57 protein-coding genes, 1 tRNA gene and 1 other annotated feature (2 of these 59 running past the window's edge) are annotated in these 57,671 nt (G+C 38.9%); of the genes, 16 read left to right on the forward strand and 42 right to left on the reverse strand.

Annotated features, from left to right (window positions below; translation table 11 throughout):
- The 13 genes from IGI50_RS11640 to rplU all read right to left on the reverse strand — a co-directional run.
- Nucleotides 1–3,930 carry the 5' portion of an amino acid adenylation domain-containing protein gene (locus IGI50_RS11640; protein WP_438777024.1) on the reverse strand. The gene continues 11,964 nt to the left of window position 1, outside the view, so 3,930 of the gene's 15,894 nt are visible here — the first part of the coding sequence; the start codon lies at nucleotides 3,928–3,930; its stop codon lies beyond the left edge, outside the window.
- A 64-nt stretch (nucleotides 3,931–3,994) separates the two neighbouring features.
- A complete protein-coding gene (locus IGI50_RS11645; protein WP_438777025.1) occupies nucleotides 3,995–4,906 on the reverse strand; it encodes a PTS system mannose/fructose/sorbose family transporter subunit IID in 912 nt (303 codons plus the stop codon).
- 19 nt (nucleotides 4,907–4,925) lie between these two features.
- Nucleotides 4,926–5,732: a PTS mannose/fructose/sorbose transporter subunit IIC gene (locus IGI50_RS11650; protein WP_438777026.1), complete on the reverse strand. Its 807-nt coding sequence runs from the start codon at nucleotides 5,730–5,732 to the stop codon at nucleotides 4,926–4,928.
- Between the two features lie 42 nt (nucleotides 5,733–5,774).
- Nucleotides 5,775–6,743, reverse strand: a complete 969-nt coding sequence (locus IGI50_RS11655; protein ID WP_438777027.1) for a mannose/fructose/sorbose PTS transporter subunit IIA — start codon at nucleotides 6,741–6,743, stop codon at nucleotides 5,775–5,777.
- Between the two features lie 74 nt (nucleotides 6,744–6,817).
- Complete coding sequence (locus IGI50_RS11660; RefSeq protein ID WP_438777028.1) at nucleotides 6,818–7,318, reverse strand: PTS system mannose/fructose/N-acetylgalactosamine-transporter subunit IIB; 501 nt, start codon at nucleotides 7,316–7,318, stop codon at nucleotides 6,818–6,820.
- 201 nt (nucleotides 7,319–7,519) lie between these two features.
- The gene (locus tag IGI50_RS11665) at nucleotides 7,520–10,294 is read right to left on the reverse strand and encodes a sigma-54-dependent transcriptional regulator (protein WP_438777029.1); all 2,775 of its coding nucleotides are present in this window, start codon (nucleotides 10,292–10,294) and stop codon (nucleotides 7,520–7,522) included.
- A 383-nt stretch (nucleotides 10,295–10,677) separates the two neighbouring features.
- Nucleotides 10,678–12,117, reverse strand: a complete 1,440-nt coding sequence (locus tag IGI50_RS11670; protein WP_010745711.1) for a TrkH family potassium uptake protein — start codon at nucleotides 12,115–12,117, stop codon at nucleotides 10,678–10,680.
- Between the two features lie 12 nt (nucleotides 12,118–12,129).
- Entirely contained in the window at nucleotides 12,130–13,497 is a 1,368-nt protein-coding gene (gene trkA / locus IGI50_RS11675) for a Trk system potassium transporter TrkA (protein WP_010745710.1), read from the reverse strand.
- Nucleotides 13,498–13,738: 241 nt separating this feature from the next.
- The gene (locus IGI50_RS11680) at nucleotides 13,739–14,005 is read right to left on the reverse strand and encodes a SemiSWEET family transporter (protein ID WP_438777030.1); all 267 of its coding nucleotides are present in this window, start codon (nucleotides 14,003–14,005) and stop codon (nucleotides 13,739–13,741) included.
- A gap of 219 nt (nucleotides 14,006–14,224) precedes the next feature.
- Nucleotides 14,225–14,704 (reverse strand): hypothetical protein, encoded by a 480-nt coding sequence (locus IGI50_RS11685; RefSeq protein ID WP_438777031.1) that lies wholly within the window; start codon nucleotides 14,702–14,704, stop codon nucleotides 14,225–14,227.
- A gap of 232 nt (nucleotides 14,705–14,936) precedes the next feature.
- A complete protein-coding gene (rpmA, locus tag IGI50_RS11690; RefSeq protein ID WP_010745708.1) occupies nucleotides 14,937–15,230 on the reverse strand; it encodes a 50S ribosomal protein L27 in 294 nt (97 codons plus the stop codon).
- Nucleotides 15,231–15,242: 12 nt separating this feature from the next.
- A complete protein-coding gene (locus tag IGI50_RS11695) occupies nucleotides 15,243–15,593 on the reverse strand; it encodes a ribosomal-processing cysteine protease Prp (protein ID WP_010745707.1) in 351 nt (116 codons plus the stop codon).
- Nucleotides 15,594–15,610: 17 nt separating this feature from the next.
- The gene (rplU, locus tag IGI50_RS11700) at nucleotides 15,611–15,919 is read right to left on the reverse strand and encodes a 50S ribosomal protein L21 (protein WP_010740661.1); all 309 of its coding nucleotides are present in this window, start codon (nucleotides 15,917–15,919) and stop codon (nucleotides 15,611–15,613) included.
- A 20-nt stretch (nucleotides 15,920–15,939) separates the two neighbouring features.
- Nucleotides 15,940–16,011 (reverse strand) — a sequence feature (ribosomal protein L21 leader region).
- A gap of 146 nt (nucleotides 16,012–16,157) precedes the next feature.
- Here rplU and IGI50_RS11705 point away from each other — a divergent pair.
- The 4 genes from IGI50_RS11705 (at nucleotide 16,158) to IGI50_RS11720 (ending at nucleotide 18,546) form a co-directional block, all read left to right on the forward strand.
- Complete coding sequence (locus IGI50_RS11705) at nucleotides 16,158–16,805, forward strand: uracil-DNA glycosylase (protein WP_438777032.1); 648 nt, start codon at nucleotides 16,158–16,160, stop codon at nucleotides 16,803–16,805.
- Entirely contained in the window at nucleotides 16,805–17,473 is a 669-nt protein-coding gene (locus IGI50_RS11710) for an O-methyltransferase (RefSeq protein ID WP_438777033.1), read from the forward strand. Before IGI50_RS11705 ends, IGI50_RS11710 begins: the two co-directional genes overlap by 1 nt.
- Before the next feature lie 99 nt (nucleotides 17,474–17,572).
- Nucleotides 17,573–18,412 carry an alpha/beta hydrolase gene (locus IGI50_RS11715; protein WP_438777034.1) on the forward strand — a complete coding sequence of 280 codons (840 nt, stop codon included), beginning with the start codon at nucleotides 17,573–17,575 and terminating at the stop codon, nucleotides 18,410–18,412.
- A 60-nt stretch (nucleotides 18,413–18,472) separates the two neighbouring features.
- Nucleotides 18,473–18,546: transfer RNA gene (locus IGI50_RS11720), tRNA-Arg, on the forward strand.
- A gap of 190 nt (nucleotides 18,547–18,736) precedes the next feature.
- Here the strand turns inward: IGI50_RS11720 and IGI50_RS11725 are convergent.
- The 7 genes from IGI50_RS11725 to IGI50_RS11755 all read right to left on the reverse strand — a co-directional run bounded on the left by IGI50_RS11725 (nucleotide 18,737) and on the right by IGI50_RS11755 (nucleotide 26,328).
- Nucleotides 18,737–19,681 carry an ROK family protein gene (locus IGI50_RS11725; RefSeq protein WP_438777035.1) on the reverse strand — a complete coding sequence of 315 codons (945 nt, stop codon included), beginning with the start codon at nucleotides 19,679–19,681 and terminating at the stop codon, nucleotides 18,737–18,739.
- 11 nt (nucleotides 19,682–19,692) lie between these two features.
- Nucleotides 19,693–20,604, reverse strand: coding sequence for a sugar phosphate isomerase/epimerase family protein (locus tag IGI50_RS11730; protein WP_010745702.1), 912 nt, complete (start codon nucleotides 20,602–20,604; stop codon nucleotides 19,693–19,695).
- A 76-nt stretch (nucleotides 20,605–20,680) separates the two neighbouring features.
- Complete coding sequence (locus IGI50_RS11735; RefSeq protein WP_438777036.1) at nucleotides 20,681–21,859, reverse strand: Gfo/Idh/MocA family protein; 1,179 nt, start codon at nucleotides 21,857–21,859, stop codon at nucleotides 20,681–20,683.
- Between the two features lie 22 nt (nucleotides 21,860–21,881).
- The gene (locus IGI50_RS11740; protein WP_010745700.1) at nucleotides 21,882–22,877 is read right to left on the reverse strand and encodes an ABC transporter permease; all 996 of its coding nucleotides are present in this window, start codon (nucleotides 22,875–22,877) and stop codon (nucleotides 21,882–21,884) included.
- Nucleotides 22,858–24,351 (reverse strand): sugar ABC transporter ATP-binding protein, encoded by a 1,494-nt coding sequence (locus tag IGI50_RS11745; RefSeq protein ID WP_010745699.1) that lies wholly within the window; start codon nucleotides 24,349–24,351, stop codon nucleotides 22,858–22,860. The genes IGI50_RS11740 and IGI50_RS11745 overlap by 20 nt, the downstream gene beginning before the upstream one ends.
- Before the next feature lie 17 nt (nucleotides 24,352–24,368).
- On the reverse strand, nucleotides 24,369–25,502 hold the full coding sequence (locus IGI50_RS11750) for a substrate-binding domain-containing protein (protein WP_438777037.1): 1,134 nt from the start codon (nucleotides 25,500–25,502) through the stop codon (nucleotides 24,369–24,371).
- A gap of 10 nt (nucleotides 25,503–25,512) precedes the next feature.
- Entirely contained in the window at nucleotides 25,513–26,328 is an 816-nt protein-coding gene (locus IGI50_RS11755) for a sugar phosphate isomerase/epimerase family protein (RefSeq protein WP_438777038.1), read from the reverse strand.
- A 214-nt stretch (nucleotides 26,329–26,542) separates the two neighbouring features.
- Here IGI50_RS11755 and IGI50_RS11760 point away from each other — a divergent pair, with 214 nt between their 5' ends.
- The 3 genes from IGI50_RS11760 (at nucleotide 26,543) to IGI50_RS11770 (ending at nucleotide 30,728) form a co-directional block, all read left to right on the forward strand.
- A complete protein-coding gene (locus IGI50_RS11760; protein ID WP_010745696.1) occupies nucleotides 26,543–27,442 on the forward strand; it encodes a sugar phosphate isomerase/epimerase family protein in 900 nt (299 codons plus the stop codon).
- Nucleotides 27,439–28,494, forward strand: a complete 1,056-nt coding sequence (locus IGI50_RS11765) for a Gfo/Idh/MocA family protein (RefSeq protein WP_438777039.1) — start codon at nucleotides 27,439–27,441, stop codon at nucleotides 28,492–28,494. Before IGI50_RS11760 ends, IGI50_RS11765 begins: the two co-directional genes overlap by 4 nt.
- A 248-nt stretch (nucleotides 28,495–28,742) precedes the next feature.
- A complete protein-coding gene (locus IGI50_RS11770) occupies nucleotides 28,743–30,728 on the forward strand; it encodes a LacI family DNA-binding transcriptional regulator (protein WP_438777040.1) in 1,986 nt (661 codons plus the stop codon).
- Between the two features lie 281 nt (nucleotides 30,729–31,009).
- On the opposite strand, the gene IGI50_RS11775 is transcribed toward IGI50_RS11770, so the two are convergent.
- From IGI50_RS11775 to IGI50_RS11810, 8 genes are all read right to left on the reverse strand, one after another.
- Entirely contained in the window at nucleotides 31,010–31,387 is a 378-nt protein-coding gene (locus tag IGI50_RS11775) for an HsmA family protein (RefSeq protein WP_438777041.1), read from the reverse strand.
- Nucleotide 31,388: 1 nt separating this feature from the next.
- A complete protein-coding gene (locus IGI50_RS11780) occupies nucleotides 31,389–31,811 on the reverse strand; it encodes a DUF2871 domain-containing protein (RefSeq protein WP_438777042.1) in 423 nt (140 codons plus the stop codon).
- Nucleotides 31,808–32,224 (reverse strand): hypothetical protein, encoded by a 417-nt coding sequence (locus IGI50_RS11785; RefSeq protein WP_438777043.1) that lies wholly within the window; start codon nucleotides 32,222–32,224, stop codon nucleotides 31,808–31,810. The genes IGI50_RS11780 and IGI50_RS11785 overlap by 4 nt, the downstream gene beginning before the upstream one ends.
- 58 nt (nucleotides 32,225–32,282) lie before the next feature.
- On the reverse strand, nucleotides 32,283–32,843 hold the full coding sequence (locus IGI50_RS11790) for a TetR/AcrR family transcriptional regulator (protein WP_438777044.1): 561 nt from the start codon (nucleotides 32,841–32,843) through the stop codon (nucleotides 32,283–32,285).
- Between the two features lie 123 nt (nucleotides 32,844–32,966).
- Nucleotides 32,967–33,239 (reverse strand): hypothetical protein, encoded by a 273-nt coding sequence (locus tag IGI50_RS11795; RefSeq protein WP_010745689.1) that lies wholly within the window; start codon nucleotides 33,237–33,239, stop codon nucleotides 32,967–32,969.
- 113 nt (nucleotides 33,240–33,352) lie between these two features.
- Nucleotides 33,353–33,982, reverse strand: coding sequence for a GyrI-like domain-containing protein (locus IGI50_RS11800; protein ID WP_438777045.1), 630 nt, complete (start codon nucleotides 33,980–33,982; stop codon nucleotides 33,353–33,355).
- Between the two features lie 66 nt (nucleotides 33,983–34,048).
- The gene (locus IGI50_RS11805; protein ID WP_438777046.1) at nucleotides 34,049–34,936 is read right to left on the reverse strand and encodes a helix-turn-helix transcriptional regulator; all 888 of its coding nucleotides are present in this window, start codon (nucleotides 34,934–34,936) and stop codon (nucleotides 34,049–34,051) included.
- A 103-nt stretch (nucleotides 34,937–35,039) separates the two neighbouring features.
- Nucleotides 35,040–35,993, reverse strand: coding sequence for a zinc-binding dehydrogenase (locus IGI50_RS11810; protein ID WP_438777047.1), 954 nt, complete (start codon nucleotides 35,991–35,993; stop codon nucleotides 35,040–35,042).
- Between the two features lie 134 nt (nucleotides 35,994–36,127).
- Between IGI50_RS11810 and IGI50_RS11815 the strand changes: the two genes are divergently transcribed.
- Both IGI50_RS11815 and IGI50_RS11820 read left to right on the forward strand, forming a co-directional pair.
- Nucleotides 36,128–36,493 (forward strand): ACT domain-containing protein, encoded by a 366-nt coding sequence (locus IGI50_RS11815; RefSeq protein WP_438777048.1) that lies wholly within the window; start codon nucleotides 36,128–36,130, stop codon nucleotides 36,491–36,493.
- 170 nt (nucleotides 36,494–36,663) lie between these two features.
- Complete coding sequence (locus IGI50_RS11820; protein ID WP_010745684.1) at nucleotides 36,664–36,972, forward strand: YtxH domain-containing protein; 309 nt, start codon at nucleotides 36,664–36,666, stop codon at nucleotides 36,970–36,972.
- Nucleotides 36,973–37,007: 35 nt separating this feature from the next.
- Here the strand turns inward: IGI50_RS11820 and IGI50_RS11825 are convergent, their stop codons facing one another.
- Complete coding sequence (locus tag IGI50_RS11825; RefSeq protein WP_010745683.1) at nucleotides 37,008–37,511, reverse strand: S26 family signal peptidase; 504 nt, start codon at nucleotides 37,509–37,511, stop codon at nucleotides 37,008–37,010.
- A gap of 277 nt (nucleotides 37,512–37,788) precedes the next feature.
- On the opposite strand from IGI50_RS11825, the gene IGI50_RS11830 reads away from it, so the two are divergent.
- Nucleotides 37,789–39,393 (forward strand): MFS transporter, encoded by a 1,605-nt coding sequence (locus tag IGI50_RS11830; protein ID WP_438777049.1) that lies wholly within the window; start codon nucleotides 37,789–37,791, stop codon nucleotides 39,391–39,393.
- 48 nt (nucleotides 39,394–39,441) lie between these two features.
- Here IGI50_RS11830 and IGI50_RS11835 read toward each other — a convergent pair whose 3' ends face one another.
- The 3 genes from IGI50_RS11835 to IGI50_RS11845 are packed head-to-tail and all read right to left on the reverse strand — an operon-like array spanning nucleotide 39,442 to nucleotide 42,925.
- Nucleotides 39,442–40,437, reverse strand: coding sequence for a sugar kinase (locus tag IGI50_RS11835; RefSeq protein WP_438777050.1), 996 nt, complete (start codon nucleotides 40,435–40,437; stop codon nucleotides 39,442–39,444).
- Complete coding sequence (locus IGI50_RS11840) at nucleotides 40,430–41,083, reverse strand: bifunctional 2-keto-4-hydroxyglutarate aldolase/2-keto-3-deoxy-6-phosphogluconate aldolase (RefSeq protein WP_010745680.1); 654 nt, start codon at nucleotides 41,081–41,083, stop codon at nucleotides 40,430–40,432. The genes IGI50_RS11835 and IGI50_RS11840 overlap by 8 nt, the downstream gene beginning before the upstream one ends.
- A gap of 12 nt (nucleotides 41,084–41,095) precedes the next feature.
- Nucleotides 41,096–42,925, reverse strand: coding sequence for a glucose PTS transporter subunit IIA (locus tag IGI50_RS11845; protein WP_438777051.1), 1,830 nt, complete (start codon nucleotides 42,923–42,925; stop codon nucleotides 41,096–41,098).
- Between the two features lie 274 nt (nucleotides 42,926–43,199).
- Here IGI50_RS11845 and IGI50_RS11850 point away from each other — a divergent pair, with 274 nt between their 5' ends.
- A complete protein-coding gene (locus IGI50_RS11850; RefSeq protein ID WP_438777052.1) occupies nucleotides 43,200–44,399 on the forward strand; it encodes an enolase C-terminal domain-like protein in 1,200 nt (399 codons plus the stop codon).
- An 85-nt stretch (nucleotides 44,400–44,484) separates the two neighbouring features.
- On the opposite strand, the gene IGI50_RS11855 is transcribed toward IGI50_RS11850, so the two are convergent.
- The 6 genes from IGI50_RS11855 to IGI50_RS11880 all read right to left on the reverse strand — a co-directional run bounded on the left by IGI50_RS11855 (nucleotide 44,485) and on the right by IGI50_RS11880 (nucleotide 49,289).
- Nucleotides 44,485–45,192 carry a GntR family transcriptional regulator gene (locus IGI50_RS11855; RefSeq protein WP_010745677.1) on the reverse strand — a complete coding sequence of 236 codons (708 nt, stop codon included), beginning with the start codon at nucleotides 45,190–45,192 and terminating at the stop codon, nucleotides 44,485–44,487.
- 182 nt (nucleotides 45,193–45,374) lie between these two features.
- Nucleotides 45,375–46,382, reverse strand: a complete 1,008-nt coding sequence (locus tag IGI50_RS11860) for a lipoate--protein ligase (RefSeq protein ID WP_438777053.1) — start codon at nucleotides 46,380–46,382, stop codon at nucleotides 45,375–45,377.
- Nucleotides 46,383–46,420: 38 nt separating this feature from the next.
- Nucleotides 46,421–47,158: an MBL fold metallo-hydrolase gene (locus tag IGI50_RS11865; protein ID WP_438777054.1), complete on the reverse strand. Its 738-nt coding sequence runs from the start codon at nucleotides 47,156–47,158 to the stop codon at nucleotides 46,421–46,423.
- A complete protein-coding gene (locus tag IGI50_RS11870; RefSeq protein WP_438777055.1) occupies nucleotides 47,155–47,928 on the reverse strand; it encodes a DUF975 family protein in 774 nt (257 codons plus the stop codon). Before IGI50_RS11870 ends, IGI50_RS11865 begins: the two co-directional genes overlap by 4 nt.
- 39 nt (nucleotides 47,929–47,967) lie before the next feature.
- Entirely contained in the window at nucleotides 47,968–48,138 is a 171-nt protein-coding gene (locus IGI50_RS11875) for a hypothetical protein (protein ID WP_010745673.1), read from the reverse strand.
- Between the two features lie 71 nt (nucleotides 48,139–48,209).
- Nucleotides 48,210–49,289 (reverse strand): M42 family metallopeptidase, encoded by a 1,080-nt coding sequence (locus IGI50_RS11880; RefSeq protein WP_222225756.1) that lies wholly within the window; start codon nucleotides 49,287–49,289, stop codon nucleotides 48,210–48,212.
- Nucleotides 49,290–49,441: 152 nt separating this feature from the next.
- Here IGI50_RS11880 and IGI50_RS11885 point away from each other — a divergent pair, with 152 nt between their 5' ends.
- The 3 genes from IGI50_RS11885 (at nucleotide 49,442) to IGI50_RS11895 (ending at nucleotide 51,515) form a co-directional block, all read left to right on the forward strand.
- Nucleotides 49,442–49,852, forward strand: a complete 411-nt coding sequence (locus tag IGI50_RS11885) for an NUDIX domain-containing protein (protein WP_438777056.1) — start codon at nucleotides 49,442–49,444, stop codon at nucleotides 49,850–49,852.
- An 80-nt stretch (nucleotides 49,853–49,932) separates the two neighbouring features.
- The gene (locus tag IGI50_RS11890; RefSeq protein WP_010745472.1) at nucleotides 49,933–50,616 is read left to right on the forward strand and encodes a helix-turn-helix domain-containing protein; all 684 of its coding nucleotides are present in this window, start codon (nucleotides 49,933–49,935) and stop codon (nucleotides 50,614–50,616) included.
- A complete protein-coding gene (locus tag IGI50_RS11895; RefSeq protein ID WP_438777579.1) occupies nucleotides 50,595–51,515 on the forward strand; it encodes an IS3 family transposase in 921 nt (306 codons plus the stop codon). Before IGI50_RS11890 ends, IGI50_RS11895 begins: the two co-directional genes overlap by 22 nt.
- A gap of 198 nt (nucleotides 51,516–51,713) precedes the next feature.
- Here the strand turns inward: IGI50_RS11895 and IGI50_RS11900 are convergent, their stop codons facing one another.
- The 3 genes from IGI50_RS11900 to IGI50_RS11910 are packed head-to-tail and all read right to left on the reverse strand — an operon-like array spanning nucleotide 51,714 to nucleotide 54,955.
- Entirely contained in the window at nucleotides 51,714–52,886 is a 1,173-nt protein-coding gene (locus tag IGI50_RS11900) for an ABC transporter permease (protein ID WP_438777057.1), read from the reverse strand.
- Entirely contained in the window at nucleotides 52,873–54,012 is a 1,140-nt protein-coding gene (locus tag IGI50_RS11905) for an ABC transporter permease (RefSeq protein ID WP_438777058.1), read from the reverse strand. The genes IGI50_RS11900 and IGI50_RS11905 overlap by 14 nt, the downstream gene beginning before the upstream one ends.
- Nucleotides 54,013–54,022: 10 nt before the next feature.
- On the reverse strand, nucleotides 54,023–54,955 hold the full coding sequence (locus IGI50_RS11910) for an ABC transporter ATP-binding protein (RefSeq protein WP_010745668.1): 933 nt from the start codon (nucleotides 54,953–54,955) through the stop codon (nucleotides 54,023–54,025).
- Nucleotides 54,956–55,106: 151 nt separating this feature from the next.
- Between IGI50_RS11910 and IGI50_RS11915 the strand changes: the two genes are divergently transcribed.
- Together IGI50_RS11915 and IGI50_RS11920 are read left to right on the forward strand one after the other, a co-directional pair.
- On the forward strand, nucleotides 55,107–56,207 hold the full coding sequence (locus IGI50_RS11915; protein ID WP_438777059.1) for a sensor histidine kinase: 1,101 nt from the start codon (nucleotides 55,107–55,109) through the stop codon (nucleotides 56,205–56,207).
- A gap of 54 nt (nucleotides 56,208–56,261) precedes the next feature.
- A complete protein-coding gene (locus IGI50_RS11920) occupies nucleotides 56,262–56,894 on the forward strand; it encodes a response regulator transcription factor (protein ID WP_010745666.1) in 633 nt (210 codons plus the stop codon).
- Between the two features lie 101 nt (nucleotides 56,895–56,995).
- On the opposite strand, the gene IGI50_RS11925 is transcribed toward IGI50_RS11920, so the two are convergent.
- Nucleotides 56,996–57,671 carry the 3' portion of a hypothetical protein gene (locus tag IGI50_RS11925; RefSeq protein WP_438777060.1) on the reverse strand. Its footprint extends 410 nt past the window's final position, so the window shows 676 of its 1,086 coding nt (coding positions 411–1,086); its start codon lies off the right edge, out of view; it ends in the stop codon at nucleotides 56,996–56,998.

Below are 57,671 nucleotides of genomic sequence, written 5' to 3' on the forward strand. Positions count from 1 at the left end.
TAAATTTCCTACCGCTCCTATTGGAAGAATCTGTCTATCATCATCCAGCACCAATGGATAAACCCCACCAATTGGGATTCCAATTGTAGAATCACTCACATCATTATTAACAAAACTTAAAATGGTAGTTTCTGTTGGTCCATAACAGTTATTAATTTGAATATTTGTATTTTTATATTTCTCAATTACTTCTTGAGTGATTGCTTCACCACCACAATGAATATACTTCATTGTGGGAACGACGCTAAGATCAATTTTTCCTGCCAAAGATGGTGTCATCCCAATAGAATTAACTTTATATCGCTTTAATATCTCTATAAGCTTATCTACCTCATAGATTAACGATGTATCTAACATAACTACACTTTCGCCCATAGTAAATGGTCGAATTAGGTCATGAATTGATGCATCAAAAACATATTCGAAGAAAGCTCCATTCACATTTCCTGGTTCCATACCCGAATTAGGCATTTTTTTTATTTCGTTTACAAAGTTACTTAGATTCTTATGTTCAACCATTACACCTTTAGGATTTCCTGTAGTACCAGATGTAAAAATAATATAGGCTAAACTATTTTCATCTATTAAAACATTGGGACGACTAGTATCATTAGGAATTTTTTCTCTCATAAATTGATCATCAATAACTAGTTTTGAATTACAGCTACTTAAAATATATTCAATTCGCTCATTAGGGTATTTGAAACTTATTGGAACATACGCTGCCCCTGTTTTTAAAACAGCTAAAATTGCAATAATCATTTTTTCAGTTCTACTTAGAATTAATGGGATTTTATCTTCACTTTGTATCCCATATTTTTTGATTAAGTGATTCGCCAGTTTATTAACTTCGTCATCTAACTCCGAATAGGTAAGTGTAAGATTATCAAATTTTAAAGCTATATCTTTAGGATGCTTATCAACCTCCTTTTGGATCAAATCGATAACATTCACATGCTTTTGAGTATTTTCAAATTTTAAAATCTCTTCCTTATCCTTATCAGATAAAACAGCTAATTTTGATAGCATTTCTTGAGGACTTTTGATAAAACTTTCCATTATTACTAGTAAATTTCTACATAATCTGTCAATTGTCCTGTCTTTAAATAAAGATTCATTGTAGTTTACAAATAGTTCCATTGAACTCCCAGAATCCTCAATTTCAAAAGTTAGTTTAAATTTTGGAGCAGTTGTTTTGTGTGAGTTTCTTTTGGCTTTTCCAGCAAAATAATCTTTGAATCTAGTATCTTGATAAACAAACATACAATCAAAAAAGGGATTCATTCCATCATTTGTAGCATTCAAATCTTTAACAATATTTTCAAATTGATAATTTTGATTCACAAGAACAGACATTATATTTTCATTCATCGTGTTCAAAAATTGTTTTGTACTCTGATGATTATCTATATTTATTCTGATAGGTATAGTGTTTACAAACATGCCTAGCATATTCTCTGTTTTTTCATGAACCCTACCGTTTGAAACTGTCCCGACTATGAAATCTTTTGAATTGTACATTTTAGATAATAAAATACTGATAGAAGAAAACATAAAAGCATAATCACTTACTTTATTATCCTTGGAATATTGTCTAATTTCAGTTAATAAGTCATTGTCAAAAATTATTTTTTTGGTTTTACCTTTAGCAAGTATATTCTTTTTATATTTGAAATCAGTTACTATTTCTAATCTGTGATAATCCTTTAAATAATCAGACCACCACTTTTTTTCTTCATGTAAATCTAATTGATTAATCCAATTACTATAGTCTTTATATTGATACTTATTGACTTCCAATATCTTTCCGCTATATAGTTGTCCTAATTCTCTATAAAAAATTTCTTCGCTCGTTCCATCTGTAATAATATGATGTTTATCAATAAATAGTACATCATTATTCTCTTCGTGAACTAAACGAACATGCATTGTACAACCTTTTTCTAAATCAAAAGGTTCAATTAAGGATAAAAGATCACGCGATTCCGATATTATTTTGAAATCTACTATTCCATCACTAAGGATTTCTTGAACATATTTTCCTTGCTTATTATAAAATTTTGTACGTAATGATTCGTGATTACTTACCAATTGTTTAATGCAATCATGTAGTAAATCTGCATCAACTCTTTCAGAAAAATCAAGAACGGTTTGTTCGTTATAATCTGTGCTATGCTTATCTAACTCATAAATAACAAACATTCTTTTTTGTGCAGGACTCATCTCACACACCGAACGGCGAGATAGTTTCGTAAAATTTTCCTCTTTGTTCATATTTTGAGCATTAAGAGTACTTGCCAATTCTTGAATGGATTTTGCTTTTAAGATATCTTTTATAGCAAGTCTTTTATTAGTTTTTTTCATCACTAAATTAGATAATTTAATTGCTTGTAATGATGTTCCTCCTAGCTCAAAAAAGTTTTCCAAAATGCTAACAGAGGAAACATCCAATACTTTTTCAATCAATTTAATTAACAATTTTTCAGTTTTATTTTTTGGTGCAATTAATTCTTTTCTGGTTATATCGATTTGAGGTAATTTCTTTCTATCAAGTTTACCATTATCATTTAAAGGCAATTTATCTAGACGTTTATAAATATGTGGACGCATGTATTCCGCCAAGCTCTTATCCACAGTCATTTTAATTAAATCTACGTCCAGATCGGTTTCGCATACATAATAAGCAACAATAAACTGATCTTTATGGCCGATAACCACGGAATTTTTTACTCCAGGCACACTATTAATTTGCGCTTCAATTTCCGCTGGTTCTGTTCTAATTCCATTAATATTTAATTGAAAATCATTACGTCCAACAAACTCATATTCATTATTAGGAAGTTTTTTAACTAGATCACCAGTTTTACACAATCTACCTTCTCCAAATGGATTCTCAATAAAATTTCTTTTGGTTTCTTCAAGTAAATTTAAATATCCTTCTGATAGTTGATTACCTGCAACACAAATTTCTCCAATTTCACCAATATTTACTTGGTGAAGATCCTCATCAAGTATATAAGCATGCATATTTTCTAATGTTTCACCGATATTATTTATATCCTCAATGGAATGGATTATTTTTGCTGTTGTCGAATGAAATTCTGATTGTCCATAGACATTGACAAGTTTCACTCCATTTTTGACTGCGCTTTCAATTAAACTTAAAGGAATTTTTTCTCCCGCAACTGCAACAAGACGTAAATCGTCAAGTTTTGAAAAATCTAAACTATCCGCTAAAGAGGGTGTAGATTGAAAATAGTTGATTTTATTTTCAGATATATATTTTGTAAAGCTTTCAATATCCTCTAAACAATCAAGTTCAGAAATCGCTAACATGTGTCCATGAAAAAGCGCCGTATAAATTTGTGTAGTGGCTACAGAAAAGACATAGTTAACTAAAAAAAGCATATTCAAATCAGAACATTTATTAAGAGATAAGAAATCCGAGTATGCTTCAATATGATTAAATACGCTCTCATGAGTATGTATCACACCTTTGGGATTCCCTGTTGTTCCAGAAGTGTAAACAATATATGCTTTATCTTTTGAAGATATAAAGTTATTTAGATTAAATTTATATTGTTTAAACTTTTGACTCATTAATATATCATCAATAACCAGTTTTGCATTTGTTTGTTCTATTACGAAGTTAATTCTAGATTGAGGATACTGTTTTGATAATGCCGTATAAGCTGCCCCAGTTTTTAGTACTGCTAGCATTGCAACGATAATATTTTCATCTCTATCTAGTAATAATGGAACTATATCACCTTTTCCTATTCCTTTTTCTTTGATTAAATAGTTAGCCAAGGTATTGGCTTTCATGTTTAATTCTTCATAACTTAATAGTCTATTTCTAAACTTAATTGCAATTTTTTTTGGACTTCTATTAACTTGAGCTTCAAAAGCACTAACTATATTCTTAATCATTAAATACTCTCCTTTTCAAAAAAAAGAATCTGGACTACAAATAGCCCAGATTCATAAATATGATTTACATCAAGCCTACTAAGTGGAAGACAATACCTACCACGAATAGACCAAGGATGACAACGATTGGAGAAACTTTTTTCTTAAGCAACCACATACATAATAATGTTAACAATAAGCCAGAAAGTCCTGGAATCAATGAATTCAAGTTATCTTGCAAAGTAGTTACTTTTGAACTATCCAACGAAAGTCCATTTGCCTGTTGTGTTAAGGCTTCTTTGATACCTTGAGCACCAGCAGGTAATTTATCCCATTCAATGTAGGCACCTTTATCTAATTTTACAGTAGATACGACCGGCGCCCAGCTGATGGATACCCATCTATTAACTAAGGAACCTAGAATGAACATCCCTAGAATGGATGCACCTTTTGTAATATCTTGTAAAAGGCCACCAGATAAGTCATCAGTGATACGAGAACCAGCTTTGTAACCAAATTCCTGAGTATACCACATGAATGCCATACGGATAATATTCCAACCAACAAAGTAAATGATTGGTCCAAGAATGTTTCCGCTGATTGCTAGAGAAGCGGCTAACGCACCTAAGATAGGTTTAACAGTGAACCAGAACACTGGATCCCCGATACCTGCCAAAGGTCCCATCATACCAACTTTAACCCCTTGAATCGTTACATCATCAACTGGCGCTCCATTTGCACGTTCTTCTTCAAGCGCTAAGGTTACCCCGATGATTGGTGAAGCAACATATGGGTGAGTGTTGAAGAATTCTAAGTGACGCGTTAAAGCAGCGGCACGATCTTCTTTTGTTTTATATAATCTTTTGATCGCTGGGATCATTGAGAATGCCCAACCACCATTTTGCATACGTTCATAGTTCCAAGAACCTTGAATGAAGGTTGAACGCAACCAAACAGAAATACGATCTTTTTTTGTTAATTTAACTTGTTCTGCCATTTTCGTGTTCTCCTCCTTCTTAGTAGTTATCGATGATATCGCCTAATGGGTCACCAGTATTTGAATTGCCTCCGTTACCTGAACCGCCTTGTTTAGAAAGAGCCAAGTAAATTAAAGCAAGAGCTACACCGATAGCACCAAGACCGATAAGAGTGATTTCAGAAATTGTTGCTAGTACAAAACCAATTGCAAAGAATGGCCATACTTCACGAGTAGCCATCATGTTGATAACCATTGCATAACCAACGGCAACAACCATACCACCACCGATTGCTAAGCCGTCTGTTAACCATGCAGGCATAGATTCAAGCAATCCACGTACAGGACCTTCACCAACAGCTAAGATCAACGCAGCAGGAATGGCAATACGAACACCTTGCATAGCAATTGCAATAATGTGCCATAATTCAACCATACGAATGTTTCCATCTTTTGCAGCAGCATCCATTAAATGTACAAATGCAGTCGCGATAGTACGACAAATGATTGTTAATAGTAAACCAGCTACAGCTAGAGGAACAGCGATTGCGATAGCTGAAGAAACTCCAGCGCGACCTTGTCCACCTAATACTAAAATAATTGCAGATGCGATAGATGCCAATGCAGCATCCGGCGCTACAGCTGCACCGATATTTGCCCAACCTAATGCGATCATTTGTAATGTACCACCCAAGATTACGCATGGTACTAAGTTACCTGTTACCAAGCCGATTAACGTACATGCAATAACTGGTTGATGGAAATGGAATTCATCCAAGATACCTTCCATACCAGCTAAGAATGCTACGATAACGACTAAAATCATTTGAACAATATTTAATTCCATGATTATTAATCCTCCGTTTTCTTCTGATAATTTGGACTATTCTTACTTATTAAGCTCGTCTTGAGCTTTCTTAAGGATTTCATCCATGTTGCCTTTTGAATCATTTGGCACTTTACGTACATCAAACGTAATACCTTTAGCTTTTAGTTTATTGAATGTATCAATGTCATCTTGACTAAATGCTAACACTTTATTTGGTTGTACTTTACCAGGTGAATGAGCCATTGACCCCACATTGATTTCTTTCAAATCAACGCCACCCTCAACTGCTCTTAGTGCATCTTGTGGGTTTTCAAAAAGAAGTAATGCTTTTTGTCCACCAAAATGTTTGTCATCTTTTGCAAGTTCAATCATTTTATTCACTGGAACCACGTGTGCTTTAACACCTGGAGGAGCAGCTTGTTGGATCAATTTCTTACGTAGATCGTCTTTTGCAACATCATCAGAAACAACAATAATACGAGTTGGTCCAGTTGTCTTTGTCCAAGCAGTAGCTACTTGTCCATGTAACAATCGAGAATCGATACGAGCTAATACATATGAGAATTTACCTGGTGCTCCAGCATTAGATGCTTGTGTTGCCGCTGCAGCAGGAGCTGCTTCTGCAGGTTCAAGTTCTTCAGGACGAACTCTAACTCCTTCTTTAGCCGTACCTAAAATGTGTGCAGCAATTTCATGTGCAGTTTCCATCGAGAAACGAGAAGCATATGCTTCAATCAACATTGGTAAGTTCATACCAGCAACGATTGCCCACTTGTCTTTGTGTTCTTCAAACAAACTATTCGCTTGGTTGAAAGGAGTTCCACCCCAAAGATCGACTAAGAACAATACTTCGTCTTGGTTTTCGAAAGAGGCGATTGCTTCTTCCATTTTTGCCTTAACATCATCAGGTCCTTCGCTTGGCATCAAAGTTACAGCTTTGACATTCTCTTGTTCTCCAAAGATCATTCCTCCGGATTGCAAGATACCATTAGCGAATTCACCATGACTGGCAATGATAATTCCTACCATCTTCATACCTCCTATTAGTATTGTTACAGCTCAAAAATATAAATAAGTTCTAAAAACCTGTAACCAAAATTAATTTACTGCAGCATCTTTTCTTTTTTGACCAATTGCATCAGATCCGTTTTTCGGTCTGTCGGTACTTGTCGGATTTCTAATTCCACTCCGGCGTTTGCCAACTTCACAAAACTTTGAACATCGTCATCATTCATAGAAATAAAATTCGTGATCATTTTTTTGCCTTCGCAAAATCGCATACCACCAATATTGACCGTTTTCAAATCAACACCTGCCTCAACGACCTCTACCACATCTTGCGGGGAAGCAAACAATAGCATGATTTTCATTCCATCAAACAATTGATCTTGATACACTTCAATCAGTTTCCTTTTTGTGACGACATTGGACTTGATTCCCGGCGGTGCGGCTTGCTTCAGGAGGAACTTACGCAACTCATCGTTCGCAACTTCATCGCTAACTACTAAGATGCGTTCGATCCCTGTCGCTTTAGACCAAACTGTCGCTACCTGACCGTGAATCAAACGATCATCGATACGAGTGAGTCGAATATCCATTACCATCCCACCACCTCCTGCTACTACAAGGCTCAGATGCTAAAAGACTTGTGCTACATTTTCTTGAGTACACTAACACACAGGCACTCACTTATAATAAAGCAAGTACCGTGCCAAAATACACTAGCAAGAAATTCTTTAGTTATCGCTTTTTATAACGATACACAAAAAGGGATACAGTATACTGTATCCCTTTTTGTGTATTATTTATACTCTAATTTCTTCATTGTTCTTAAGCAATTGATAAATATAATAGCGTTCAGAAGTCGGGATTGTAATACGGAGTTGACTCTCCAATTCATTTAACCCGCGATTCATCACTACGTTATCCGTTACATTTTGATACATTCGCTTAGACTCGTCATCTACTTTCAACGGCTGCTGCAAGATTCCTCGTTCGATTGTTCCCGCCATATGCATCACAAAGTTGACCATTAATGCGTAATCCGATGAATCTCCGCTACTATCAATGACTGTTTGGGCTAATCGCCACAATGGGTCAATCAATTTATAAGGATTGATAAACGTGTAGCTTTCTTCCATAAATTTGGTACACAATTCTCTTGCTTTGGTTTCATCTAAAATGACTTCTTCCTGTTCTGACAAATCATTCTCTAGTAACAACTCATCAAGAATTTGATCCGCCTTTTGATTGATGAATTTTTCCATTGGAATATACGGTGCTCCAACTTTAGGGTCCATAATTCCCGTCGTTGCTAAAATTTTGAACTTTTCCTTGAATGCTGGGACCTTCGATTTAATATCTGCTACGGACAAGGTTAGCACTTCAATGTGTTTTAAGTTGCGTTGCTTCAAGGGACGTTCGATGATTTCTTTTAGTCGTTGAGCCGTTCCCTCTCCAGAAGCACAAATAGCTAAGATCGCTTGTTTCTCATGTGCTTCCTCTTTTTCCTGTGTAACGTGTCCATACCCGCGGAATCCTTGTAGTGACTCATACAATTCATCTACTCCTGAACCTAATACACTGGATTTCCGTGCAGCTTCAATTAATAACGGCGTCGTCACCATATCTAAGGTACATACTTCAATTCCTGTATCTTTTCGAATTTCTTCATTAAAAGTAGCAAGAGAGCCCATGTCAACCATGATCAATACACCACTGCCTTCATCAATCTGCGTAACTGCTTCCCGCATTTTCTCATAGGCAACTCGCGGATGCATATCCAATGGCATGTCCACAGAGATAATGTTGGAGACATCTAATAGCTCACGAACAACTTGAGCCATAGAAGTCGCCGTACTATTTCCATGAGCAGCTACGACTACACCGATTTTACCAGCGGACTGATCTTCCCTTAAGGAAACCAGTAGCACTGTTAAATAATAGTCTTCACTGCCTGGAATGACTACTTGAAATTCTTGTTCGACCAATTGACGAATCTCTTGAGCGACAGCAAATTCTGTTGGATAGTCCTTCGCCATTTCCCGTATGTTAGCGTTGGTCTCCCGAGTTTCTCCTACATGAATTTTTTTCAAGAAAGAAGAAATGTGGAGACTCATCGCATAGATAAAGTTTTGTTGAAAATGCGTTTCTAGGCGTTCGCTTACTAGAACCGCGATTTTATTACTTACATCTATAACATGCTTATCGACAAATTCGGTTAAACGAGTTTCTGTATCAAAGGTAAAGCCATGATCTTTATAAAATGATTTCAAATGAACATTAATGTCGGTTGAAATAAAATGATTGATGGTTTCCTGATCTAGCCCCTCTGTCTTTAGTAATGCGGCTTTATCCCCAATAATATCGTATAAATTATAAGGTAGTTCGTAGGTATCGGTTTTGATCAATTCATCAATCTCATTCGGAGTGACTATCATCTCTGGTTCAAGATAAGGCGATACATCTGTCGTCTTCATTCGATCCGCGGAAAGCTGAACTAACCCAGCTTTTATTCCTTCGGTCAGATCATTCAGCGTGATGTGAATCTCTTCTTGCATCATGTGATTCATAAAACCACGAGCACAGATCAGCTGCACGTTAGATTTCAATTGTCCGACGTTCCCATAAGAAACGCTTCCAAGTAAAGCTTTAACAACATCTTCGGTTAAAGTGATTTTTCGTTGGATCCGATTGGCTTCCATTGCCACCATTACTCGGACCAAATCCAATTGCTCCGCAGCAGGACGACTGCTAAAGGCCGGCATTTGAATATTGATCGGGATTCGGCGCACAAATGTATCTAATAAAGCTGAATGGGGATCTTCCGTAGTTGCACCCACGATCCGGACATTGGCAAAACGATTTTTTCCAGTCTCACCTAAACGGCTGTAGGTTCCATGATCCATAAAATAGAAGATCATTTCTTGCCCTTCCGGTGGCAAGCGGTGAATTTCATCTAAAAACAGCATTCCGCCATCAGCCTGCTGGATCAATCCTTCTTTTTCAGTATCCGCACCAGTAAAGGCTCCTTTTTCATAACCAAACAGATGACTCATTAATAATTCCGGGTTATTGGCATAGTCCGCACAGTTAAACACAATAAGTTCGCGATCCTCTTCAACCACACCTTCAGTTTGCGCAAATTGAAACATCGCGTGAGCGAAAAACGTCTTACCAGAGCCAGTTGGGCCGGTAATTAAACAGTTCAATCCGCGAGGTGGGTATAAGATCGCAGCTTTGGCCTGCTCAACGGCATTGCGCATACTTCCCGTTGAACCAATGATCTGAGTGAATACATTTCCCTTATTCTGATTCAAAATCTTTTTTTCCGGTGGTTCTACCACAGTATTTTTTACTTTAGGCGCTTCGGTGTCAAACGACGTTTCCATTGATTGGGTCGAAACAAAATAGCGGACGGGCCTTCCTTCACTTTTACTTAATTGGCCTTCCTTCACAAGAAGATTCAAATCCTTACTGGCATTTGTTCGTTGAATATCCAATGAATCTGCAACATCCTTCGTCGTTACATTTGCATTTTCTGAAACAAAGCGATAAATGCGGTCAATTCGTCGTTCCATATAGTCACCTACTTTATTAGTGTATTCCCTATAATCAATCATCTATAGTTTTTCTTAAAATGTCAAACATTTCGCTGTAAAATAATACACTATATTTTTTAAAAATGAAAGTTTTTGGGAATTTCTCCGGTTTTAGGCTAGCTTTTCTTAATGATTTTTATAATTTCTTAGGATTTCTTTCTATCCTGACCTTACTGGAAAAATTTTTCTTCTATTATATAAAGGAATTTCTTTTATTTTTTTCCAGATGGAAAAAGAAACATGAGCATAACACCAATTCGCCAAAAAACTGTATTTTTTATCCTCCGACAATTTTTTCCATTATTCCTATTAAAAAAAGCCTCATCTCACATAGAGACAAGACTTTACATATTTTTTTACTGTTAACTTTTCCAAAACGATTTCGAAAACAAAAGTAAAATCGGAAAAATCTCTAATCTACCTGCCAGCATAGCAAATGACAAGGTCCATTTTGACAAATCCGATAGGAAACCAAAATTTCCAGTCGGACCAATCGCTTTAAACCCAGGCCCCACATTGTTTATACAAGTCGCCACTGCAGAAAAAGTTGTTTGAAAATCCATATTTTCCAGCGAAAGAAGTAAGAACGACGCGACAAAAACTAGTAGATACAGTACCAAGTAGGCATGGATATTCCCGATCGTTTTAGGCGCGATTGCTTCACCGCCATATTCCAAGGTTACGACACTTCTTGAATGGATAATCTTTTTAAGTTCCTGCAACGCATTCTTAACAAGAATTTGGATCCGCGAAACCTTTATCCCGCCACCGGTTGATCCGGCACAGGCACCAATGAACATCAGCAATAGCAAAATGATCTGAGAAAACATTGGCCACATATCATAATTTGTCGTGGTAAAGCCCGTAGTCGTAATAATTGAAGCGACCTGAAACACTGCGTATCGAAACGCCGATAGCATCGAAGGATATTGTGAGGCAATATTTATCGTGATCAAAAGTGTCGATCCTGCGATAATAGCCAAATACCCACGTAATTCTTCACTCTTCAATACCGGTGCAATTTTTCCAATCAAAAAGAAATAAATCAAATTGAAATTGATCCCAAATAGGATCATAAAGACCGTAATAACTCCCTCGATATAAGGACTGCTATACAAAGCAATCCCAGCATCATCCATCGAGAAGCCACCGGTCCCAGCCGTAGCAAACGCATTTAAGAGACTATCAAATAGCGGCATTCCACCAAGGAGCAACAAGATCACCTGAACAAGCGTCAGTACCGCGTAAATAACATACAGAATTCGCGCCGTGACATGAACCTTTGATACTAATTTACCAACTACCGGTCCAGGCATTTCCGCTTTTAGTATATGCATCGTTCTCCCTGAAGCGATCGGAATAAAAGCCACAGTAAAAACGAGAATCCCCATTCCCCCGATCCAGTGGGTAAAGCTTCGCCAAAACAAACTGGCTCGACTCAACCCGTCTAACGAGGACAGAATAGAAGAACCCGTGGTTGTAAACCCTGAGACAGTTTCAAAAAATGCATCGGTAAACGAGGGGATTTCTCCTGTTAACAGAAAAGGTAGCGAACCAAAAAAAGAAAGAATCACCCAGCTGATCCCTACAATGAAAAAGCCATCCTTCGCATAGATGTTGCGATGCTTAGGCTTTTTGCGACTTAATAACGTACCGATTAAAAGAACGAAAACAGAGACACTAAGATAGGAAAGCGTGGCTTTGTCTTGATAGATCAATGAGACAAGTACTGGTAACAGAAGAAGAATTCCTTCCACCTGAAGTAATTTACCAATTGTAAAAAGAATCATTTTTTTATTCATCGTTTTCTCCTGTTAACTCCTCACCAGATCATTCAAGCAGCAAATTCTGCGATCTGTCGTAATAATGACGAGATGGTCCTTCAATCGGATTTCAGTATCTCCCTTAGGAATCACAAACCCGCGTTCTCGAGAAATTGCAGCGATCAACACATTATTCTTCAAATTCACTTCAGAAACCTTCTTATTCAAGAAGCTAGTATGCGGTGTAACAACAAACTCTAAAGCTTCAATATCGTCATTCACTAAACGATGCAGGGTCCTAACACTGCTGTCATCGTCCTTATTATTCTTCGCTCGCACGAAACGCAGAATATGTCCTGCAATAATATTCTTAGGTGAGATCACACTATCAATATCCAGTTGATTCAACACATTGAGGAAATTGGTTCTTGTCACCTTCGCGACTGTTTTCTTTGCCTTCATCTGTTTTCCATACAAAGAAATCACGATATTTTCTTCGTCCAAACCAGTTAATGCGATCAAAGCATCAATGGATTCAATGCCTTCCTCCAACAACACTTCTTCTTCGCTGCCGTCCGACTCAATAATAGTCGCTTCCGGTAATTTCTGCGAAAGCTCTAGACAGCGTTTAGGATTGTTCTCAATGATCTTCACATGAATTCCGTGCTCTGCTAGTTGGCGCGCCAAATAAAAGGCAATTCGTCCACCGCCTACGATAATGATTCGTTTTGTCTTTTGCTCAAATAAATTAATATCGTGGCAAAAGCGAACCAGATCACGGTGCTGCCCCATCACATGAATGCGATCCCCCGTTTTAGGAACGAAATTTCCATCTGGAATGATTAACTCTTCTTTACGTCTAACAGCGCAAATCAAAACATTGGTCTTAGAGACCTTATACAAACGATTCAATGGCACATCAATCAAGCGTGCATTTTCCTTAAGTCGGAATTCAGCTAATTCAATTTTTCCACTTACAAAAGTATCCACCTTAAAGGCAGAAGGAAATAATAAGATCCGTCGAATCTCGTTTGCCGCCTCCAGTTCAGGATTAATAATCATCGTCAACCCTAGCTGATCTCGCATAAAGGAGCGTTGTTTTAGATACTCCGGATTCCGTACACGAGCGATAGAATTTTGAGCCCCCATCTTTTTCGCCATCAGACAAGCCAAGATATTCAACTCATCCGATTCAGTTACAGCGATAATGATATCCGCTTCATTTACGCCTGCCTCCATCAAAATATCGAAGGTAGCGCCATTTCCAACAATGCCCAGCGCATCATATTGATTCACAATCGCTTCAACTTTTTCTGCGTGCAAATCGATGACGACCACATCATAATCGTAGTCCTCATCAGATAAATGCTGTGTCAGCGCCTTGCCGACCTTCCCAGCACCTAAAATAATAATTTTCATTCTATCCTCCAGCTAAAAAATGGTATTATAACTACCATTCTAGCCGTTTCCATAACAGAAAACAACGGACATTCAGAAAAAGAATATCCCTAATTTAAGTAAAATTAATAAACATTCGAATACTAATTCTTTGATTGCTTCTCTACTAGAAAAAAAGCTTTTTAAAGGTAGCTTTTCACCTTAAAAAAGCACACAATAAAACACCTGAGACCGCATTTTAGTCTCAGGTGTTAGTCTGTTTCTACATAATTGCTGTAATAAAAGTGATAGCCCCCAGAAAAACGCCGGGCACATTTGCAATAATAATCGGATAATCCTTTTTCTTTTGCATAGATGCATAAATGACCCAAAAAATACAGTTGACCATTGCCACCATCGGCTGAATCGGATTTCCTTTGTTTCCAGCTAAATTGTTCATGATTTGGGGAATATACGAAACATACATCAGCACTGATAGCACTGAAGCGATTCGCCCAAAAATTAATACCGTATGATCCTTTTTACTCACAAAAAACACCTCAAACTTCTTTCAATACTAAAATAGTACCGTAAGTTAAGAAAAGAAGCGAAAAGAAAGTCCTAACCCTGTGAATATTTCTACAATTGCAGTTTTCCAACAATATAAAAAATCTGACAAACTACCTTTAAAACACATTAGTTGCAAAATTTCATAGCTGCTAGTCCCTATTAGTAAGTAAATTTTTGATTTTAAGCATAAAGGACAAATTTATTGTCCACGTATAACCCATTGATAAGCGTTCTCTATTTGTTGCTTATCATTAGGATACAATTCTAAAAGTTCAGTATACTTTCCATTAACAGCTCCTTCTGGGGTTTGAACAGCATTTTTAACCTCAGGATCACTTATTGAATCTCTATATTCCTGCGCTTTTTGCCAAGCTTCTTTCATTTGTGAATAATAATAGTCTTCTGTGTTACCTATTGCATTAGAATACTGATCACTTTCTTGTGTAATGTTAGTATCAATTTTAGTTGAACTACTTGCTGACTCTAAGGTACTCTCCACGGAAGACACAGGAATAAGCGTACTTTCTCCCGTATTTGTTTCTCTACTATAAAAATTGAAAACAATAAAAATGATCGCTAATAGGACGATTAATACAATAGAAAGAAAAACGCAAATTATTGTTTCTTTTTTTCGTTGTTCTCTAGCTGAAAGATATGCTCCTCTCCATTTCGGATCCATTTTGCGTCTTTCTAAAAATTCGTACGTATGCCAACTATTGTTTTTCGACACGTAGTAAGTCCGTTGCCTCTTTGCCATTGTCCTTCACCTCTAAAACTTCTACATTGTTGCTACAAGTGTATCAAAAAAAGCCGGTCTTTACAGACTGACTTAAAAATTCCTTTTTATATGATTTTGATTTTTTATTAAAAAAGCCCTAACCCTGTTTAACAGGATTAAGACTTCAAGTTTCTTAAGCTTCTTGAGCGACTGGGTATACAGACACTTGTTTTTTGTCGCGACCTTTACGTTCGAAACGTACCACGCCGTCAACTTTAGCAAACAATGTGTCATCGCCACCGATACCTACGTTTACACCAGGAAAAATCTTAGTACCGCGTTGACGGTAAAGAATTGATCCACCAGTAACAGTTTGACCATCAGCACGTTTAGCGCCTAAACGTTTTGATTCTGAGTCACGTCCGTTAGATGTAGAACCGCCACCTTTTTTGTGGGCGAATAATTGTAAGTTCATATTCAATAACATGAGCTGCACCTCCTATGATTTAGATTCTGTTTGGACTTCAATGAAATCCAAATACTCAGTTTCGATTGATTGCAAGCCTAATAACAAATGCTCTAGCAAAATTTGCGAGATATTCATCTGCTCTTGAGTCATGGAATCATCCAGATTCAACGCCACATGAAGATAACCACCTTCATCATCGTTGGTCTCGATGTTCGGAATGACACCTGCTAGTGCATCCAAGCTGTTTACTGTACTGATAGCTAATGCGGAAACCGCTGAGCAAACGATATCGCTACCGTAAGGACCAGCTTCTGCATGACCAGTTAAAGTAAATTCGCTGATTTGACCTGCTTGATTTCGAGTGAATGTACCTTTGATCAACTTAGGCACCTTCTTTTTTATGCTTTGATTGAGTCAATGACAACTTTAGTGTAAGGTTGACGATGACCTTGTTTACGGTGTGAATGTTTTTTAGGTTTGTATTTGAAAGTAACGACTTTCTTTTGTTTGCCGTGTTTTTCAACAGTTCCTTCAACAGTTGCACCTTCAACGATAGGAGCTCCTACTTTTGTAGATTCGCCGCCTACTAAAACAACTTGGTCGAAGACAACTTTTTCGCCAGCTTCAACGTCTAATTTTTCAATGTAGACTGCTTGACCTTCTTCAACTTTGATTTGTTTACCGCCAGTTTTGATGATTGCGTACATGCTTGTGGCACCTCCTTATATAATATACTTAGACTCGCCATCCCAAGTGACCGAAGTACTTACTAACTTGTTCTGTGCGGTTGTAGCTGTGGGTTCCACAATTACAACATTCATAGTTTACTAAAAAAGATAGGTCAAGTCAATGATTAATTATTGACGTGCGTCCTGCTTTTTTCTACTATTATAAAGATGACAGCCAAAGCAGAAGGTTCCATCTAAGTAAAGCGAGGTGGCAAGAATGGAGTATCCAAAAGAATTGGTGGCGTTAGTAGCTGAACGTTCGAAGGATTTTCAGCTCGAAGGCTTTATTGCAGGTCAAGGTCCGACGCATCCAAAGCTGATGCTGGTGGGAGAAGCGCCTGGACGAAAGGAAGTCGTCAATCATATTCCCTTCTCAGGTGCAGCCGGGAAAGAACTGATTCAGGCGATGGCTTCGATCGGACTCACTCGAGAAAATACTTATATTACTAGTGCTGTCAGAAGCCGCCCCTATAAAAAAGTCGAACGCATAAATAAACGAACCAAAGAAAACGAAACCGTGTATCCTAATCGTACACCCAATAAAAAAGAAATATTGGCTCACGCACCAATTTTAGATTACGAATTGGTGTCTGTTCAACCAACAATTATTGCGACTTTAGGGAATATCGGTTTGCAGCGACTGCTTGGACCCAAGTGGCAGATCAGTGAAAGCCATGGCAAAATCTATCATGGTACGGTCTTAGAGCTTAACAATGGACTAAATCAGTATCAACCCTCAAAAGAAGAATACACCGTCGTCCCTCTTTTTCATCCAGCAGCGATTTTTTATAATCGCTCACTCAGTGAAAAAATCAAGGACGATTGGCTAACATTAGGAAAATTACTAGAGAAAGAGGAAATATAATGCGCAATGAAATGATGTACCGCCCAATTATTAACGAAGACATCCTGCACTACTTACGCACCGAACAAAAACAATTAACAGGAGCATTAGGAGAATTGGAGGAGCTGGCTCATGAAAATGGCGTGCCGGTGATCCCTCATGAAACAGTGGTCTTCCTTCAATTTCTATTGAAGCAAAAACAGCCAAAAAATGTTTTGGAGATTGGTACGGCGATTGGCTTTTCAGCCAGCTTAATGGCGGAAACTCTTGGAAAAGATGCCAAGATTACTACAATCGATCGTTTTCCAGTCATGATCGAAAAGGCCAAAGCCAATTTTACTAAATTGGGATTAGAAGATAAGGTAACCTTGTTAGAGGGAGATGCCGCGGATTTGCTTAGCACGCTTGAGGGACCTTATGACTTCATCTTCATGGATAGTGCAAAATCAAAATACATCACCTTCTTGCCTGATTGTTTACGCCTGTTATCTGATGATGGCGTGTTGATGGTAGATGATATTTTCCAAGCAGGAACGGTCCTACAGCCGATCGAAGAAATCCCTCGAAAAAACCGTTCGATTCATCGGCACCTAAATGAGTTCTTAGAGGAAGTCACAAAATCTCCCGAGCTTACCTCTACTCTATTGCCTTTAGGCGATGGTGTCGCATTGATTTCAAAAAATAAATAATTAATGGCGGAAATTTGAAACTTTTTTGAATTTCCGCCTTTTTACTTGTACCTGAAAAAAATTGGCGTAGACTAAGGAACTGAAATGGAGGAGTTTCCTGTGAAGAACAAAAAAGTAGGAGGCATCATATCAATCATCTTGGTGTGTATCCTCGGAATCATCCTATTAGAAACAAAAGACCATGTCCACGCATCCAAAAGTCCAACAGATCCCTTGCCGATTCCGGCACCTGTCATCATGGTACCAGGTACGAATGGCGATGTGGATCGTTTCGATCCTTTAGTTGATTCATTAAAGCAAACAGAAAAAAATGTGGATGAAATAAAAATCACCGTGAACAAAGACGATTCCATCACTTCCTCTGGTCATTTTACAAAGGACACGAAACGGCCAATCATTGCTGTCGCCTTTGAAGATGGCTCAGATCCCTCTCTGCCAAAACAATCACGCTGGTTTCAAAAAGCGCTAGAGTATGCGGAAAAATATTACACCTTCAACACGTACGATTACTTAGGCTATTCAAATGGCGGATTGATCCTAACTGGGTATTTAGAAAATGAACAAAAAAGCAATGATCCCTCTCTCTATCATTTAATTACCTTGGGTACTCCGTATAACGATACCTCTTGGGACTACAATGAAAATAGCACGACCTTTAAAAAGCCAAAAGCTGAGAGTGATCTATTAAAATACTATTTGAAAAATAAGAAGAATATACCTAAGAATATCACGGTCTATAACATCGCAGGGAATGTCGATAATCAAAACTCCGATATGACGGTTCCATTAACAAGTGTGCTTGCTGGACGTATGATCTACGGGGATAGTGAAAAATACAAAGAGATCATCGTGAACGAACAGGCGGACCATGGATCGCTGATTGAAAATCCAAAAACATTGAAGTTAATCAAAGATTATCTTTTTGAATCAGTAAAATAACGAATTAGCATTGACAAGCAAAGGTAGTTTTTCTATAATAGCTATTGTTGCAAAACTACTGTCACAGTAGCTCAGCTGGATAGAGCATCCGCCTTCTAAGCGGACGGTCGGGGGTTCGAATCCCTCCTGTGATGTATTTAATCATTTATAAACTGTTAGCTTAATATGCTAGCAGTTTTTTTATTGCAAAAATGAGCATTAAGAATTTCTGTTTTCCTTACTATTTGAATACTAAAAAATCTTCCCTACTTCAAAATAGGAAAGATTTAAAACTCATACTGTAAAACCAAATTAGACAATTCTTTTGTAGAAAGAAATAGCACATTACCGTGCACTCTTAGTTAAGTAGAAATATCCAGCTCCATAGATTCCCGCATCATTGCCTAATAGAGCTTTTCTTAAAGAGAAGTGATCCTTAATTGAAGGAAAAACATACATTTCCAACTTTTCCATTAACGGATCTAATAAATCGGCTCCTGCTTCGGATACCCCACCACCAATAATAATTTCTTCCACATCAATCGTGTTCATTATGCCTGCCAAAGCTTGAGCTAAAACAGTGGTAAAGTCATTTAAGACCTCTTTTGCAGCTATATTATTCTGAGCCGCCTTTTTAAAAATGATTGGCGGAGTAACTTCTGTCCAAGATTCACCTAACTGCTCCAGCTTTTTTCGCATAGAAAGCATAAGTCCATTGGCTGAGGCAAACGTTTCTAAGCAATTTCTGCCACCACAGCCGCACAATCTGTTCTCATCAGTTCTAATGGGAATATGACCGATTTCACCTCCAGCAGAATGACAGCCATTTAATACCTCGCCATTCAAGATGATGCCGCCTCCTACTCCTGTACCCAAAGTGACAAAAAGCAAATTTTCTCTACCGCGGGCAGCGCCTTTCCACATTTCACCTAAAGCAGCCGCATTCGCGTCATTTAATAAGCAAGCCTCCAGACCTATCTCACCTTCAATCATTTTCTTCAAAGGCAGCTGCTCCCAACCAAGATTGACGGCTTGAACAACGACTGCTCCATCTGAGGAAATCGCTCCCGGAACACCAATTCCGATACCTTCAACTGCTCTTAAAGTATTTTTGTCTATTGAACTAAGGATTGAAGAACCTATTTCAGCAGGAATGTATCTGCCTTTTTCTGAAATATTTGTTGGAATCGACCACTTTTTTTCAATTATCCCTTGCGTGTCCATTAATGCAAACTTGATAGCCGTCCCGCCAATATCTACACCGATTATCTTTTTATTTTGCTTTTCCAAGGAAACCTCCCCTAGACAAAATTCCGCAAATAATGGGCACTTTGTCTGACTGAACGCTTAACATCTTCATAATCAGATTCGTATGCACGATCTTCAACTTCGATACAGGTATATCCGTTGTAACCAATATCAGTCAACGCAGAGACATATTTTCCCCAGTCCACATCACCTAAGCCTGGCAATTTTGGTGACATATATTCCAGAGGTGTTGCCATTATGCCTACTTCCTTCAGTTTGTTTGGATACAGCTTGATATCCTTGTAATGGACATGGAATAGCTTTTCTTTAAATTCATAAAGGGGTTCTATATAATCTATGTGCTGCCAAACAAAATGAGAAGGATCGTAGTTAATCCCCAAGTTATCACTATCCAAAATTTCAAAGACTTTCCGCCAATTGCTAGGTGTCGTCATCAGATTTTGCCCACCAGGCCATTCATCCTCAGTAAAAAGCATTGGACAATTTTCAATCCCGATTTTGATTTCTTGTTCCTCTGCGTATTGAATAATCGGCGGCCAAACACTGGCAACCTCTTTTAGATTTTCAGATACACTTTTGCTCGGCATTCTTCCTAAGAAAGTGGTCACCAAATTTACACCTAATAGTTTGGCTGCATCAATGAGTGTATACAAATGATCAATAACTTCTTGCCGTTTTTCCAGGTTTTCATCTAATGGGTTGGGATAATAGGCCAATGCCGAAATTTCTACCTGCTTTTTCTCGCAATATGCCAAAATCTCTTGCGCTTTTTCTGCTGTTAAGTTCTTCGTATCAATATGAGAAACACCCGCATAGCGTCGTTCTGCTTTTCCTTTAGGCCAGCAAGCAACTTCTACACATTCTAAACCCGTCTCCGCTACGATATCAATCATTTCCTCAAAGCTGCTTTGATCAAAAATGGCACTTACAATTCCTAGCTTCATAAATAAAACTCCTTTCAACATGTTTCCTTATTAGAGGACCATTAACAGGATAAATGGTCCTCTTCCTTAAAATCGACTATTCCCCTACTTTAGTCCAAGCCTTTGTCTCAGAAGATTTCATAACTGCTTCTGTGACTAAATCCACTTTGTAGCCTTCCGCAAAACTAGTTGACGGTTGTTTTCCACTTACGACAGACTTGATGAATTCGTACGCTTCAATCGTTTTTAATTCTCCATAACCAATGTTCATTCCCGGAATGTTCCAGGTAACCTCTCCATAGAAGTGTGCCGGACCAGTATAAATTGTTTTGAAACCTTTTCGATCCTCTGGATCATCTGCAAACATAACTTGAAGCTCGTTTAAACGTTCATAGTTAAAGATCAACGAACCCTTTGTTCCGTGAACCTCAATAGAGATAAAGTTGTTTCGACCCCAAGCATTTCTGGTAGCTTCAATACTTCCGACTGCCCCGTTTTCAAAATTAACTAAGAATGATGCTTCATCGTCTACATCTACAGGTTCTTTCTTCACATCGCCGTTAAGTTTCACCGTACCTAATAAATCCACTCCGCCTTCTTGCACTGGGCGTTCATTGATATAGGTTTTCACTGTAGAAACGACCTCACTGATGTTCCCAGCTAAGTATTGAGAAATATCAATCACGTGAGTAGCAATATCGCCTAATGTTCCTGCTCCGGCGATGGCTTTTTGGAATCTCCAAGATAGAGGAGAATCTGGATCAGCAGACCAGCTTTGTAGATATTGTGCCCGTACATTTAGAATTTCGCCGATTGAACCTTCATCAATAAATTTCTTAGCCAAAACTAAAGCTGGAACACGACGGTATTGATAAGCACACATTGAGATAATACCTTTTTTCGCTGCTTTTTCTGCGGCTTCACTCATTGCTTTTGCATCCTGATGGGTACTGGCAATTGGTTTTTCACAATAGACATGCTTTCCAGCTTCTAGGGCGGCGATCGCAATTTCTGCGTGAGAGTCGTTTGGCGTACAGATGCTGACAACATCAATATCTGGATTATTCACAACCGCTTTCCAATCAGTGACTGCTTCTTCAAAACCAAAGCGATCCTTTGCCTCTTTAGCGATCTCTTCTTCAATATCACAAACTACCTTTAGTACGGGAACTGCTGGAGCCGGCCAAAAGAATTTTGGCATATTCGAATATGCTACTACGTGTGCCTTTCCCATAAATCCTGCTCCGATTAGTCCAACGTTAATTTTTTTGATCATTTCAATATCTCTCCCTTAAAATTTAATTATTTTTTTTACTTGATAAATTGCTAAGTGCAACTGCGAAAACAATAATCACACCTTGAACAATGGTTTGTTGAGAAGAACTCAATCCCGCCAAGATCAAAGCATTTTTGATAATCCCCATCAATAATGACCCGACTAATGCTCCTATAACCGAACCCGAGCCTCCGTTCATAGCGGCGCCACCAAGAACAACTGCTGCTATGACAGACATTTCATCACCATCACCAAAAGAGTATCTTCCTGACTGCATTCTTCCAGCGTATAAAATCCCAGCAAATGCGGCGAATGCGCCTGACATGATAAATACCTTTAACTTGATGAGATTTGTATTTATCCCACTATATTTTGCAGATAATTCATTACCGCCAGTGGCTAATGTATGTTTCCCAAATGGCGTTTTGTTAAATAGAAATACACCGACTACATAAAACAGGATCGTCCATAAAATTAGAACAGAAATACCACCAACGCTACCTATACCAAAGACACTATTAAATTGATTGTTCTTGATCGGAACTGCTGCGGTATTAGTAATCCACATAGCCGACCCACGAATAATCTGCATCATTCCCAATGTGGCAAGAAATGCTGGAATTTTAAGAATGGTAACTAAGAAACCATTCACCGCTCCACAAATGACACCAAATCCTAAGCCCGTTAGTAAGGCTAAAATAATCGAATTCGTACTTTGCAAAACCAAAGACACACACATGGCTGTCATGGCTGCAACCGCACCCACCGTCAAATCAATCTGACCAGCCGCCAATACAAAAGTTCCTGCAACGGCCATGATAGAGATCATTGACGTTTGTCTTAGAATATTGAACAGATTGTTGGAGCTTAAAAAACCCTTGTTTCCTAAAAAAATCGAAAAAGCCAGAAAAACAATAACAAATACGATGTAAACCATGTATTTATTCCACTCGATTGTTTTCAAATCGATTTTAGTATCGGATGTCTTTTTATCTAAATTAGCCTGCTTGGATTGCATGCTGTAGTTCCTCCTCACATGAAATTTCTTCGCGCTTAATGTCATTCACTATTTTTCCATCAAAAAGAACCAAGATGCGATCACATGCTGCCAATAGCTCTGCAAGCTCTGAAGAAACTAACAGGACACCGTTTCCCTTATCGGCATACTCGCGAATGATATTAATGATTTCCGTTTTAGCTCCTATATCAACTCCAGCCGTTGGTTCATCCAATAACATCACTTTAGGATTTGTGTTCAACCATTTTGAAATGACAACCTTTTGCTGATTTCCGCCTGACAATAGACTGATTTTTTTGTCTATGCTTGATGTTTTAATATTGAAGTCCGAAACGTTCTTTTTAGTTACTTCTTGTGATTCTTTTTCATCAATTACGAAATCAATAAATGACAATTTCTTTAAAATGGGTAAAATGTTGTTCTCTTTCACGGAGTGAGATAATACCAATCCCTGTTTTCTCCTATCTTCGGGTACCAGACCGAGACCGGATTTTATAGCATCTCGAGCATTTTTTATCGTACTCTTTTGACTATCAATATAGATTTCTCCAGCTTCAATTGGACTGATGCCAAATAGTCCTTCCAAAATCTCCGTTCGGCCGCTTCCCATCAATCCAGCAATACCAAGTATCTCCCCTTTCTTCACTTCAAAGGATATCTCGGAAATGGCGTGGTTAATGGTTAAGTTCTCTACCTTTAAAATCGACTCCTCCTGTGAATACTCACGTTTTTTCCATTCAAAAGTCGGTCCGTTTTCGCCAACAAAGAACGAAACAATATCCTCTAGGCATAAATTAGCGATTTCATCTGTTAAAACGTTAGTTCCATCCTTTAATATAGTGATACGATCCGCGATATTCATGATTTCATTCATTCGATGCGAGATGTACACCATTGTTACACCTTTATCTTTTAAGTCATTAATCAACTGAAAAAGCTGCTTTGACTCTCCGTCTGACAAAGAGGCTGTCGGTTCATCAAAAACCAGAATTTTAGCATCTTTAATAACCGCTTTCGCAATTTCCACCATCTGGCTTAGTCCAACACTCAAACTTTCGACTTTTGCTTTAGGATCAATATCTATTCCCAAATTAAGTAGGGCTGCTCGTGCTTTCCTGTTCATTTCCTTTTCATCAATCAATCCGTTTTTTTGCAGCTCACTCCCAAGAAAAATATTCTGTGCCACTGTCATCGATTGAACGAGAGACAATTCCTGAAAAATCATTTCAATCCCGTTTTTCGAGGCATCTTCGCGATTTTTAAAATCGACTAGCTGATCCTCGATCCGAATTTCTCCACCATCTTTCGAGTAAACGCCTGTCATTATTTTCATGAGTGTCGATTTACCTGCGCCATTACCACCAACCAATGCATGAACTTCTCCTCTTTTTAAGGTAAAATCCACATCCTTTAGAACTTTTGTTTCGCCAAACTTTTTTTCAATCTTGTTCATTTTTAAAATAGAATCAAGCATGCGTTCACCCTCTACTATCATTTGTCTAATTCTTCAGTGATAAAGCCTGGTGCTTTCTTGTGGTAAACCATTTCATAGCCAGAAACAATGGTATTTCTTTCCACCTTTGTTGCCGGTACAGCCACATAAGAAGGTGTCTCTTTTCCTAATAAAGCATAGGCTGCCATCGTTGCTTCCGCTACACCTTGATCGTAAGGTAATTGAGCGCCCACACCTAAAACTTTTCCTTGGGCAATTTCCTTGGCAATGTTATCACCTAAGTCAATTGAACTGACAAAGACATCTTCGCGCCCAGCAGAGGTAAGCGCTGATAAGACACCCTCGGCAGGAATATCCCAAATTGCGAAAATAGCTTCCAAGTCTGGATTTTGCGTCAACATAGCATCGGCGACTTCGGTAGATTGGTTGACATCTGAAAAACCAGTTTTTGCAATGACTTCAATATCTGGATATTTCTTCTTAATCGTTTTTTCAAATGCTTCTAACCGTTGATTCGTCACAAAATAGTCAACATCGTAGTGAATAATTCCAATTTTCCCTTTGCCCTTCAACTTGTCTCCGATCAGTTCTGCTGCGATAACGCCATTTCCGTAATTATCGGCTGAAACAGCTCCAACGTAATTTTCACCAGCAACAAAATTATCAGGCACGTTATCCATAAAGACTAACTTGATTCCACGATCACTTACTCGCTTGAAGGCATCAGATGTCGCTTTGGCATCTGTGGGTATACTAATCATCACATCTGGATTAAGAGCAGTTAAGGTTTCCAAGTCGGATACCTGTTGTTCAACAGAGAAATTTGCATCAGTTGTTCCTACAATATTGATCCCATATTTTTTGAAGGTATCTTCAAGTCCCTTTTGCTGAGCTGAGGACCAGTCATTTCCAGCATAATGAAACGAAATTGCCGCTGAATAATTGCCGGCTTTTAATTTTACGATTTCTTCATCGGTCAGCGTTAAAGAACTGGCGGGTGCGGCTTTTTCACCGTTTGGTCCTGTCGATTTTATGTCGTTTTCATCTAACACTATTTCGTCTTTTCCATCTGTTTTTTCTAACGCATCCTTATTAGCTGCAGAATCCGAACCGCATCCAGTTGCAAAAAGTAAAATTAATGAAAAAGCGATCATCTTTTTAATAAACTTCATAACTATCCTCCTATACTTCAAAAAATTGTTCTAAAAACTTGTAAGAAGCTTCGCAAGCGTAGCTAGAATCCCCTGAGTAACCATCAATTTCTACTAACCAATCTCCCGAGAAACCATCCTCTTTTAAGTAGCGAATAATTTCTTCCAATGGGATGTCCCCTTCGCCCAGTGGAACAAATTCCGATCCCTTCAAATCCTTTAAATGAACATATTTGATTCGCTGGCGATATTTTTTGATTAACTCTAACGCATCGCCACCGCCAGCCACAAGATGAGCAATGTCTGGACAAAAACAAATAGTCGTTAATGAAAACAGCTGATCAATTTGTTCAGGCGTCTCAACTGCTGATCCTAGATGAGGATGATAACTTGCTATGATGTCATTTTCCTCTGCAAATCGTGCGACTTGGTCAAGATTTTGAGCTAACAGCTGATAGTCTTTAGCCCCATTTCCCTTAGCACGGATCGCTCCGCCGCCAAGAACTAAGTGTTTTGCTCCAAATTTTTTCATATTTTCAATCGTTTTTTTAATACGGAAAAATTCATCTTCGAACGCATCAGTATAAATATAGTTTGCCCCGGTATAAATCCCTAAGATCTTCGTGTTTGTTTCAGCTAAATACGCTTTCAATTTTTCTGGCGAATCATCAAATTTTTCCAAATTCCCATCAAACAATTCGATGTAGCGATACCCAACTTCAGAGATTTTCTTCATCACTTCAGCTTCATCGATTAAAGAAAGATATTTTGCCTCTCGAACATTGGTGACGCCTCCGCCTGTACCTACTAACCCGCCGAAACCATTTGTCATGTATCCAACTTCCAAAATCACCACTCCTTTTTTACGTAAATTTATTTGTGTTAGCGCTTTCCACAAACACACTCTACCATCACACTCACTGTTCGTCAACATTTTTTTCGATTTTACGTCATTTTTTAGCTAAATATCGTAAACTAGGCAGAAAAACATTGAAAAAAATTCTAATCCGTTGTATCTTTGAGATGCAAATATAAAATTTACGTAAAAAGGATGTGTTTTTATGGAACTAGGATTTTTGACAAGCTGTTTTGACGGGTCTTTGTTAGATAAGGTCCATTTGGCTAACCAACTCAACTATTCTCAATTAGAAGTTTCCTTAACGCCAAGTTCGATCCAGCGTTTGAGCTTTTTCGATACCCAACTTTTAAATTCCGAGCTCTTTGAAAATGAGGTTCGTATTTCATCTCTGGCCTATTATCAAAATATTTTGACCGAACAAAAACGCTTAAGACAGATGCATATTGACAATTTGTATGCGCTTATTGACTTTGCTTTTGAAAATGGCATTCCACAAATCAGTACTTTTATAGGTCGGGACGCCAGTAAATCAATCGCTGAAAACTTTACTTTGCTAGATTCACTTGTGCGTCCCATCGTGGACCATGCAGAACAGCTAAAGATTAAAATCGCGATTGAAAATTGTTCCATGCCTTCATGGGACAAAAATGGCTTTCCTGCAACCATTTCCTACAGTCCTGAGCTTTGGGACGAAATGTTTTCAAGAATACCAAATCAAAATTTCGGACTAAATTTTGATCCTTCTCATCTTATTTGGCAAAAAATCGATTATACGAAAGCACTCACTGATTACTACGATAGAATTTTCAACATTCATGTAAAGGAAGTTTTTGTTGAAACTGATAATCTCAGCAGATATGGAATTTTTGGAAAGCAGATAGAACGGGAGCATCCCTATGATTTTGGTTGGTATAGACCTGCCCCATTAGGATTAGGAAGCATTGACTGGAGAACGATTTTTGAAACGTTAAAAGAGAAGAACTATTCAAAGGATCTTACTTTAGAGTTCAAGAGTGAGAACAAAAGCGAAGCTGAACAAACACTTATTCACTCTAAAAAATATATTGAGGAATGTTTTAATAGAAAGGATGTTTTAACATGAAAAAAAGAGTTGGCTTAGTAGGCTTTGGCGGGATGGGCAAGCAGCATATCAAACGTATCAAGGAGAGCCAATACGTTGAGATCACTGGCATTTTTGATATTGATTCAGACAAGGATTACTCAACAATTTCATCAAAAATCAAAAAGTATGACTCATTGTCAGCTCTATTAGACGATTCCACCATTGAGATCGTTTTGATTGCAACACCAAATGATACACATAAGACGATCGCAGTACAGGCCCTGCAAGCTGGAAAGCATGTCATCTCAGAAAAACCTGTTACACTAAATACTTCAGAATTAAAAGAAATTTTAGCTGCTGCAGAAAAATATGGAAAAAATTTTACTGTTCATCAAAATAGACGCTGGGATGAAAATTTCTTAATCACAAAAAAATTACTCGAAGAAAAAAAGCTGGGTGAGCTGTTATATGTTGAAAATCGCGTACAAGGTTCTCGCGGGATTCCAAAAGATTGGCGCAGAAATAAAAATCAAGGCGGCGGTATGCTACTAGATTGGGGTGTTCACTTAATAGACCGAATACTATTTCTATTTCCAAATCAAAAAATAATCAGTCTACATGCTACTTTAACCTATTTTTTGAATCATGAAGTGGACGATGGGTTTAAAATAGAAATTGTTTTTGATTCATTGAAGAAAGCCTATTTAGAAGTTGGAACGACCAACTTCATCGAATTACCTGAATGGTATGTTGTTGGATCGATTGGAACAGCTGTCATTGAAGACTTTGAACTAAACGGAAAATTTGTAACCTTGACTGGAGAGTTAGCAAAAGAAGCCGTTCCTGTCGAAACTGGTGCCGGACTCACAAAAACCATGGCCCCGAGAAATGATGATTCTGTTGAAACGTTTCCTTTGCCTTATGTAGAAAGTAATGTCGTTGAGTTTTATGACAATTTTGCCCAAACAATTGACGGGAAAGCTGAACCTTTTATCAAAGATGAAGAACTAATACGACTAACGACAATTATCGATGCTTGTTTTGAAGCCTCTAGAAAAAATGAAGTCCTCCATTTTCCAAATGGTCTATAGTTAGAAAACGAATCTGGTAAAAGTAAAAAAGCACTTAGCCTTTAACAACAATGACTAAGTGTTTTCTGCCAAGGACAATTTCCAAAAGCTTTTTCTTAAAAACTGATTGGCTTTCAGTATTCTTCAAGGTAAGGATTCATTACTGCCACTCGTGATTCGCTGCCTTCTTTGTCAATTATAAAAACGTTCACTTTACTGATTCCTTGTAGTATGATGTGAATTAGATAAAAATAGAAAATGGTGATTTTTTGACGACTATTAAAGAAGTAGCGGAAATGGCTGGCGTTTCTGTAGCTACAGTTTCTCACGTTGTTAGAAAAACTAGATATGTTAGCCCTGAGTTAGAAAGAAAAGTAGAAGAGGTCCTCTCTTCGCTTGATTCTGTTCCAAATTTTGTCCTAAAGCAAAATAAAAAAAATGAGAACAAAGTACAAATCCTATTGGTGTACGTACCAAACTTTTCTGACAAATTTCAAATGGGTGTTCTAGCAGAAATTCGCCAGCAGCAAACAAATAAAAATGTCCTAGTTATTCCTGTCGAATATCAAGATATAACGAAGGAATTTGAGGTGATGTTTGATAGCTTCGCTGAAAAAATTATTGGTCAAATTTTAATCTACTCAGAAAAGGTTGAACCAGTATTTCCTAAAAAATTTTACAAGATTCCGTTTGTAATAATCAGTACGAATAACTATGAAACGATTACTCTACCATCCATTTCAAGCGATAGTTGCGCTGGGGTAGAGCATGCAACCAATCATTTAATAAAAAGTGGTCATTCTAGAATTGCCTATATCGACTTTTCTGATAAAGTGGAGAACGATTCGCTTCTAGGCTTTAAACAGGCTTTTCAAAAAAGCCAGTTGGAGATTGATGAGAAGATTGTTTCAACTAGACGACTTTCCGAAAAGGAACTGCTTGAAAAGCTGCATGAGTTATTTTCACAGGATAATCTTTACCCGCCAACTGGTATCTTTGTTGATCCAATAATTATCAATGAAGTCATTGGTTATTTTAGTAAAACAGGTTATCGTATCCCAGAAGATATTTCTGTCATTTCCTTAGGCAGCGAATCTTGGTATTCACTTTGCAATCCAGCCATTACTAGTATTGAACATGATTTTTCTAGCATCGTTTCTGAAGCTTTGAATATCCTCCACTCGTACTCGGCAGATTTGCAGGTTAAAAAAGTCGTTCCTACTACCTTCCACTTGCAAAATTCCACCTCAGGAATTGCCAAGGGACCGTTCGGTGAGAAAGCCTACTCTATTGACAGTATTATGCTCACGGAAAAAGAAATCGCTGAGATAAAACAAACGAAAAGAACAGCAGTCATATCTTTCCACTATACGGGAGCTTCTTGGATGAACCTGCATGAAGCCGGGATAAATAAACTATTTAATGAACTTAACATCAACATTATCGGTGTGACTGATGCCCACTTCGATTCTGATCTGCAAAACAAACAGATCGACAGTCTCCTGTCATTAGAGCCGGATATTTTTATTGCGATTCCAACCGATACCGCTAAAACGGCCGAGGCCTTTAAAAAGATTGTTGACAGCCCTAGCCAATTAATCTTGATCACCAATGTTCCAAAGGGATTAACCCCTAACGATTACGTGTCGGTCGTATCTGTAAATGAGCTAACCAACGGAAGACTTGCTGCCAGAGGCTTGTGCGAACAAATGGCTGCTAATGGCAAAACTAAAGTCGGGCTGATGACCTTCGACTCTGATTTTTATGCCACCAATCAAAGAGATACCTCGGCACAACAGCTGATTGATGAGGATTTTCCAGCAATGGAAATAGTAGCGAAGTCCTCCTTCAAAAGTGAAAATGAGGTCTTTGATAAAACCTTGGAGCTGTTGGTTGAACACCCGGAAATAGAAGGTCTCTATATCTCATGGGATGGACCGGCGCAACAAGTCATCAAGGCATTAGCTACTTTAGACCGTTTAGATATCATTGTTGGGACAGTCGATTTAGACTTTTCTTCCGCGTTAGTGATTGCTGAGGATGGACCGATAAAATGCGTGAGTGCGCAACAGCCTTTCGAACAAGGAAGAGCCATCGCTTTAGCTGCAGCACAATCAATTCTGCATAAACATGTTCCTAGCTTCATCGGGATAGAACCACTTATGGTTAATAAGGGGAATTTACTCAACTCATGGCGGACTATCTTTAAAGAAGAACCGCCCAAAGAATTACGAGAGCTGCTTGCTAGAAAGTAAATTTTATACACAAAAACGGAGCGCTTCTGAGACTAGTTTCAGAGGCGCTCTGTGAGTATAAAAAATTATTTTGTCACTTACATCCAATTGTCCACCCGGTCATACCATGTTAATTGGAATAAGTTATTATCAAGACATCGCTGTTTGAACGCGGCTAAAAAGCCTATCAACTTCATGCTGATAGGCTTTCCTACTGAGAGTATCCTCATCTAATTTTTAGACGATATGAGAATGGTTTTTTCCATCATTTTTAAAAGAATACTATTTCAAAAAGAGCTTCATTAACCACCCATCCCAATAAAAATACCCAAAACAAACGGAATCAACCAGATCGCCCAGACTAAAATACTGAATTTATGAAAAGTTTGTTGCGCAGAACGATCTTTTTTTACCAGAATGACGGTTGCCCAACAGGCATGAAAAATCATTAAGAACAACGCTACCGCTCCGGTTATTCCGTGTAGATTAAAGGAAAAGCCAGCACCCGAAAGCTTACTCATAATGGTGGTTCCGGTAGTATCAAAAATGAAACCACACCAAAACACAATCGCGTGCCAACGGAGCAGCATCCCTTGTCTTCTTTCCGCAAACACGCCAATGGTATAAAAAGTTAGTGCCAAGAGCATGCATACAATAGCAGCTAATAATAAAGTGGACATCTTATTTCTCACCTTCCATCAATTCTTTTTTTATTGCTCGTAAAAACAAGAACAACGCAATAGCAACACCTATATGGGTTAGTCCTGAGATTCCAGAAATTATGGCATTCATCCCATTACTGATGGTGAGCTCCTTTACTTGAACAATTCCTCTGACGTTCATCATCGTCACCATCAATGGCAGTGAAACATTATAAAGGACGAAAAATCTTCTAAACAATCGATTATTTTCTAGATTGGTTACTTTAAAAAGAATCGCCGCAAGTAAGAAAACTGCCACCCCTAATGCCAATAGATGGGTATGAACAACTCCCAATACCGTTTGACCAGAAAATACATTTAACTTTGTAAATTCACGATAAAAAACGCCCCCTACCATCGCTGCGACAAAATATATAATTGCTGTGTTCATGACTTTTTTCATTTTTTCAACTTCCTTCTTTCAAAATAGTTATAGCTAAAAAGGACTCCAGCTAAAAAGAGCGCCGACCCTAAGCCTGTATAAAAAACAGCGATGAAACGATCTGGCAACAAACTAAATTTCCGAATAAGCAAGCCGCCAGTGATCATGACTGCCATGATCAGAAAAGACTTCAAATCAAAAAAATTGAGGATGAATTGCCGATCCTTTGTATAATTACTGATTCTCTCCGTGTGTTTGATCGTTAGCTTATGAAAGACCATAAACCAAAAAATCAAGAAAACCAGTACTGATAATAAAAAATTGATTACTGATAAATAATTTGCGTAAGTTTCAATCCCGATTTTTAAAACGTTAAATCCAGCAATGAGCCATACGACACTAGCCAATAGTAATAAAGTTAATTTTTTAACCATCATGTGACCTCCTGAAATATGAACAATGTTCATGTTGGTATAAAAGAAGACTCGTCCGCTATTCAGCATAAATCGAATTTCGAACGAGCTTAAGAATGCCTTTATAACTTCCATCATTTGCCATCGTATACAAAAATAATTCGAAGACATACTCCACATAGCGCTCAGGAGTCAAATGACTATCGAAGACATTTTCACGAATCTTTTTATCCTGCGTTAATGCATTTAGCAATGCCTGCTTAATATGTTGCCAATATCTCTCCATCATTTTCGAGCCCATAATCTTATCATCAAAAGCCATGACTAGTGCATGGGAGGAAAAAAAGTCAGGATAGATTGCTTTCCCCTGTTCAACACTTTGTAAAAGAGCCTCTAGACATTTTGTAAAATCATCAAAATGAAAGGTCTCTTCAGAAAAATGAAAAATCTCTGACCAAATACTACCAATCGTTTCTGCCAATAATTCCCCTTTTGATGGAAAATAATTATACACCGCGCCAACAGACATGCCGGCTTTTTTAGCAACAGAACGAATACTGATTGCTTGAAGTCCGTCCGCTCGAACGATTTCTTTGCAATACCCGATGAGCTGTTCTTTTGAACTTATTTGATTGTTCATGATTCACCTCCTCACCAAAATGAACGTTGTTCATTTTGGATAATACAACGCTTTTCTATTTCTGTCAATTCCTTTATCCGCAAAAAAAGGCTCTCAACTATTTTCGTTGAGAGCCGAAGAAACTTAATTTTTCTGCTTCACAGCTTTTGGTGCTACAAGCAGTGCACACATCGCTAAACCTAACACGATGAATAGTACGGCGCCCATCACATTGCCTTTCGTCAGCATCGCAAAAGCAATCGTTCCGAACAAACTGGCAACGGTCAAAACAATGCCTGATTTTTGGATCCCTGTCAATTTGGCGAAAGAATTTCTAAAACCGATCGTCAATAATAAAGAGCCTACAAATGAAGCGATACCAAAAATAATGTGTCCAATCAAGATAAGATTTTCCATGTTTCCACCTCCCTCAGAACCACTATACTAGAAAGCCTGAAAGAAGACGAAAGTTGTGCTTGAAAATGACGAATAAAAAGTAAAACCCTCGTAGCCGAAAACGCTCTCTTCCATTAATCAATCTGATAACGTAAAATGGTTCGCCGCTTTTCTGGCGCTGTTTTTCTAGCATCGTTTAGGTAAATCTCTCGATGGTGATAATTTTTACGGGTTAAGCCATTTTCTGTTACAAATTGATCCATCTTTTGAAAAGAAGCTGGTTCATCATCAAAAGAACCTAGGTGCAGGATTTGAACACATTTCCCATCTTCAATCGTTTCAAAGGAAAGCTCCTGCAGCATATCATTTGGGTCTTTCTTTTGCACTGCTGCTAAGGAGGTCTCGACCATTTCTTCCGTAATCCAATCGGGTTGACGCAGCATGATTTTGTATTCAAAGCTTTCTTTATCCGTTAGGTCCTGTGTATTTTTAGTACTCCATAGACCTTCTAACGGAAAAATGGCAAACTCCGAGTATTCAAACTGCTCTTGCTGTTCAGGATGTGCTTGATAAAATTTCTTATACCCCATCTTGATGCTCCACGCAACGGGGTACAGCACGCCTACTCGATTGGAAAAATCTTGATGGTTGGGGTTTCCTTCACCTTTGATCGTCAAAAACTTCTGTGGTGGAACGGTTACGATTTCCGCTTTCTTTTTTGCACCGTATAAATATTTTTCTTGTTTTTTCCATTCATATTTCATTTGTTCACCCTCACTTTCAACTTTATCCTCATTATAGCGAGTGAAACCTGCAACCTCGTGTCAGGTTTAATAAATACTTTTTAATTGGTCGATTTTTTTGATTAATTGCTCACGAACTGTGGATGGGGATAAAACCTCCACCAGACCACCAAATGATAGCAAGAAGCTATATAGGCTATCGTTAACGGGATATTCGGCAGAAACGAGCAGCCGACCATCTTCCCCTTCTTCTACCTCTTCAAAATTTTCATAGACACGATACGCCAGCTCTGGAGCAAAGGCTAATTGAATGGTGAGTCTTTCTGCTGTATAGATTTTTTCAGGCTGAAGGACTTTTTCTGGTGCGACGCGGTCAAACGATTCAGTTGTCCGCTTCAGCTTTTTGATTCGTTTAAGTTTAAAGAGTCGATCCTCCTGTTTTTCACAGCAATAGGCAAATAAATACCACTCTCTTGCTTTAAAAATGAGTTTCAAGGGTTCTACTTTACGATCTGAACTGGATTTCTCTCGACCAAAGTACTGAAAACAAATACGTGTCCTATGAAAAATGGCTTGCTCCAATGCTTGAAACAGTTCTTCCTGCTGTGGATGCCAATCGGAAAAGTCAATCTCGATCCAATTCGTCGTCTGCTTTTGAAAGACGGCGCCTAATTTTTTTAGCAGCTCTTGATTTCTCTCTTCATTCATTCCGTTAAATCCCTGCAACGCTGTTAAAATATGCCTTTGTTCCTCCTCTGAAATCAGCGAACGATTCAAAACAAACTTTTCAGGAAGAAAAATGCCGCCGCCTTTTCCCTGTGTTGTGTAAACAGGAATGCCTGCAGCGCTTAAAATATCTATATCTCGATAAATCGTTCGAATCGAAACTTCAAACTTCTTTGCTAACTCAGGCGCGGTGGTTTGACCTTTATCCATTAAATAGTACACCATCTGAAAAAGTCGGTACTCTGCCATGCTCCTCACCTCCACCTTTAGTATAGCATCGAAAACCTGCAGCCTGATGTCAGGTTTCATAAAAAAGCACTGCTCCATTTTCTAAGCAGTGCTTACTCCTCTATTACGGTTGCAACAAGACTTTTCCGATACTTTTTCCTGTTTCTAAAAATTCATGGGCTTGTTTTCCTTCTGACAAAGGAAAAACAGTTGGCTCGCTGATTGAAATTTGTCCTTTGGAGAAATAGTTGAAGAGACGTTCACTACGAACCTTGCGTTCTTCATAGCTTGTTAGATAATCCCACAAGTCTCCAGTTAAAATGCTTTTTGATTCTGACATTAAATCGACGGGATCGATTTTAATAGGATCGCCGCCTGCCATACCGAAAAATACAACCTTGCCACGATGTTGGATTAAGTCTAGACTTTGCTGAATGGTTGATCCAACACCATCATACGCTGTCGCAAATTGCCCTTCGATCGTTTCAACCCACGAGTGTTCACGACTTGGGTAAACCTGCTTCACTCCGTGGGATAAGGCCAATGCTTGTTTTTCTGCTGAGGAAGCAGAACCATACACCTCAATGCCATCAGCCACCAGCATTTGAGAAAGAATTTGTCCGACACCGCCACTGATCCCTGTGATAAAAACTTTTTCTCCCGATACATTTTTTCCAAGGTCGTGAGCTAAGAAATCTGCGGTCATCCCCTGAAGACCGATACTTGCGGCCAGCTTACTGTCGATTCCTTCAGGTAAAGGAATCGCTTGTTCACTTGGAACCGCCACATATTCAGCATTTGCCAAAGGGACATCTACAAATAGTATCGTCTCACCAATTTTCTGTTTCGTTACCTTGGCACCGACTTCAACAATAATCCCCGCACCTTCATAGCCGTTAATGTAGGGCGTGTGCTTTTCAATATGGTATTCCCCTCGTCGTCGATAAATATCTGCAAAATTTAAACCGATATACTCTACTTCTACTAATACTTCATGCTCATTAATGACAGGACGTGGAAGCTCGCCATATTGCAAAACTTCACTGCCGCCAAAGGTTTCAAAATACAATGCTTTCATGGCAAATACTCCTTAATTTATTTCCTCAAATATACTATGGCTACCCTTTTTCAGCAAAAAATCAGATTGCATTTCGTTCGACACTCTGATAGATTTTAATCACTATGAGGCAATCATCGAAAGGAGTGTTCTAAATGAAACTAGTTCCCTTACCTCAAGAATTATCTGTTTATCAGGTGTCCGACTTCAGCCAGGTAGATTTCACCCAACAACCTCTATTTATTGGAAGAACTGATGAAGAAAATTCCATTGTTTCTGCAACAGCTAATGTTCCTTCCGAGACTATCAAACGGGAAGATGGCTGGAGAGCCTTTAAGATTGAAGGGGTTCTGGATTTTAGTTTAGTGGGGATTTTAGCAAAAATTGCCACAGTCTTGGCAGAGGCTGATATCAGTATTTTTGCTGTCTCAACCTTTAATACCGATTATCTTCTAATCAAGATGGAAAAATATGAAGCTGCCGTCTCTGTTTTAACCCAAGCCGGCTATACTGTCTTATAAAAAGTAGCCAGTTCTTCAATTTCCAGCCTTTTATCCTAGAAGAAGATAGGTCTTTAGTTGGACGTAACGCTTCCAGTTTTTCCTTATTATGAGAGTGTAGTAATAAATCAAAGACAAAATAAAGTGAAACGTTCGTTGGTGGACAAACTAGATAATTGGAGGAAATAAAAATGAAGAGAAATGGGTTAGATATTATGGTATTAATTTTGGGAATTGCTTGCATTGGTTTATTGACGGTGAATCGGTATATTTTCCGACCTGTTTGGAACTCGGAATTTCGCACAGAGCTTAGAGAAACAAAAAACGAGATTAAAGCTGGGTTAACTGATAGTCGCAATGAAATCAAAGAATCTTCTAAAGAAGTGAAAAAGGACCTAAAAGTGAAACGCGACGAACTAAATGACGACATGAAAGATGCTAAAAATGAAATGAAAGAGGTAAAAGACGAAATGAAGGAAAGCTTGTCTCTCTCTTATTAATAGCGTCATAAAAAGACCTTCGGATGAAGGTCTTTTTATTCGATCTGTTGCTTCAATTTCTGCTTCATCTCTGTTTGGAAAAAAAGCGTGGAAAGAGTCATCAGTATCGCACCGATAAATAGTGTGCTTTTCAAAATATTCATGACTTTCGTATCAGCTAAAAAGCCAATGTACGGCAAATAAAAATGCGGGCGACCAATTAAATTTCGTTTATGAACCAAGCCCATTTCTGCTTTGTCAGTATTATCCCCTTTAACAAAATATCCCTCGATCTTATTATCTACCGCTAATACTCGACGCGTTTTAATTGCCTTTCCTTGATTTTCATAATACGTGATAGTATCTCCGACATGGATCGGTTCTATGACATCTTTTACAAAAACCAATCCATCCTTGTGGTACTCCGGGGCCATCTTGTCATCTGAAATGACATAGGGCGTGACACTCAGCACCTTTGGGATGACAATGGTTAAAACAGCTAATAAGAATAAAAGGAAAATTAGCACACCATAAAAAACAGTTATTTTTTTATTCTTCAACAGACCTTTCCACCTCCCTCAAAAAAGAAGCATCCCCTTATTTATATCATAGCACATTAATCACAAAAATCTATTTTTAAATCTCAAATCAAATAAAAAATCAAATATATTTTGACTAAAAACACTAATATGTTACTATTATTTTATAGTCGAACGGAAATCTCTCTCTTTTTCAAAAACGAAAGGATGTTATTTAATAATAGTGAAGACAAATAAAAACCGTTCTTTTAGATTCCAGTCAAAAAAAGGTTCTATTTTAATAATATTAGTTATTTTAATGCTGGCTTATTTTTTCGGTATCACCATCACAGAAGAAGTCAAAAAGGCCGATATCCAAAAACTAAACGATCGCTGGACGTTTATGGTGAAGGGGCATTCAGATCAATATATCTTTGGAAAAACCGAACAACGTTTAAAGAATATTCAGCCAAATAGTGCCCTCATTATGCAACAACAGCTGGACATGCCGCTGAAAGACCCTCAGTTAGTGATCCGTACCAATCATCAATGGGTGTCGGTCTATATTGGTGAAAAGCTTATTTATAGCTATGCGCCAACGAAGCAGCAGAAAGATCCTGGACTTTTGCAATCGGCGATTCACCTACCTAGTAATTATCGAAAAGAAAAATTACGAATCGTCACAAAAACACCCTACGATTATTATGCTGGCATTCCTGCTCAAGTGTTTATCGGTGAAGCAGCAGAAGTTGATCGCTACTTTATTCTGCACTCTCTGCCACAACTTCTGCTCTGGATCACCTGTTCTACACTTATTGTTTTGATGCTGATCCTTCTCTTCTTAAAGAGAAAGGGGCCGAAGAAAGAGACTGTTCTAACCTTGATCTTGATCGGATTTACTTTTTTTATTGGGCTGCAGTCAATTATTTTGAATGTTCCAGCCAGCACGCTATTTGAGCCTAAAACATTGTCGATCCTGTATAACCTGACAGCAATTCTGATCCCAGTCTTTCTGACCAGTTATTATCTTTTGAGAACCAAAAAATATCAACACTATTACTTTTATGGCGTTGGTTCACAGCTATTTCTATTGATTTTTGGTGTTCTGTGCATAATAGCAGGAAGGCTGTCGCTTCCAGTTGCGGTACAAATTTTTAGCGGATTTAACGTTTTTATGACCCTTTATACAGCGGCCATCGCGTTAGCAGAATCGGCAGATCAAAATCGATTTTATGTCATTTGTTCTCCAGGAATTATCATGGCTGCTTTTATTCACTGCTTCTTCTATATCCAGCTCTTCGCTGGAGCGGCGAACTTAACAACTGACTGGCCGTTGATTTTATTTGGCGGACTGATGATTTTGATCAGCGGCTATCATTTCGGCGAGGCGATTCGCTTCATTCGTCGCTACCGTATAAAACAGCAGGAAGATAAACAGCGATTTATACGAGTGAACGAAAAACAAAACAACCTATTAGTCACCTTTAAACTATTAGCAGAAAAAGAAGCGTATATGAATAAAGAAGCACTCTCCTTAACTTATTTCCTGCAGCAAATGCGGGACTACTATCAAAATGAATTTCGTAAACAAGCTAAATTTTTCTCTTGCCAATTAATCGTAGACCAAGAAAATCAACTGCTAAAAGATGAAAACCTGTATTTACTCATTCAACTCTTCGAAAAATTCTTAAACGATTCGAATTTCGGAACCATTGATATTTCAATGAAGCAAGAAAAACAACAGTTAATTATTGAAAGCAGCACAAGTGCGTTTACTCGTCATTCCTTTGATGAATCCGTTGAGGCAACTATACCTGTAAGTTCTCATCAAGAGTTAGAACAAGCAGTGAAGCGATCAAATGGCGATTGGCATTGGCAAAACAAAGAGAAAAAACAGTATTTTAAAATCACCTTAGGGTTATAAAAGAAAATCAGGGCGCCGCTTTATGGAAGAAGCGGTTCCCTGATTTTTTTATCGCTTGATTGTTGCGGTAGAACTTTGAATAAATGAGACTACTTCCTCTTCAGTAAATTGATTACAATCCCCCTTTACTGAATGTTTCAAAACGGAAGCGCCTGTTGCAAACTCAATTGTTTCAATTGGCAAATAATCGTTAATTAGACCATGTAAGATTCCACCAGTAAAAGCATCCCCACCGCCAATTCGATCCACAATTGGATCAATCAGATGATTTTTTGAGGTATAGCATTTTCCATTGAGCCACAGTGTTCCCTGTAATTCGTGGACGCAGGTTGAATGAACGCTGCGCTTTGTAGAATAAAAGGCCGTTATGTTTGGAAATAGCTCCTGCATTTTTTGATAATAATAGACAATATCCTCTTCAGTTTCTGGAACACCTAATAAATAAATGGCGTCCATTTTTCCAGCTGAACAATAATCCACTAAAGGCAAAACTTTTTTTAGAAAAGCCCCCGCCTCGCCTTGACTCCAAAGACTTTGACGGTAGTTGCAATCGAAACTTACTTTGCAACCTGTCTTTTTAGCCGTCTTGATTAATTCGATGGTCAGTTCTTTCCAATATTCAGAAAGTGCTGGAGTAATACCTGAAATATGAAAAATTTCCACATCGGAAAATAAATCTTGAAGCTTCCATTCCAATTCACTCATCAATGAAAATGTAGAGTATTGCCGATCATAGATGACAGAAGTTGCACGTTGAGCATTCCCTTGCTCCACATAATAAACTCCCATTCTACCTTGCGCTTTTAACAAATAGTCAGTAGCTACTCCGCAACTTCTTAAATGACGCTCAGCTGCTTGACCAAGTCCATTTTCAGCAATCTTACTGGCGAATTGTACTTGATGTCCATAATTAGCTAAAGAGACAGCAACATTCGCTTCGCCGCCACCATAGTATGCCTCCAATTGTTGCGTATGGTTCAGACGAATCCCCGTTTCGACTGATAGCCGCAACATAATTTCTCCCAAACAAACAATCCTAGCCATTTGCTTCTCTCCGAATCTCTGTTAGCCTTGTCGCATATTGCTGTGCAATTTCCGTTACTTTAGCGAAATCCCCTTCTGCAACGGGGGCTAGCAAATTACCACCCACACCAACCGCTACAACTCCTGCTTCAAACCAAGTTTGCATGTTCTCCAAATTCACACCACCAGTAGGCATGAGGTTTGCATGAGGCAGCGGTGCTTTTACAGCTGAAACCATACTTGGCCCGCTAACACTTCCAGGGAAAAGTTTAATGATATCTACACCATTTTTCAGCGCTTGCTGCATTTCTGTAATAGTCATGCAGCCTGGCAGATAAGGAATTTGATATAGATTGCACAGTTCTGCAGTCTCTTGATCAAAACTTGGACTAACAACAAACTCTGCTCCTGCTATAATTGCTAGCCGAGCGGTTACTGCATCTAAGACTGTTCCCGCACCAATCACTACATCCTGATCTCGGTAATCATTTACCAATTCATGGATAGCTGATTGCGCATTAGGGACTGTAAAAGTAACTTCAATCCCCTTCACCCCCCCGGCAATAATGGCCTGACTAGCTTTGACTGCCTCTACTGGATTCTTTCCTCTGACAACCGCAATGACCCCGGCCTTTTCTATGCGTGATAAGATTTCTATTCTTTTCATTGATTTCTTCTCCTATCCATTTAGCAAAGCTCTTTCCAATAAGGCACCTGCTTGATGTTGTCCTTCTAGATTTCTTTCTCCTGAGAATTTCAGTACTCGCTCCATGTTGGTAATGACTACAATGATCATTGTTTCCTTACCTTGACTATGAATATAGTCTAGGTCCATTTGAGCAATTTTTGATTCCGCTGTAACTTTATCGCCAACTTTTACTGATACATCAAAGCCTTTTCCATCTAACGTTACTGTATCGATCCCCATATGAACAAGAACCTCAATGCCATTACCTGTCTTGATCCCAATCGCATGCTTTGAAGGAAAGACGGTCGTCACTGTTCCGCTGACAGGAGCAAAAACAGCGCCGTCAACAGACTTGATTGCAAATCCATCTCCCATCATTTTTGTTGAAAAGACTTCATCCGGCACATCTTCTAGTGGAACATAACTGCCTCTAGCAACAGAATGTAGATTTACTTCGTTATTAAAGTCATCCTCTTCTGCCTCTTCGACTGGAACGAGCATATACGTGATTACAAAGGAAGAGATCAATGCAATCAAAATTCCCAGAACCGCAAAGATAAAGTATTGACCGATATAGGCCGGCAGACTGAAGATACTTGATAAGATATAACCATAGATACGAACACCGAAAAAGCTGATAAATGCCGATGCAATCGAACTACCAATAGTTGCGGCAATGAAAGCCTTCTTATATTTTGATAAAATCCCGAATAATGCAGGTTCAGTAATTCCTAGTAAACCAGAAACTGCCGAAGATAGAACCAGTGATTTTTCCTCTTTTGATTTGACCTTCGTATAGATTGCAGCTGTCGCACCTGTAATTGCCATATTCGCCATGAACATCATTGGCATCAGCATATCATAGCCTTGATTCGCAAAATTTTGCAAAGCGATAGGGGTCATCGCATGATGTAATCCAGTGAAGATCGCTATTGGACGAATAGCCCCCACCACAACACCAGCCAAAACAGGAGAAATGGAGAATAGCCAAGCCACTCCAGCCGCTAATAGGTTTCCTAAATGAATACTGATTGGCCCAATAACTGTCAAAGTAACCAATCCTGCTACGAATAAAGAAATGGTTGGCGTAAACACTGTCCGTAAAACCTGCGGCAGCACCTTATCGACCCAACGATAGATATAACTTAAGGCCAATACTGCAAAAATAATGGGAATTACGGTTCCTGCATAGTTAAAGACAGGCACAGGAATCACTCCAAACAGCTTAAAGGCAGAAACAGAACCTTCAGCGACTGCCGTAGTCATCGTCGGAAATTGTAGTGTGGCAGCGATAGCGACCGCTAAATATTGATTTGTTTTGAAAATCCTAGCGGCTGAAGCAGCAACAAAAAATGGCAAGAACGTAAATACCCCACTGGCAATCATATCAATGATTAAATAGGTATCTGTTTGGTTAGAAATCACATTTAGTGCAACTAAGCCCGCCATCAGCCCCTTGATCATGCCCGCACCGGCAATCGCTGGTACAATTGGTCCGAATACTCCAGAAACAGTGTCCATGAATAAGGATACTGCTCCTTTTTTCTCTCCATCAGCTTGTTGATTATTCTCATCAAGACCTAGCACTTTGGCAATTGGTCCGAAATATTCCGCTACATTCGTTCCAATGACTACCTGCAGCTGATCGCTTTGATACTTCGTTCCAACTACTTCAGCTATTTTTTCCAACTCAGCGTAATTAACCTGCTTTTCATCCTTTAAATTGAAACGCAACCTAGTCATACAATGCCAAGCATTATTGATATTCTCTGCACCACCAACATTTTTAATGATTTGCTTTGCTACATCTTCGTGCTTCACTTTTTTTCCTCCTCATTCTTTGAAACTCGACGAAACGTGTTTCCGTTTTCAACAACATAGTAGCATGGTCATACCCCCTTGTAAAACCAGTCCTTTTTTATAAAAAACAAAAAAAATCAGCTTTATATCAACGTTTTCATATCATTTGTTTAAAAATTGGACTGTTTTTACATCTCTTTACTCTCTTTTTTTAGTCCAAATTGACAGCCTTATCATCTACATGTTTCAATGAGTTTGCAAATGATTCATATTTACGTACATTGGAGTGAAAAAAATGACACCAACAATCATTACTGATATAAAAAGCTTCGCAATCAAACCGGACCGTCATAATTTATTAGTCGTAAAGGTCGAAACTGATAAAGGGGTATCCGGCGTCGGCTGTGGAACTTTCCAATTTCGACCATTAGCCGTTCAAACGGTCGTTGAAGAATACTTGAAACCTTTACTTATTGGTAGAGATGCGAACCAAATTGAGGATATCTGGCAAGTGATGAACGTCAACTCTTATTGGCGAAATGGACCGATTACCAACAATGCAATCTCCGGTGTGGACATGGCGCTTTGGGATATTAAAGGAAAACTAGCTGACATGCCTTTATATCAACTGCTAGGTGGTAAAGCACGCACCGCAATTCCGGCTTATACCCATGCTGTCGCAGATAATTTAACCGCTTTGTACGGTGAGATTGACAAATTTCTTGCAGAAGGCTATCGCTACATTCGTTGCCAATTAGGTTTTTACGGCGGTAATCCCAGCAATTTAGAGACCCCCGAAAATCCAATTAACGGCTCTTATTTCGACCAGGAAGAGTATATGCAAACAACGTTAAAAATGTTTGCTAGTATTCAAAAAAAATACGGTCAGCAATTCCAAATGCTGCATGATGTTCATGAACGCCTGCATCCTAATCAAGCCATCAACTTTGCAAAAGCTGCGGAAAAGTATAATCTTTTCTTCTTAGAGGATATCTTACCACCAAACCAAAATGAATGGCTTGCGCAATTACGCAGTCAATCGACGACACCGATCGCGACGGGAGAATTATTCAACAATCCCATGGAATGGAAGGAGTTAGTCCGCAATCGTCAAATCGATTATATGCGCGCACATGTATCTCAAATTGGTGGAATCACTCCTGCATTGAAATTGGCTCATTTCTGTGAAGCTATGGGAATTCGAATCGCCTGGCATACACCATCGGATATCACACCGATTGGTTTAGCAGTCAATACACATTTAAATATTCATTTACACAATGCAGCTATCCAAGAAAATATTGATGTGCCCAAAAATACTCAGAAGCTCTTTGGTAACATTCCAGCACCAGAGCAGGGCTTCTTTTATCCGATCGAACAAAGCGGAATCGGGGTTACCTTCAATGAAGAGATGGCTGCTGAATACCCTGTTGTCTACCGTCCCCATGAATGGACGCAAAGTCGAACACCAGACGGAACAATTGTAACTCCATAAGAAAAAGGTAAAGTCTACTTTCGGACTTTACCTTTTTATGTTTCACTACATATTTTTAGCATCCATTTCTCTTGTGATGAAATTTCTAATCAATCCTTGAACGGTGAATCTCACGATCAAAGGGCCGAATATACGTTACTGAGTAATCGATTGCCACGATGCTACTGTATTCAAAAACCTGTCCATCTTCCAAAATAGCTCGATTTGTAATCTGCATCGCAGGTGTTCCACGCTTACACAAAAGCAGCTTTGACTGCTCCTTTGAAGTGGTGATTGGATCATAACTGGTAATATAATGGGATATACGGAACCCTTTCTGTTCGACATAATTTTGGATCGAATGCTCAATGACCTCTTGTGACAAATCTGGAAACATTGCTGTTGGCATTTTCGAGATTTCCAACTGTTCAATTTTGTAATTGACAATGCGGATGCGCTCAAAAGTCCACACCTCATCCCCTTCATCAATTTGGAAAATCTTTTGTTCGTCTAAGGTGGCTGGCGCCTTTTTTAATTCAATCATTTTTGAGTCAATCCGATCGTAAGGAGTACGAGTCAAAGAATTAAAGATCAGTGGATTTTTCACCCATTTCTCATGGACAAAAATTCCAGACCCCTGAACAACGCGGACAATCCCAATCTCTTCTAAATTTTTCACCGCTTGCTGAATGGTAAATCGAGATACGCCATAGATTTGTGCCAGCTTTCGCTGATTTGGTAATTTTCCTTCTTTAAATTCTTCCTGATAAATCTTACTCAATAAGTCTTGAACAATGAACTCGCGCTTTTTCATGTAGGGCTCCTTTGTCGGGCTTTTTTCTATTCCTATCTTACCAAAAGAAGCCAAAGTTTTCAGTCGGCTACCACGATTTAATCCGCTTCTTCTTTCTGTGCAGGAGCAAAGCTGAGCCTTATTCGAAAAAACTTTCGCCTCACAAAAAAACGACCTTTCTCAAATGGAAAGGTCGCGAGCTTTTAATAGATTAATGATAGGAAATCTTCTTTAGTAATATTGCCAAAATAATGCGTCAAATCGATTTGATCGATGCTTTCTTCTAGCGCTGTTTTCTCATAGCGTGTACCGATCAATTGATTTTCTACGTCCTTGATCTCACCTAATCCGAAGAAGTCTCCGAAGACTTTCGCTTTTTCGATCACGCCATTCGCTACATCTAGGCGTACTTCGATTGAACCGATTGGGAAACGTTTTTGCCGCTCTAAGTTAAACTCTGGTGAACGGCCATAGTTCCAATCCCAATTCTTGTAATACTCATCAGAAATCTGATTGATGGCTTTCCAGTCTTCCTCATTCAACTCATGAGTCTTTACTTGATCGACACTCTCTACGCCAAAAATTTGCAACAGGATCGCTTGACGAAATTCTTCTGTTGTCATGTCTTGTTTATCCGCTGGCAAATAATCCTTAATATTTGTTACTCGAGAACGAATCGACTTAATTCCCTTTGATTCGATTTTGTCTTTTTTGACCTTCAAGGCATTGACCACTTCGTCAATGTCGCTATCAAACATCAAGGTTCCATGAGCAAACATCCGGCCAGTGGTTGAATACATCGCATTACCGGAGAATTTTTTATCGTCAATTACTAAATCATTCCGACCTTTTAACTGAGCCCCTTCGATGCCCAGCTTATGAAGGGCTTCAACGATTGGTTCCGTTAATTTTTTGAAATCTCTAAAGGAGTTGCCATCATCTGGCATAATGAAGCTGAAATTCAAATTCCCAAGGTCGTGATAAACAGCCCCTCCACCACTTAACCGGCGAACAACATGAATCCCTTTTTCGTCCACGTATTCTTTGTTGATCTCTTCAATCGTATTTTGATTACGACCGATAATAATGGACGGCTCATTAATATAAAAAAGCAGGATCGGTTCGTCTAATGGCATGTTCTGTAATAGATACGTCTCGATGGCAAGGTTTATTCGTGGATCACGTTCTTTGTCATTTGGTACATATAGCATGTTTCCAACTCCTAGCTCCTGTTAAGGATAAATTATTTTTAAATCTCAAAAACTTTGTGAGGCTGTGCCAATTCAACTGGAATGCCATTACTTGTAGCAGCCGCCTGCTGACGTAGTTCTTCTAAATCGCCCTGTTGAGGCAAATGAGTCAACACTAGCTTTTTGACTGCTGCATTCTTGGCAAAGTTGCCCGCTTCACCAGCTGTAAAATGTGCTTTATGGCGCTCGTTCCCATCAAATAAGTACGTATCCGCTAAAAACAGATCGGCCTCTTTGGCAAACTCATTGAAGGACTCTAGATAACCAGAATCACCCGTGAAGACAAAGACAGCACCGGTCTTTTCTTCGACAAAGCGCATTGCAAAGCAAGGGACCGGATGAATCGTCTTCATAAACGTAACAAGAAACGGTCCAAGTTTCAATTCTTCTGCTTCAAAATAAGCGCGGCCTTCAGTAACGCCTTCCATCGTCAAATCGTTGAAATGAAATTCGTCTTCTGTGTGCCCATAGATCGGCAAAATAGGCTTCGGTGTTTGCGTTGGATAGAGCTGCCAATAATATTGCAATACCCCTAGATCCGCAATATGATCATGATGATAGTGAGTTAAGATCACTGCATCCAAATCCAAGGGATCCAGCTCCTTTTCCAACTCAACAAGCGTTGAACTACCAGCATCTAACAATAAATTAAAGCCATCCGCTTGCAGCAAATAACTAGTCGTTCCTTGTCCTTCGTAAGGATAGGCACCTAAACAACCAAGGACGGTCAATTTCATGCGAATTCCCCCTGATCAATTTTTTCCTGTAACGCTTGATCATAGAATGCCGCACTTGCCGTGTTTACATAGACAGCCACGAAAAGCAGTCCTACGATCAAAGCCACAAAACCTAAGATATACCATCCAATAAAGGATAATTGCAATAAGATATATTTTCCCCAGCGATCCTTCAGCAATAGCCAAGCACGCTTGATACAATCGCCCACACTTAGATCTGGATAATCAAATTTTACCCACACAGCAAATTTGAAAATGATACTGATGATTGTTGTCACAAGTAAGAAAGCCAGTGTCAAAACAACATACAAACTAAGAATGCCGACATTCAACAAAGTGGAGACATTGTCTACACTGGTCACGCCTCCTGTTGAAATCAGCGAAATGTACACACTGCTGCCCGCCTGCAGTAACAATGGAATAAAGAAAATTGCCGCTAATACATATTGTACGACCTGGGCAATAATATTGATCAGCATCAACGGAACGTAATAGCCCTGTTGAAAGACCACGAAAATTTGCCCTAATTCTGCTCGACCGCCACGCACGACGTACAAGCTGATGTAATAGAGGGCATAGCTGAAAGCAAATAAAACAAAAATGCTCAATAAAAATGAGATCCCTAATTGAAGATTTGTGTTGCTGGTCATCGTGGATACGCTACTGATCGCTCCTGTTAACAATCCAACAATTACGATCAACCCCACGTTGATCCCCCATTGACCATTCAGACGGTCTTTGGCTCTTTGACGATATTCACTTAAACTCATAGATACACTCCTTATTCACGATTCGCGGAAAAATTTTTCCTACGATTTTTTTAATTCTGAGATTTCTTTGGTTAAATGCTGTATTTTACGTTCGACTCGTTTGGCTTCAAGAGCAATTGGAACATTTCCTGGACTGAGCTTCTCAAACAATTTCAACTCTCTTTTTAGATGACTCAGCTCGGTTCGTTTTGTATCGATCTTTGTATTCATGCTGTTAATACCCCTTATTCAAAGAATAGGAACAAACAAAAAATCCAATGCAACCAATTTAGCGACAGCTTTTAATAATTTTTGATTTCGCCAACTGTTTCGTAATCTAAACGTGCAACAACTTCTGTGACTAGTTTTACTGTATTAAAATAATCCTCTTCATGGATGACCGATGTATGTGAATGTAGGTAACGAACCGGTACAGTGATCGCTAACGAAGGCACACCATCACGGGTCAAGTGCATTTGTCCAGCATCCGTTCCACCACCGGCAATGACTGTATATTGGAAAGGAATGTCTAACTCTTCCGCCACATCAATCACAAAATCCAATAATTTTTTATGAGGAACCATAGAGGCATCGTAAATCAGGATCTGCGGTCCCTTGCCTAACACAGAGTCCGCTTCTTTCGGCGTCATTCCTGGTGTATCTCCAGCAGTCCCTGTATCCAACGCAAAAGCGATGTCAGGATTTACGATATGTGAGCTTGTACGAGCCCCCCGCAAACCAACTTCTTCTTGAACGTCGCTGCCGGCGAACAAAACATTATGATGCTCCCGTTTAGATAGATTTTCTAATACCCGTAACGCGACAGCTGTACCAATTCGGTTGTCCCATGCTTTTGCGAGTAAAAATTTAGACTCATTCATTCGTTGGTAGTGAATATACGGGGTTACCATATCTCCAGGACGAATGCCCCATTCTTTTGCTTCCTCCGCACTAGAGGCCCCAATATCAATAAACATATCCTTAATTTCAAACGGTCTTTTGCGTGCTTCCGGTGTCAACACGTGAGGTGGCTTAGAACCGATCACCCCATGGATAATCTTTCCTTTACGAGTTTTGATTTCCACTTGTTGCGCCAGCATGACTTGATTCCACCAGCCGCCGATCGTTTGAAATTCTAAAAATCCCTTTTCCGTAATCTTTGTTACCATAAAGCCGACTTCATCCAAGTGACCAGAGATAAATACTTTGGGACCTCCGCCACCTCCGTGTTTTGCGATCACACTGCCTAAACCGTCAAAGAAAATATCATCGGCAAAATCCTGTGCATAGCTTTTGAAAACTTCTCTGACCTCGTCTTCATTTCCCGCGATTCCTCGGGCTGATGTCAGATCGATCAATAATTGTTCTTCCTTTTTCTCCACTCTTACTCCTCCTGCTTTACCTCAAAAATAAAATACTACTTACTAGGATACTCTTCTAAAAAATGAAGAACGACCCTTTTTACCTATAAATCAGTATACCATTGTCAAAAAAATCTGCGTAGTATGTTGTATAATCACTAGGAGGTGATCGAATGGCACGCGTATTAGCGATTGAATTAACCATGATGGTAATGATCGAAAACGACCAAGACGAGGTACTGGTCCAAGACCGGAAGAAAAAGGATTGGCCCGGCTGGACCTTTCCTGGCGGACATGTAGAAAAAGATGAGGGCAGCTATGAGGCAGCTGTTAGAGAAATCGAAGAAGAAACTGGGTTAGTAGTACAGCCACTTTTGCGCGGAACAGCAGAGTGGAATCATTTAGCGAAAGAAACACGTGAGCTGGCCTTTCTTTACACTGCTAAAGTAAAGAAACAAGTAGTGCCTGATGATCTTTTTTGGGTAAAAAAGACAGCATTGACTACACAACCGCTAGCAGGAACTTTAAATGATCTATTGCCAATCTTTTTTGGTGAAGAACAGCAAATTTACTTTGAAGATTAAAAAAATCAGCGTGCCAGGAATGATATGCTACCCCTAACTAGGACAAAGAAATAATTAAGTCCTAGTTAGGGGTATTTATTATGGGAAAAAGACAGATGAAACTTACTGTGGAAAAACGAGTACAGTTTGTTAAGCAGTATTTGAATGGAGAACGAGGATCAGCTCGAACCGCTAAAGAAGCTGGAATTAGTTCCACTACGTTGAAACGATGGTGCGCAATTTATGAAAACGAAGGTCCTGCTGGGTTGATTGCCACAAGAAAGAATAAGGGATATTCAAAGGAACTAAAACTTGAAGCCGTTCTTGATTATCTGAATGGCTCAGACAGCCTATTGAGAGTAGCTAAAAGATACGAATTAAGAAGTACAACTCAACTTCGAGACTGGATTAAGAGATATAATACTCATGGAGACTTCAAATCAGAAAGTGGTGGAAGCAACGTGAGACAAACAAAAAAATTCAGTTTGGAAGAACGTGTAGAAATGGTCCTGTATTGTATCGCAAATGACTATGATTACAGCGGGACCGCAGTCAAATACCAAGTGAAATATGCCAATCTCTACAATTGGGTAAAGCGTTACGAAAAAAAAGGCAAGGCCGGTTTAGAAGATCGTCGTGGACAACGAAAAGCCAAACAAGAAAGTCGCACCCCAGAGGAAGACGCGCAAATCAGAATCGCTCAACTCGAAGAACAAGTAAAATACCAACAGATGGAGATCGACCTGTTAAAAAAAGTAAAGGAATTAGAAAGAAGGGATCGCTAGGACAAGTCAGAAAAGTAGTTGCTTACGAAGCAATCAAAGAACTTCACGAAGAAAAAGCCTATGCCATCTTACCCATGTGTAAAATCATGAGTGTCACTCGTTCGGCTTATTTGCGGTGGATCGAACATCCCTATAGTGAACGGACGCTAGAAAACATGGAATTGGCGAAAGTTATACGGATCATTCATAATGAACATCCTGAAAAAGGGTATCGCGGGATTAATAATGACTTGCTTCGAGAACACGATATTCATGTCAATGACAAACGCGTGTTGCGTATCTGCCGACATGAAGGGATTCAGTCGACCATCAAACACTCTGCCAACAGTATTACAAAAGGAGCGAATCATCCCTACCACACCGCCGAAAACATTTTAGATCGTAAGTTTACTGCCGAAGCGCCGAATCAAAAATGGCTAACGGATGTAACGGAATTCAAATATTATGAGGGACCAGAAATCCACAAGGTTTATTTAAGCGCGATTTTAGACCTCTATGATCGTCGGATTGTTTCTTACGTCATTAGTGATACCAATGACCTGAATATTGCCTTTGATACCTTCGATCAAGCAATCGAAACAGAACCTGATGCTCACCCGCTCTTTCATAGCGATCGTGGATTCCAATATACGCATCAGAATTTTTATAACAGAATCATTGAAGCTCAAATGACGCAAAGCATGTCTCGTGTTGGAAAATGTATCGATAATGGTCCGATGGAAGGGTTTTGGGGAATGATCAAACGAGAAAAATATTACGGCAAGAAATTTACGAGTCGTACAGAGCTAGTCACGATGATTGCGAATTATATGGACTATTACAACAATGGGCGCTATCAACGGAAATTGCATGTGTTGACACCGATGGAGTATCACAATCTGTATTACGAAGCAGCCTAATCATTCGTGCGTTTCAAACATAAAACGCCCTTTGTTTTGTGTTTGAAACGCATGACCAACCAAGCGGCAGCGCGGTAGTTGTTTCTTAAAAAAGTTAAAAACTACTCTTCAAGAAGCGAAGAGTAGTTCTAAAAATTATTCATTATTTCATTGTCCTATTGACGGGTAGCCCACCAGAAGGACACGCTGATTTTTTAATTAGGCTTGAACTTTTTTCAATGACCAAGTGCCCTTTTCCCGCATCGTGATCAGATGAATCACCCAAAATACAGCGGCAAAGGCTAATAGAACCCCTGATTGGAATAAAAACTTATCTAAAAAGGCCTGATCAAAGCTGACTGTTTTTCCGATCAATTCATTGTTTTGTGCGAACCAGTAGGTTGGAGTAAAAGCAGCGATCTTATTCACCGCATCGGGTAAAAATTCACTTGGAACAAATACCCCGCCGACAAAACAGCTTCCCATTATAAAGATATTATTAATCCCGCTGATCGCATCTTCCTTCTGTAAAATACTGGTGATTAAAATAGAGAAACTAACAATCGCGACAAAGAATGATACTGTGTTCAACAGGAAATACCCCATCACCTGATCCATGCTATTTCTAGTAACTGCTAATACGAAGGCCACAAATAGAAGCCAGCAGCAGACTGAATAGGCCAAGTTGCCTATTGATATTTTGCGAGACAGTTTCCGACGGGAAATGGGTGAACAGCTGTTTCGGCGACTGATTTCCTCCCGATTAAAGGCCAAATTCACTACCGCGTAACCGCTGAAGATTGTCATGAACATTCCATAAGCCAAGAGATTATAAATCTGACCCGTGACATTTTGTTTCTTCTTTTTATGGTAGCTTGAATCGAAATGTACTTTTCCATCTTTGCTCAAGGTTGTTTTTGTTTGCTTTAATAACTCCTTTTGACTTAGCTCTGGCATTTGCTTTTGATACGTCAAAAAGGTATTGAGATAGTTGTTTATCGTTGTGTCCACTAAGGATTGTGAAAAGGTCGCTGGACGGGTCTTGCTTGTCAGCTTCACGTCTTCTCCTTTAGACAATTTTTCTGAGAAATTCTTAGGTATCTCAAGAATATACTCTACTTCATCAAAGTAAAGTGCATCATCCAAACTCTTTTCAGAAGTATCCTTTAATTGAACAATCGTGTGTTGTTTTCCTAAATAATCTATAAAGCCTTTTTCAATAGCGGAATCATCTTTTGAGAGAACGGCAATTTTCGCACCCGTCAATTCTTCTGCGTCTTTAGTTAATTGACCGGCATAAAACATTGTGATAACTACCATAATGATTATCCCTAATGACAGACTCCCCTTATTCTTCTTCAGAATTTGCAGGATCGCTCTATAAGTGGTCATATTGCACCTTCCTCTCAAAAGAATAATTTAATAGGATAAATAAAATACCAAACCCAGCTAGCCACAATAAATTCGTATAAAAGGGATCGAGAAATTGATAATAAAACAGCTGATACAAGCTTTCACTAATTAGATTTACGATATTGATTCGTCCTAGCAATGGAACATGAACATCAATCCAATATTTGATCGATTGTGATCCCATCATTCCTGCTAAAAAGCTCATAATCATGGATATGGAGATCCCAATCGAAATCTTTTGTTGAAAGGCCAGCTTGGATAATGCATTCCCAATCAACGTCCCAAAAGAAATCGCCGTAAATGCACCAAGGGCGCAAACGAGTAGGATGTAGTTCCAATGATCCCCAAACTCGACTTGATAAACAAAACGATAAAACATCAAGATCAAGGTCGTCTGAACGAAGAAGAGGACAAAACTTGCCAGCATATTGGCAAAGGACACCAGCAATTTATTCCGCGGAATCAAGCATAGACGCATCCCCTCTGGCGACTGATTGGCTTGTTGATCGTTCGCGTTGCGCAGTCCCCACATAAATCCGTACATGACGGTCATCCCGACTAACGTAAAGAAATAAAAAGATTTCAAGTTGAAGTTTCCAGTACCATTGCCATCTTTTACATAGCTCTTTTGTTCAAGTACCTGATTGAGCATTTGTGGCTGTACCATCCCAGTTGCCATCAACGTTTCAATTTTATCTGTATTTTGTAGATATTGATTCAAAAGTTCCTTTAAAACAGTTTGCTGCGTGCCGCTTTTACTAACAAATAGCTCGATAGTCTCTGCATCAATTTCAAAATAGCCGGCAATCTCATCATCCGACAATTGTGCCTGTGCTTCCTTTTTTGACAGTTCTTTACTTTTAAAAACCACTTCATCATCATCGTCTTTTATTTCCTTTAAAACCGATTTAAACTGTTCTGCTTTCGTTTCATCTGTAGAGACGATCCCAACCTTCGATGTTTCTAATGCCATTATGTCGTCCAAATTGCCAAAGGCTAGATTGAACAATAAGCCTAAAACGACCGGAAAGGCAAAGGTCCAAAAAAGCAGACTACGATTTCTTAATAAGACGCGCAAGCGATAAATAAATAAACGAACAAACATAATCTCCCCCCTAATCCCTTAATTCTTTTCCGGTGATTTCCAAGAAAACATCGTTTAGTGTTGCCTCTTGCGTGTGGATATTGGCGTACATAATTTTTTCTGTTTCAAAATAATTCAAAATTGGCAGCAGTGCCTTTTTCAAATCCTTAGTGGTTATTTTTAGATAGCTCTCATCGTAAGTTACTTCCAAAATAGATGGGAATCCCTCAACCGTTGCCACTTGTTCTTCTGTCAATCCCGGAACCTCGATAATTAACTTTTCATTTTCGCGAACCATATTTTTCAGTTGTTCTTTACTGCCCTCAGCGATTACTTGTCCTTGATCAATAATCACGATATGGTTACATAAGATCTCGACTTCTTCCATATAATGAGTTGTATAAACGATTGTCGCTCCTTGACGGTTCAGCTCTTTAATACTATCCAAAATCTTGTTACGACTTTGTGGATCGACAGCGACAGTTGGTTCATCTAAAAAGATCAGCTCTGGTTTATGCACGATCCCACAGGCAATATTCAATCGACGCTTCAAACCTCCGCTTAGCTGTCTAGGATAAAATTTACGAAATTCTTCTAAACCAACAAGTTGAATGACCTCTTCTACGTATTGCTCTCGTTTGCTTTTTTCTTGCACGTACAATCCGCAAAAATAGTTGATATTGTCCGTAACACTCAGTTCTTCAAAAAGAGCAATCTCTTGAGGCACAACCCCGATTTTTTGTTTGATTCCATATTTTTCTGGTCCCATCTCTTCACCGAAAATTTTGATTGAGCCTCGATCATAAGTCAGCAACGAGAGAACACAATTAATAGTGGTGGATTTCCCACTTCCATTTGGTCCTAATAGACCTAAAATTTCACCCTTTTTCACGGATAGGTTTAAATGGTTCAAAGCGGTGAAATCACCGTAGCGCTTTACTAAGTTTTCGATTTCAATTAACATTTGAAAAACTCCTTTTCCTTTTCATCTTACATTTACTATAATAAAATTAGAAAATTTATTACAGTGAGTTTCGGCCAATCATAGAATGACAAATGTCATTTTGTGAAGAAGTTTACGTGAGTCATATTTTAGCTAGAAGTTAGGAGAGACAATGAAGCATTTAAATAAATATTGGGCGGATTTTTTCTTCTTTGAAATTATCGGTATCGTCCTCTTGTTTCAGCAGGAGTTCAAACCACAAATGGTCGTCTACCTATTGGCCAGTATTCTCTTAGCCGCACCCGCCCTATTGCTGAAAAAATCATTAGGCCAAGCAATGGGGGTCTTTCCACTATTAATTTTAAGTTTTTTTTGGCCTATGCTGCTCATTTTTTTGCCAGCTAATTTGCGAATCTCCTGGCGAGAAGAAGTCATTTGGAGTTGGGGATTGATTGTATTGGTCATTCCTTTATTCCAAGATGGCTATTCTTCTTCTGAGCACCTACTGATTTTTTGTTTAAGCTGCTTTGCGATACTCTTAGCTTGGCGTGGAAAAAAACAGATGGAACTAGAAGAAGCTTTTTTGCAGTTAAAGGATGATAGTTGGGAAAAACAAGAACTTCTAAAACAAAAAAATCAAGAATTGATACAATCACAAGAGACCTTCATCGATCTGGAAATCTCAGAGGAGCGAAATCGAATCGCTCGTGACATCCATGATAACGTCGGGCATTTGCTCTCTAGCGCCATTATTCAATTAGGAGCAATCGAAGCTATCAATCAATCAGATTCTCTGAAAGAACCGTTAACTCAATTGAAAGTGACTATTCATACTGGGATGGATAATATTCGCGAAAGTGTTCATGATTTGCATGAAACCTCGCTTTCCTTCAGAAAGGGATTGGACTTTCTTATTGCGGATTTTCAATTCTGTGAAGTGATTCTTCGTGGCAATATCCCAGAAAATTTGACCCAAGAGCAGGATCGTACCTTATTAATGGTAATGAAAGAAGCATTAGCCAATGTTATGAAGCACAGTAACGCGACCAATGTCACTCTTTCATTCAACGAGCTGCCGGCATTTTATCGATTACAGATTCTTGATAATGGAACATTGGCTAAAAAAAGCGGCAGCGGGATTGGATTGAAAAGTATGCAGCAACGTTTAGAAAAAATCGGCGGTCAGATGCATCTCTCACAAACACCCAATCATTTTATGATTCATGTCATCCTACCGAAAAATACTCGCTCGGCACTCCGAGAAATCAATTGATGTAAGTTAGCCTTTACTTATTAGAATAAAAAATGAAGATTAAGGAGAAGTTGTATGATTCGTGTTGTCGTTGTTGATGATGATCCACTAGTTACAGAATCATTGAGAACTATTTTAGACCTGTCGCAAGAAATACACGTTCTAAATACGGGTAATTCTGCCGCTGAAGCGGTGAACTTATATTTGCAGGAACATCCTGATGTTCTATTAACGGATATTCGTATGGGAGAGAGTACAGGAATAGAGGCTGCAAAAGAAATTTTCAAGCAAGCTCCTGACGCTGTTATATTGTTACTAACAACTTTTTCCGATGATGAATACATCCGCGAAGCCCTACAGATTGGTGTAAAGGGCTACCTGATCAAGCAGGACCTAGCTAGTATCGTACCCGCAATCAAAGCAGTCTATAATGGACAAACGGTTTTTGGAACAGAAATTGCCGGAAAATTAGCCTCCATCTTAACCAGTCAAGCACCACAAACTCAACCTACTATTGAGTTATCTGAACGAGAAGAAAGTATTTTGATTGCCGTTGCCAATGGCAAAAACAATAAGGAAATTGCCAAAGAACTATTTTTAAGTGAAGGAACGGTCCGAAATAATATCAGCCAGCTATTAGAAAAATTAGAAGTTCGTGACCGTACCCAATTAGCAATTTTCTATTACAAAAATTATCAGCAGAAATAGCCTAAGGAGATATTTTCCTTAGGCGCTTTTTATTATCAAAACGTTGCCACAGCAAAGCAAACCAAGGGAAGAATCCTCAATTGGCTGATGCTGTGTTTTGACTACCTCTTTTTCTTCTTGCTGCCATTCTTCCTTTTATTTCCACTGTTTATCGGTGACTTATTCTGTCTTTTTTCAATCAGCGATTGAACATAGGCTTCTTTCGGACTGAGGCGCTTATGTTTCTTTGGCTTTTGTGCAACAGTTGTCGCTGATTTCGTGGTTGCGACAGCAGTTGAATCCCCCGCAAAAGAATCACTTTCTAACTTTATAGGTGGATCATTAATTTCTATCAGAGGATCAACAGTTGGATCTTCCAATAAGCTTCGTTCATTATCCTGCTCTGTAAATACTACTCGAGCATCCGCTAAACGAACCACTTCTGGATGAACAACTTGAACTAAAGCCAATCTTTCTTCTTCACTTAAAGTGGTGGGATTAATCCCTGTGGGCACAACGATTTCGATAGTTTCTGTCGCTTCTTCGGAAGGTTGATCCTCCTCAATTTGCAGCTCTTCCATTACTTTTTCTAATGTATCCTTTGTCCCTGGGCGTTCAAAATCAACGAGCTTGACGAAACGGCGCACCCCGTCCTTTGTTTTAAAAATACTTAACGTAGTTAGGATTTCTAAACTTTTAGCTAGCTTGGCCATACTGACCCTCTCATCCGAGTCACGGATCGTCAAAGTATGCTTCTTCCCGCTGGCATCCTCAAAAAAAGAAACTAAGCGAATTTCT

Source organism: Enterococcus sp. DIV0170, assembly GCF_051710765.1.
GTDB classification, from domain to species: Bacteria; Bacillota; Bacilli; order Lactobacillales; family Enterococcaceae; genus Enterococcus_A; species Enterococcus_A raffinosus.

Excerpts from the sequence above, each read along its gene's own strand:
- IGI50_RS11645 (WP_438777025.1), bottom strand. The coding sequence starts at position 4,906 with ATGGCAGAACAAGTTAAATTAACAAAAAAAGATCGTATTTCTGTTTGG.
- IGI50_RS11650 (WP_438777026.1), bottom strand. The coding sequence starts at position 5,732 with ATGGAATTAAATATTGTTCAAATGATTTTAGTCGTTATCGTAGCATTC.
- IGI50_RS11655 (WP_438777027.1), bottom strand. The coding sequence starts at position 6,743 with ATGGTAGGAATTATCATTGCCAGTCATGGTGAATTCGCTAATGGTATC.
- IGI50_RS11660 (WP_438777028.1), bottom strand. The coding sequence starts at position 7,318 with ATGGTAATGGATATTCGACTCACTCGTATCGATGATCGTTTGATTCAC.
- IGI50_RS11665 (WP_438777029.1), bottom strand. The coding sequence starts at position 10,294 with ATGGAACGACGAATTGACCGCATTTATCGCTTTGTTTCAGAAAATGCA.
- IGI50_RS11670 (WP_010745711.1), bottom strand. The coding sequence starts at position 12,117 with ATGAATAAAAAAATGATTCTTTTTACAATTGGTAAATTACTTCAGGTG.
- trkA (WP_010745710.1), bottom strand. The coding sequence starts at position 13,497 with ATGAAAATTATTATTTTAGGTGCTGGGAAGGTCGGCAAGGCGCTGACA.
- IGI50_RS11685 (WP_438777031.1), bottom strand. The coding sequence starts at position 14,704 with ATGGATCCGAAATGGAGAGGAGCATATCTTTCAGCTAGAGAACAACGA.
- rpmA (WP_010745708.1), bottom strand. The coding sequence starts at position 15,230 with ATGTTATTGAATATGAACTTACAATTATTCGCCCACAAAAAAGGTGGC.
- rplU (WP_010740661.1), bottom strand. The coding sequence starts at position 15,919 with ATGTACGCAATCATCAAAACTGGCGGTAAACAAATCAAAGTTGAAGAA.
- IGI50_RS11705 (WP_438777032.1), top strand. The coding sequence starts at position 16,158 with ATGGAGTATCCAAAAGAATTGGTGGCGTTAGTAGCTGAACGTTCGAAG.
- IGI50_RS11710 (WP_438777033.1), top strand. The coding sequence starts at position 16,805 with ATGCGCAATGAAATGATGTACCGCCCAATTATTAACGAAGACATCCTG.
- IGI50_RS11730 (WP_010745702.1), bottom strand. The coding sequence starts at position 20,604 with ATGAAGCTAGGAATTGTAAGTGCCATTTTTGATCAAAGCAGCTTTGAG.
- IGI50_RS11735 (WP_438777036.1), bottom strand. The coding sequence starts at position 21,859 with ATGATCAAAAAAATTAACGTTGGACTAATCGGAGCAGGATTTATGGGA.
- IGI50_RS11740 (WP_010745700.1), bottom strand. The coding sequence starts at position 22,877 with ATGCAATCCAAGCAGGCTAATTTAGATAAAAAGACATCCGATACTAAA.
- IGI50_RS11745 (WP_010745699.1), bottom strand. The coding sequence starts at position 24,351 with ATGCTTGATTCTATTTTAAAAATGAACAAGATTGAAAAAAAGTTTGGC.
- IGI50_RS11750 (WP_438777037.1), bottom strand. The coding sequence starts at position 25,502 with ATGAAGTTTATTAAAAAGATGATCGCTTTTTCATTAATTTTACTTTTT.
- IGI50_RS11760 (WP_010745696.1), top strand. The coding sequence starts at position 26,543 with ATGGAACTAGGATTTTTGACAAGCTGTTTTGACGGGTCTTTGTTAGAT.
- IGI50_RS11765 (WP_438777039.1), top strand. The coding sequence starts at position 27,439 with ATGAAAAAAAGAGTTGGCTTAGTAGGCTTTGGCGGGATGGGCAAGCAG.
- IGI50_RS11775 (WP_438777041.1), bottom strand. The coding sequence starts at position 31,387 with ATGTCCACTTTATTATTAGCTGCTATTGTATGCATGCTCTTGGCACTA.
- IGI50_RS11780 (WP_438777042.1), bottom strand. The coding sequence starts at position 31,811 with ATGAAAAAAGTCATGAACACAGCAATTATATATTTTGTCGCAGCGATG.
- IGI50_RS11785 (WP_438777043.1), bottom strand. The coding sequence starts at position 32,224 with ATGGTTAAAAAATTAACTTTATTACTATTGGCTAGTGTCGTATGGCTC.
- IGI50_RS11790 (WP_438777044.1), bottom strand. The coding sequence starts at position 32,843 with ATGAACAATCAAATAAGTTCAAAAGAACAGCTCATCGGGTATTGCAAA.
- IGI50_RS11795 (WP_010745689.1), bottom strand. The coding sequence starts at position 33,239 with ATGGAAAATCTTATCTTGATTGGACACATTATTTTTGGTATCGCTTCA.
- IGI50_RS11800 (WP_438777045.1), bottom strand. The coding sequence starts at position 33,982 with ATGAAATATGAATGGAAAAAACAAGAAAAATATTTATACGGTGCAAAA.
- IGI50_RS11805 (WP_438777046.1), bottom strand. The coding sequence starts at position 34,936 with ATGGCAGAGTACCGACTTTTTCAGATGGTGTACTATTTAATGGATAAA.
- IGI50_RS11810 (WP_438777047.1), bottom strand. The coding sequence starts at position 35,993 with ATGAAAGCATTGTATTTTGAAACCTTTGGCGGCAGTGAAGTTTTGCAA.
- IGI50_RS11815 (WP_438777048.1), top strand. The coding sequence starts at position 36,128 with ATGAAACTAGTTCCCTTACCTCAAGAATTATCTGTTTATCAGGTGTCC.
- IGI50_RS11820 (WP_010745684.1), top strand. The coding sequence starts at position 36,664 with ATGAAGAGAAATGGGTTAGATATTATGGTATTAATTTTGGGAATTGCT.
- IGI50_RS11830 (WP_438777049.1), top strand. The coding sequence starts at position 37,789 with ATGCTGGCTTATTTTTTCGGTATCACCATCACAGAAGAAGTCAAAAAG.
- IGI50_RS11835 (WP_438777050.1), bottom strand. The coding sequence starts at position 40,437 with ATGGCTAGGATTGTTTGTTTGGGAGAAATTATGTTGCGGCTATCAGTC.
- IGI50_RS11840 (WP_010745680.1), bottom strand. The coding sequence starts at position 41,083 with ATGAAAAGAATAGAAATCTTATCACGCATAGAAAAGGCCGGGGTCATT.
- IGI50_RS11850 (WP_438777052.1), top strand. The coding sequence starts at position 43,200 with ATGACACCAACAATCATTACTGATATAAAAAGCTTCGCAATCAAACCG.
- IGI50_RS11855 (WP_010745677.1), bottom strand. The coding sequence starts at position 45,192 with ATGAAAAAGCGCGAGTTCATTGTTCAAGACTTATTGAGTAAGATTTAT.
- IGI50_RS11860 (WP_438777053.1), bottom strand. The coding sequence starts at position 46,382 with ATGCTATATGTACCAAATGACAAAGAACGTGATCCACGAATAAACCTT.
- IGI50_RS11865 (WP_438777054.1), bottom strand. The coding sequence starts at position 47,158 with ATGAAATTGACCGTCCTTGGTTGTTTAGGTGCCTATCCTTACGAAGGA.
- IGI50_RS11870 (WP_438777055.1), bottom strand. The coding sequence starts at position 47,928 with ATGAGTTTAAGTGAATATCGTCAAAGAGCCAAAGACCGTCTGAATGGT.
- IGI50_RS11875 (WP_010745673.1), bottom strand. The coding sequence starts at position 48,138 with ATGAATACAAAGATCGATACAAAACGAACCGAGCTGAGTCATCTAAAA.
- IGI50_RS11885 (WP_438777056.1), top strand. The coding sequence starts at position 49,442 with ATGGCACGCGTATTAGCGATTGAATTAACCATGATGGTAATGATCGAA.
- IGI50_RS11890 (WP_010745472.1), top strand. The coding sequence starts at position 49,933 with ATGGGAAAAAGACAGATGAAACTTACTGTGGAAAAACGAGTACAGTTT.
- IGI50_RS11900 (WP_438777057.1), bottom strand. The coding sequence starts at position 52,886 with ATGACCACTTATAGAGCGATCCTGCAAATTCTGAAGAAGAATAAGGGG.
- IGI50_RS11905 (WP_438777058.1), bottom strand. The coding sequence starts at position 54,012 with ATGTTTGTTCGTTTATTTATTTATCGCTTGCGCGTCTTATTAAGAAAT.
- IGI50_RS11910 (WP_010745668.1), bottom strand. The coding sequence starts at position 54,955 with ATGTTAATTGAAATCGAAAACTTAGTAAAGCGCTACGGTGATTTCACC.
- IGI50_RS11915 (WP_438777059.1), top strand. The coding sequence starts at position 55,107 with ATGAAGCATTTAAATAAATATTGGGCGGATTTTTTCTTCTTTGAAATT.
- IGI50_RS11920 (WP_010745666.1), top strand. The coding sequence starts at position 56,262 with ATGATTCGTGTTGTCGTTGTTGATGATGATCCACTAGTTACAGAATCA.